General features: G+C 42.6%; 45 protein-coding genes, 2 tRNA genes and 1 pseudogene. 27 read left to right on the top strand and 21 right to left on the bottom strand.

From position 1 onward, the window contains the following. On the bottom strand, positions 1-4,587 hold a 4,587-nt coding region (locus I8J31_RS18240; protein ID WP_199470014.1), incomplete at its 3' end, for a SpvB/TcaC N-terminal domain-containing protein. Positions 4,588-5,277: 690 nt separating this feature from the next. Between I8J31_RS18240 and I8J31_RS18235 the strand changes: the two genes are divergently transcribed. Then, positions 5,278-6,267, top strand: a complete 990-nt coding sequence (locus I8J31_RS18235; RefSeq protein WP_199470013.1) for a 2-dehydropantoate 2-reductase — start codon at positions 5,278-5,280, stop codon at positions 6,265-6,267. A gap of 76 nt (positions 6,268-6,343) precedes the next feature. On the opposite strand, the gene I8J31_RS18230 is transcribed toward I8J31_RS18235, so the two are convergent. The 7 genes from I8J31_RS18230 to hpaE form a co-directional block, all read right to left on the bottom strand. Next, the gene (locus I8J31_RS18230; protein ID WP_233402892.1) at positions 6,344-7,372 is read right to left on the bottom strand and encodes a TRAP transporter substrate-binding protein; all 1,029 of its coding nucleotides are present in this window, start codon (positions 7,370-7,372) and stop codon (positions 6,344-6,346) included. 79 nt (positions 7,373-7,451) lie between these two features. Continuing rightward, positions 7,452-8,780 carry a TRAP transporter large permease gene (locus tag I8J31_RS18225; protein ID WP_199470012.1) on the bottom strand — a complete coding sequence of 443 codons (1,329 nt, stop codon included), beginning with the start codon at positions 8,778-8,780 and terminating at the stop codon, positions 7,452-7,454. Between the two features lies 1 nt (position 8,781). Then, a complete protein-coding gene (locus I8J31_RS18220; protein WP_199470011.1) occupies positions 8,782-9,315 on the bottom strand; it encodes a TRAP transporter small permease in 534 nt (177 codons plus the stop codon). Positions 9,316-9,481: 166 nt separating this feature from the next. Then, on the bottom strand, positions 9,482-9,943 hold the full coding sequence (locus tag I8J31_RS18215; protein WP_199470010.1) for a DUF3237 domain-containing protein: 462 nt from the start codon (positions 9,941-9,943) through the stop codon (positions 9,482-9,484). A 23-nt stretch (positions 9,944-9,966) separates the two neighbouring features. Further along, positions 9,967-10,896 (bottom strand): 3,4-dihydroxyphenylacetate 2,3-dioxygenase, encoded by a 930-nt coding sequence (gene hpaD, locus I8J31_RS18210; protein WP_199470009.1) that lies wholly within the window; start codon positions 10,894-10,896, stop codon positions 9,967-9,969. A gap of 53 nt (positions 10,897-10,949) precedes the next feature. Beyond that, positions 10,950-11,330, bottom strand: coding sequence for a 5-carboxymethyl-2-hydroxymuconate Delta-isomerase (locus I8J31_RS18205; protein WP_199470008.1), 381 nt, complete (start codon positions 11,328-11,330; stop codon positions 10,950-10,952). Positions 11,331-11,388: 58 nt separating this feature from the next. Continuing rightward, a complete protein-coding gene (gene hpaE, locus I8J31_RS18200; protein WP_199470007.1) occupies positions 11,389-12,852 on the bottom strand; it encodes a 5-carboxymethyl-2-hydroxymuconate semialdehyde dehydrogenase in 1,464 nt (487 codons plus the stop codon). A 247-nt stretch (positions 12,853-13,099) separates the two neighbouring features. Between hpaE and I8J31_RS18195 the strand changes: the two genes are divergently transcribed. The 8 genes from I8J31_RS18195 (at position 13,100) to I8J31_RS18160 (ending at position 20,455) form a co-directional block, all read left to right on the top strand. Continuing rightward, the gene (locus I8J31_RS18195) at positions 13,100-13,837 is read left to right on the top strand and encodes a fumarylacetoacetate hydrolase family protein (protein WP_199470006.1); all 738 of its coding nucleotides are present in this window, start codon (positions 13,100-13,102) and stop codon (positions 13,835-13,837) included. 12 nt (positions 13,838-13,849) lie between these two features. After that, complete coding sequence (locus I8J31_RS18190; RefSeq protein WP_199470005.1) at positions 13,850-14,617, top strand: fumarylacetoacetate hydrolase family protein; 768 nt, start codon at positions 13,850-13,852, stop codon at positions 14,615-14,617. Positions 14,618-14,658: 41 nt separating this feature from the next. Then, positions 14,659-15,462: a 2-oxo-hept-4-ene-1,7-dioate hydratase gene (hpaH, locus tag I8J31_RS18185; protein WP_199470004.1), complete on the top strand. Its 804-nt coding sequence runs from the start codon at positions 14,659-14,661 to the stop codon at positions 15,460-15,462. A gap of 34 nt (positions 15,463-15,496) precedes the next feature. Next, positions 15,497-16,303, top strand: a complete 807-nt coding sequence (hpaI, locus tag I8J31_RS18180; protein WP_199470003.1) for a 4-hydroxy-2-oxoheptanedioate aldolase — start codon at positions 15,497-15,499, stop codon at positions 16,301-16,303. 69 nt (positions 16,304-16,372) lie between these two features. Further along, complete coding sequence (gene hpaA, locus I8J31_RS18175; protein ID WP_199470002.1) at positions 16,373-17,272, top strand: 4-hydroxyphenylacetate catabolism regulatory protein HpaA; 900 nt, start codon at positions 16,373-16,375, stop codon at positions 17,270-17,272. 26 nt (positions 17,273-17,298) lie between these two features. Next, a complete protein-coding gene (locus tag I8J31_RS18170) occupies positions 17,299-17,727 on the top strand; it encodes a GlcG/HbpS family heme-binding protein (protein ID WP_199470001.1) in 429 nt (142 codons plus the stop codon). 29 nt (positions 17,728-17,756) lie between these two features. Further along, the gene (locus tag I8J31_RS18165) at positions 17,757-19,187 is read left to right on the top strand and encodes an aldehyde dehydrogenase family protein (protein ID WP_199470000.1); all 1,431 of its coding nucleotides are present in this window, start codon (positions 17,757-17,759) and stop codon (positions 19,185-19,187) included. Positions 19,188-19,270: 83 nt separating this feature from the next. Next, complete coding sequence (locus I8J31_RS18160; protein ID WP_199469999.1) at positions 19,271-20,455, top strand: multidrug effflux MFS transporter; 1,185 nt, start codon at positions 19,271-19,273, stop codon at positions 20,453-20,455. A gap of 122 nt (positions 20,456-20,577) precedes the next feature. On the opposite strand, the gene I8J31_RS18155 is transcribed toward I8J31_RS18160, so the two are convergent. Both I8J31_RS18155 and I8J31_RS18150 read right to left on the bottom strand, forming a co-directional pair. Continuing rightward, complete coding sequence (locus tag I8J31_RS18155) at positions 20,578-21,312, bottom strand: hypothetical protein (RefSeq protein WP_199469998.1); 735 nt, start codon at positions 21,310-21,312, stop codon at positions 20,578-20,580. A gap of 346 nt (positions 21,313-21,658) precedes the next feature. Then, positions 21,659-22,639, bottom strand: a complete 981-nt coding sequence (locus tag I8J31_RS18150) for an MBL fold metallo-hydrolase (RefSeq protein ID WP_199469997.1) — start codon at positions 22,637-22,639, stop codon at positions 21,659-21,661. A 253-nt stretch (positions 22,640-22,892) separates the two neighbouring features. Between I8J31_RS18150 and I8J31_RS18145 the strand changes: the two genes are divergently transcribed. Continuing rightward, on the top strand, positions 22,893-24,062 hold the full coding sequence (locus I8J31_RS18145) for a p-hydroxyphenylacetate 3-hydroxylase oxygenase component (protein ID WP_199469996.1): 1,170 nt from the start codon (positions 22,893-22,895) through the stop codon (positions 24,060-24,062). 78 nt (positions 24,063-24,140) lie between these two features. Next, positions 24,141-25,052: a p-hydroxyphenylacetate 3-hydroxylase reductase component gene (locus tag I8J31_RS18140; RefSeq protein ID WP_199469995.1), complete on the top strand. Its 912-nt coding sequence runs from the start codon at positions 24,141-24,143 to the stop codon at positions 25,050-25,052. Positions 25,053-25,191: 139 nt separating this feature from the next. On the opposite strand, the gene I8J31_RS18135 is transcribed toward I8J31_RS18140, so the two are convergent. Next, a complete protein-coding gene (locus I8J31_RS18135; RefSeq protein WP_199469994.1) occupies positions 25,192-25,902 on the bottom strand; it encodes a DUF4386 domain-containing protein in 711 nt (236 codons plus the stop codon). Positions 25,903-26,027: 125 nt separating this feature from the next. Here I8J31_RS18135 and I8J31_RS18130 point away from each other — a divergent pair, with 125 nt between their 5' ends. From I8J31_RS18130 to I8J31_RS21235, 3 genes and pseudogenes are all read left to right on the top strand, one after another. Further along, positions 26,028-26,933: a LysR family transcriptional regulator gene (locus I8J31_RS18130; RefSeq protein WP_199469993.1), complete on the top strand. Its 906-nt coding sequence runs from the start codon at positions 26,028-26,030 to the stop codon at positions 26,931-26,933. A 177-nt stretch (positions 26,934-27,110) separates the two neighbouring features. Further along, positions 27,111-27,668: a CBS domain-containing protein gene (locus I8J31_RS18125; RefSeq protein ID WP_199469992.1), complete on the top strand. Its 558-nt coding sequence runs from the start codon at positions 27,111-27,113 to the stop codon at positions 27,666-27,668. A gap of 39 nt (positions 27,669-27,707) precedes the next feature. Next, positions 27,708-27,803, top strand: a pseudogene (locus I8J31_RS21235) (type II toxin-antitoxin system CcdA family antitoxin); the annotation flags it as partial. A gap of 83 nt (positions 27,804-27,886) precedes the next feature. Here the strand turns inward: I8J31_RS21235 and I8J31_RS18115 are convergent. After that, positions 27,887-29,773 carry a fatty acyl-AMP ligase gene (locus tag I8J31_RS18115; RefSeq protein WP_199469991.1) on the bottom strand — a complete coding sequence of 629 codons (1,887 nt, stop codon included), beginning with the start codon at positions 29,771-29,773 and terminating at the stop codon, positions 27,887-27,889. 317 nt (positions 29,774-30,090) lie between these two features. Next, positions 30,091-30,864 (bottom strand): helix-turn-helix domain-containing protein, encoded by a 774-nt coding sequence (locus I8J31_RS18110; protein WP_199469990.1) that lies wholly within the window; start codon positions 30,862-30,864, stop codon positions 30,091-30,093. A 249-nt stretch (positions 30,865-31,113) separates the two neighbouring features. Between I8J31_RS18110 and I8J31_RS18105 the strand changes: the two genes are divergently transcribed. From I8J31_RS18105 to argC, 7 genes are all read left to right on the top strand, one after another. After that, positions 31,114-31,518, top strand: a complete 405-nt coding sequence (locus I8J31_RS18105; protein ID WP_199469989.1) for a hypothetical protein — start codon at positions 31,114-31,116, stop codon at positions 31,516-31,518. 195 nt (positions 31,519-31,713) lie between these two features. After that, positions 31,714-32,490 (top strand): glutathione S-transferase family protein, encoded by a 777-nt coding sequence (locus I8J31_RS18100; protein ID WP_199469988.1) that lies wholly within the window; start codon positions 31,714-31,716, stop codon positions 32,488-32,490. A gap of 351 nt (positions 32,491-32,841) precedes the next feature. Then, entirely contained in the window at positions 32,842-34,068 is a 1,227-nt protein-coding gene (locus I8J31_RS21145; RefSeq protein ID WP_199469987.1) for a helix-turn-helix domain-containing protein, read from the top strand. A gap of 200 nt (positions 34,069-34,268) precedes the next feature. After that, the gene (locus tag I8J31_RS18090; RefSeq protein ID WP_199469986.1) at positions 34,269-34,838 is read left to right on the top strand and encodes an outer membrane protein; all 570 of its coding nucleotides are present in this window, start codon (positions 34,269-34,271) and stop codon (positions 34,836-34,838) included. Positions 34,839-35,017: 179 nt separating this feature from the next. Then, positions 35,018-36,199 (top strand): MFS transporter, encoded by a 1,182-nt coding sequence (locus I8J31_RS18085; protein ID WP_199469985.1) that lies wholly within the window; start codon positions 35,018-35,020, stop codon positions 36,197-36,199. Between the two features lie 113 nt (positions 36,200-36,312). Next, positions 36,313-36,735, top strand: a complete 423-nt coding sequence (gene hpaR / locus I8J31_RS18080; RefSeq protein WP_199469984.1) for a homoprotocatechuate degradation operon regulator HpaR — start codon at positions 36,313-36,315, stop codon at positions 36,733-36,735. A gap of 175 nt (positions 36,736-36,910) precedes the next feature. Continuing rightward, positions 36,911-37,846 carry an N-acetyl-gamma-glutamyl-phosphate reductase gene (argC, locus tag I8J31_RS18075; RefSeq protein WP_199469983.1) on the top strand — a complete coding sequence of 312 codons (936 nt, stop codon included), beginning with the start codon at positions 36,911-36,913 and terminating at the stop codon, positions 37,844-37,846. Positions 37,847-38,078: 232 nt separating this feature from the next. On the opposite strand, the gene I8J31_RS18070 is transcribed toward argC, so the two are convergent. After that, on the bottom strand, positions 38,079-38,294 hold the full coding sequence (locus I8J31_RS18070) for a hypothetical protein (protein WP_199469982.1): 216 nt from the start codon (positions 38,292-38,294) through the stop codon (positions 38,079-38,081). Between the two features lie 10 nt (positions 38,295-38,304). After that, positions 38,305-38,592, bottom strand: coding sequence for a saccharopine dehydrogenase family protein (locus tag I8J31_RS18065; RefSeq protein ID WP_199469981.1), 288 nt, complete (start codon positions 38,590-38,592; stop codon positions 38,305-38,307). Between the two features lie 320 nt (positions 38,593-38,912). On the opposite strand from I8J31_RS18065, the gene I8J31_RS18060 reads away from it, so the two are divergent. Beyond that, complete coding sequence (locus I8J31_RS18060) at positions 38,913-39,986, top strand: Fe(3+) ABC transporter substrate-binding protein (protein ID WP_325101224.1); 1,074 nt, start codon at positions 38,913-38,915, stop codon at positions 39,984-39,986. A 124-nt stretch (positions 39,987-40,110) separates the two neighbouring features. Here I8J31_RS18060 and I8J31_RS18055 read toward each other — a convergent pair whose 3' ends face one another. The 4 genes from I8J31_RS18055 to I8J31_RS18040 all read right to left on the bottom strand — a co-directional run bounded on the left by I8J31_RS18055 (position 40,111) and on the right by I8J31_RS18040 (position 45,415). Continuing rightward, complete coding sequence (locus I8J31_RS18055) at positions 40,111-41,205, bottom strand: alpha-hydroxy acid oxidase (RefSeq protein WP_199469980.1); 1,095 nt, start codon at positions 41,203-41,205, stop codon at positions 40,111-40,113. After that, positions 41,206-41,889 (bottom strand): Fe2+-dependent dioxygenase, encoded by a 684-nt coding sequence (locus I8J31_RS18050; protein ID WP_199469979.1) that lies wholly within the window; start codon positions 41,887-41,889, stop codon positions 41,206-41,208. A gap of 77 nt (positions 41,890-41,966) precedes the next feature. Next, positions 41,967-44,228 (bottom strand): TonB-dependent receptor, encoded by a 2,262-nt coding sequence (locus I8J31_RS18045; RefSeq protein WP_199469978.1) that lies wholly within the window; start codon positions 44,226-44,228, stop codon positions 41,967-41,969. A gap of 290 nt (positions 44,229-44,518) precedes the next feature. After that, positions 44,519-45,415, bottom strand: a complete 897-nt coding sequence (locus I8J31_RS18040) for a LysR substrate-binding domain-containing protein (protein ID WP_199469977.1) — start codon at positions 45,413-45,415, stop codon at positions 44,519-44,521. Positions 45,416-45,528: 113 nt separating this feature from the next. On the opposite strand from I8J31_RS18040, the gene I8J31_RS18035 reads away from it, so the two are divergent. The 5 genes from I8J31_RS18035 to I8J31_RS18015 all read left to right on the top strand — a co-directional run bounded on the left by I8J31_RS18035 (position 45,529) and on the right by I8J31_RS18015 (position 51,908). Next, positions 45,529-46,875 (top strand): aspartate aminotransferase family protein, encoded by a 1,347-nt coding sequence (locus I8J31_RS18035; RefSeq protein WP_199469976.1) that lies wholly within the window; start codon positions 45,529-45,531, stop codon positions 46,873-46,875. After that, a complete protein-coding gene (locus tag I8J31_RS18030; RefSeq protein WP_199469975.1) occupies positions 46,875-47,702 on the top strand; it encodes a beta-keto acid cleavage family enzyme in 828 nt (275 codons plus the stop codon). Before I8J31_RS18035 ends, I8J31_RS18030 begins: the two co-directional genes overlap by 1 nt. A 108-nt stretch (positions 47,703-47,810) precedes the next feature. Further along, positions 47,811-48,773: a TAXI family TRAP transporter solute-binding subunit gene (locus tag I8J31_RS18025; RefSeq protein ID WP_199469974.1), complete on the top strand. Its 963-nt coding sequence runs from the start codon at positions 47,811-47,813 to the stop codon at positions 48,771-48,773. Between the two features lie 89 nt (positions 48,774-48,862). Then, on the top strand, positions 48,863-51,466 hold the full coding sequence (locus I8J31_RS18020) for a TRAP transporter permease (RefSeq protein WP_199469973.1): 2,604 nt from the start codon (positions 48,863-48,865) through the stop codon (positions 51,464-51,466). Positions 51,467-51,476: 10 nt separating this feature from the next. Continuing rightward, positions 51,477-51,908: a universal stress protein gene (locus I8J31_RS18015; protein ID WP_199469972.1), complete on the top strand. Its 432-nt coding sequence runs from the start codon at positions 51,477-51,479 to the stop codon at positions 51,906-51,908. Between the two features lie 104 nt (positions 51,909-52,012). Here I8J31_RS18015 and I8J31_RS18010 read toward each other — a convergent pair. Continuing rightward, positions 52,013-52,098 (bottom strand) — tRNA-Met (locus tag I8J31_RS18010). A 292-nt stretch (positions 52,099-52,390) separates the two neighbouring features. Then, positions 52,391-52,467 (bottom strand) — tRNA-Met (locus I8J31_RS18005). Positions 52,468-52,635: the final 168 nt, after the last annotated feature.

Below are 52,635 nucleotides of genomic sequence, written 5' to 3'. Positions count from 1 at the left end.
ACGATTCCATGTATAGCTGCGCTGTAGTAAGGGATTCGACGTATTAGCAATGTCAGATGTTAATAAACGCCCAATCTCATCAAACGCCCTCGTCTCGGTAATGCCATTGCCATAGGTGATGTCTTTGGCTTTACCATTCACATGGTAGTTTTGGTAATGCGCCAAGGTGGCCTGAGTATTATTTACCCCATCATTAACCGCGTAGTCGTAGTCCACACGGGTCAGCAAGTTGTTGTCATCTTGCCCATGATGGTAAGAAACCACACTACCATCCGGGTAGGTTAATGAGGCCAATTGATCCATCGCATCATAGGAAAACTCAATAAGATGAGTATCTTGAACCTCGTCAGGATTCCCAGAATTATTTAAATCCATCATGTAATAATGCTGGGTTTTAAGCCCTTTTAGATTGTAGCGATAAGTATTCGTTACCACCGTTTGATCATTCGTTGTGACGCTTGTACTAGATAATCGTCCGAATAGTGCTGGTCCCATATCTGACGTGTCTTTATAGGTGTACCCAGTCTCAGTGGTGCCCTTTTCGTATTGCGCGACCTGCTTAATGATTCGGCTGCGTTGATCATAGGTACGCGTTACCGTTCGCCCCGTGGCGTCGCTTTGTGAGCTCAAACGACCGTAACTGTCGTAGGCGTAGGTCATGGTGCCGGTTTCTGCTGTGCTATCGCTGAGCTTTTGCCCCAAGCTGTTGTAGGTCAAAAAGCGCTGTTGCCCAAGCGGGTCGGTGATTTTGGTGACTCGGTTCAGCGGATCATACTCATATCGGGTAATGCCACCTGATGGTCCAGTCTGAGCAATGACTTTGCCACGGGTATTGTGCTGCGTTTTATAGGTAACCTGAGCGCCGTCGCTAACGGGCGAGTCCATTTTTTTAATAATGGCCCTGTCATCGTGCAGGTTGTAGTCATACTCTGTCGCCTGACCATCAAACGACGACTCTATACGGGTAAGGCGGCCATGTTCATCATAGCTGTATTGGTTGTATTCGCCTCGGTCTGAGGTACTGTTTCCAAGATAGGCGAAATAAGCTTTATTGACTTGCCCCTTGTGGTTATAGGTTTGATCACCTGTGATGGTGTGTTGCCAACTGTCTCCGGGTTTATAGGCTTCGAATGCGGTGCCCATGCCATCGTACAATTTTGTGCTGCTAGGCCAGCTGCTCACCACGTCATTATTCCAATCTTTACGATGGCGCGTTATCACCTCAATTCGGTCAGTTTGTGTGGGTGATTTCTGGTAGGTCCTGGTCGCCATGGTCACCAAGCTGCCATCTGGCCCTGTTTGCTGGATTTCTATCGCCCGACCAACGTCATCCAGAATGAATTTGGATTGAAAGCCCTGTGGGCTAGTTTCTAGTATTCGCTGCCCGGTTCCCGCATCGTATTCAAACGTTGAGGTGAGGGTTAATCCGGCCCCTATTGAACTTTGTTCCTTCACAAAGGTATGGGTGGCGTCATACAAAAATTCAGTCACTAACCCGGTCGGCTGAGTTTGTGTCAGCAGGTTACCGTACCCATCGTAAGTGGAAGTCGTCGTCAGCCAATGACCACTCAGATCACCGGAAGAGGTTTTGTCCAAATACACACTTTTACTCACCACGTTCATCTGCTCATCAAAGGCAAATGTCTTCCAGTTTAAGTCAAAGGCCGTACTCCAAGCAGTGGCAGCACTAAAGCAATTCCCATACTGCCAATGGGTTTGCTTAATATGGGTAGCAAAGGAGCGTTTCCACCATTGCTCGTCTGTGGCGCTAGCAAACTGATAGCAGAGAGTATTGGCCCCATCACCTTCAGCAAGCTTGGCATCACCATCATAGGTTACGGTAATAGGCTGACCATTACTGAGGTGAGGTTGATAATAACCATAACGCGTCATAAGCGTATAATTGGGCGTACCCAAAGTATAATGATGCAGCGACTTGTCATCTAAGAACACGCGATGGGCCCTACTTGGCAGGCTCTTACAATGGCCATAAGAATCAGAATCGCCACGGCAAGTATGATAAGCATATTCTTCTCTGCTCATCAGGTTTTGAGTATCCGCCTCTCTGGTGGTTTTATTAAGTAAACGCCCCGTCAAAGGGTAATCAACCGAATACGTTTGGGTCACTTCCGTATTGTATTGCTCATCCGTGATCATCAGACGTTTAAAGCCTTGCCAACCACGATCAAGGTCCGCTATGGCTTCTTCATACTGGTAGGTAAACTGGTAACAGCCAGTGTCTATTGTGTCACTTTGGGCATCATTGATGGCATCTAAGGCACTGCAATCGGCGGAAGCAGAACGCTTGACCTGATGTTGCTGAACGACCTGCAAGGGGAAGGTGATATTTCGCCAAGCGGCGTTGCTCTCTTCACCACTAACCGACTTATCTCGGCTATACACCTCAGGGTTGCTCAGTGGGCTGTAAGTGATGGTGGTTTGTTCCCCTAGCCCATCGGTGATGGCGATTATCTGGTCTTGATCCGCTTGGAGATCGAATTGCAAAATTGATGCGTGGGTATTATCGTCATTGTATTTATACAATTCGACAATTTCGGCTAAACCATCGCCATTGGTATCCATCGGCAAATAACGGCGTGCGTCTGGTGCGTTGGTACTAGACCTGTCACCCAGATGAAAATTAACGCCTTGAATAAAGCCATCATTTGAGCCGTACCACATTTCGGCACGGGTTGTCGTCAGGCCGTACTCATAAAGTTTTACTAAATCAGCCCTACCATCACCATTGACATCCATCGGTAAATAGAGATTAGCATTAGACTCTGAACTGTCGGTATTTTTCCAATTGCCAAGGCCTGAATCTGCACTGTTTTTTACAAATTGTGTTCCGGTATTCCAAAAAATGCTCGCGCCAGTTTCATTACTGCCTTTTTGGTAGAGTTTAACCAAGTCTTGCAAGCCGTCGCCATTGACGTCCATGGGGTAGAATTGGTGGCCATTGGCGGCACCAAGGTCAACCCAATCATCAAGTAAAGTATTACCATCAAAATTAAATCCAGCGCCATGGCTTATAAATCTGGATACCCACGTTTTGCCATCTAGGTGATATATCTCTAGTATATCTGTCATGCCGTCGCCATTGGCGTCAACAGTAAGGTAGCGCCTCGCCTTCTCGCTGTTTACATCAGACCAGTTCCCCACATAAGAAGTGTCTAGGTTATTTCCAGCAAAACCATTACCCTGCTGATTCAACCACAGCTTGGCAGCGGTGTACGAGTTCTCGTGTCTGTATAATTCGACGATATCAGTCCAGCCATCTTTATTGGCATCAAATACAAGATGGCGTCGCTGATGTGCAGAGCCTATACTCGCCCAACCACCAACCTCTGATTGAGGACCAGATTCAAAACCAGAACCTGAATTACGCCATACTTTGGCTCCAGTTGATCCATCAGATTCATACAATTCAATAATATCTGTGCGGCCATCACGGTCATGGTCCATCACCAGGTACTCACGTTGATAACTACTGCCAATATCCGCCCAATCGCCTATATCAGAAATGGGCCCAGCATGAAAACCCACATCCCCTTTAAACCAAACCGTGGCACCAGCCTTACCACCATCTTTAAAGATCTCAATAAGGTCTGTTTTCCCATCTAAGTCATGGTCGAAAGATAAATACCTACGCTGGTGTGAACTGCCCACATCACTCCAACCTCCGACTGAAACATTAGATATAGAAGTCAATCCGGTTAAGGCACTCTCTTTATAGTCAAATACGGTGACCGGCAGGCAATCATTGTTACCACAACGCTGTATCGAGGTTATTCGGCTACGCTCGGTGGTTGGGCTGGTGTCGTAACTTAATTGATAGGTTTGAACAAGGGAAGAAGAGGCATAGGTAGTAATCGACGTCAAACGTTGAGTGCTTTTATATAATTGCCCAGCCAAGTAGTGGTGGGACGTGTCCGGCCGAGCTTCATAGTTAAAAACAACCTTATTTTGATTATATTCAATGGCTGTTAACAGCACTTCACCATCCGCAAAAAGCTGGTACTGGTAGTTAATGACATTGCCATTTCTATCCGTCGAACTGGTGAGAGGAAAATACAGGCGTTCATCACGGCCAATGGCCTTAAATAGGCCTGTATTACTGTCGCCGCCATAAACATGCTTTGTGCCTTGAGCGTCTGCCACCAAAAAAGTACAAGGACCGTTACCGCAGGAGCCAACAGATTCTGCTTTTAGCCATTTGTCGGTTTCAGTGGCATAGGTAGTGCCATTGGCGCCATAGGTTCCGTCGGTAATCAACCTTTCGCCATTTAAGCAATACCTATCACCATAATCAAAATGAATGCCTGGGGTAAAAAAACTCCCTTCAATGGCTTTGCTTTGACCACAGCGCGAAATAGTCGTTAGGCTGGCATAATTCCAGCCGACACCTAAAAGTCCACCTTTAGATTGGCTGTTGTATTCTAGTGATAATGTGGGTTCTAAACCACCAACCCCTGGTGGTACAGCAACGCCTATTGAGTAGATAGCGGCACCGTGATCATTAATCGAAAACTTGCCTTGCAGACTGCCTGCTAATGTTGCGGCGAACGAGGCAGAGCTGATAGACAAGCAACATAAACTGACAAAGAGAATATGTTTTTTAATATGATGGAGTAGAGAATAGAAGGATTTTTTTCTGAATAGAAATAGTTTTTTAAAAAAGGACTTAAGCATATTGTAATATCACTCCATGATCAGACAAGCTTTGTATACTTTTGTAAACAGTACCAACTAATCAATCTATATGCCATAAAATATTCTTATTAAAATCTTCACCCTTGCTCAATTTAATACGTTTTTTATTGACGAAAATTGAGTGTCTAAACCTATAAATGTGGAAATTCCTTTTATTTGAGACCTTTGCACGACGTCGCGAGCAAAGCCAAGACGAGGCAAAATAGACGAAAAAGCGGAGTTTATGGGTTATAAGCATTTTTGAGTCTATTTTTAACACTGTATTGGTGAGCGCAGTAGTCGTGCAAAGGTCTCTATTTATCAGAAACCAATTTTTTAGCTACCACATTAGTAACTTCTCCATAGCCTCTGACCTCTTCGCACTTATTATTTAAATTGAGGACTAAGACCTTGAAGAGACGCGGTTCTGCGAGAATCTAGGCGGTTCTATTGGCAACAATGATACAGCCCGATAAAAACCCATGATCACCACCATAATTTTTAGTGTTTTGCTATCAGCATGCATTTCCTAACATGCTGCGATTAGAACAAAAACAACACATTGAGATAAAAAAGGTCCATTAAATGAAAATATGTATCGTAGGTACTGGGGCAATAGGCGGTTTTATCGGTGCTCGTCTAGCAATGAACAAAGATTTTACGGTAAATGCCCTAGCACGAGGGGAAAGCGTGCATGCTTTAAATAAGCACGGATGGCGTTTAGAGCAAGATGGCGAAACGATTCAGTCACCTTGTTTTGCTTCAGATTCTACTGCTGAGTTAGGTCTACAAGATATTGTTTTCATCGCACTTAAAACCCCAGCCCTACCTCAAGTTTTACCCACCTTAGCACCACTCATTGACGAGAATACATTGGTCGTTTCTGCTATGAATGGCATTCCTTGGTGGTTTTTCCGTGACCTTGAAGAATCATCTCACCGCCCTTTTCAATCGGTAAATCCCAAAGGACAACATAGCTTAGCCATTCCCTATGAAAACATCATTGGCTTGGTCGTCCATGCGGCAGCGATCCGCAAAGAGCCTGGGGTTATTCAGCACAAAGCAGGAAATACACTCATCATTGGAGAGCCCAAAGGTGGTAAGTCAGAAAGAGTTCAAATGCTCGCCGACATCTTGTCGGACGCAGGTTTTGAGAGTAAACATTCCGATAATATTCGTGCTGAAATTTGGTTCAAACTCTGGGGAAACATGACCACCAACCCTGTCAGCGCCATTACAGGGGCCACCGCCGATAAAATATTACAAGACCCTCTCGTGCGAAAATATTGCTCTGCAATAATGAATGAAGCGGCCATTATCGGTGAGCACATAGGTTGTAAAATAAGCGAAGACCCAGAGACTCGACACTTAGGAACAGAAAAACTAGGTGCCTTCAAAACCTCCATGCTTCAAGACGTTGAAAATGGTCGAGCCATCGAGCTCGATTCTATTCTGGGCATTGTTTATGAACTCTCACAGAGATTGGGAATTGAATCCCCCAATATTGAATCCTTATTTGGACTCACTCGGCTTTTTGCCACCACAAAAGGCTTATATGGAAAGTCTGATACATAAACATAAAAAAGTGCTCGACTGCCTGTTCATGCAGCCGAGCACTTTAAATAACATAGTAGGACCAGTCTAAGATTATTTATTTTTTGCTGTTAATGTCAGTAACGTATTTTCGGAAACCTGCCAAGGCCGCTTCCGCATCAACATCACGATCAGCAACCGAGTCAACCCAAATTTGATCGATCCCTTCAGCCAGTTTGTCTAAATCTTTTACTCGTTGATCATCTTCAGAAAGGATAACCACATTGACGCCTTTTTCTTTCGCTTCCAAGACACCATTGATATCGGCCTGTCCCCAAGCAGCACCTGATAACCGCGACAGTTTTTCACCTGACGCCTTCATGATCGCTTGTTGATCTTTCTTACTAAGACTTTCGAACACTTCAGGGTTGATCACAATACTAAATGCGGTGGTATATAAGCCTTTAGGAAATAGCGTTAGGTCCGTGCTCACTTCGCTTAGACGAAAGAACTTCTGCTCTTGCGCTGGTAAGAAGGTGCCATCCACCACACCTTGCTGCATCATTTCATAGGACTTAGGCGCCGACGCAGAGACTGGTGTCACTTCTAAACGTTCTGCAAGGTCGTTGATCAAACCACCACCAACACGCATTTTTTTGCCTTTTAAGTCGCTGATAGCATTAACAGGAAATTTGGTATGAAGCTGTCCTGGTCCATGAACAAACAAGGCTAATAAGTGTAAACCTTCATACTCATTGGCGGATTCAAAGTAGTCTTTATAGGTTCTCCATAGCGCCACAGACCCCGTTTCTGCATCGGTGATCTCACCCGGAATTTCAGCCACACTAGATAGCTTAAAGCGGCCAGGAAGATAAGCATTAACCGTAAAACCAGCATCGTAAACACCATCTTCTACCGCATCAAAAATCGTCTTAGGGTGAGACGTATAGTTTTCAATGATTACTTCAACGCGACCTTCTGTCGCCTCTTCCACCCACTGTTTCCAAGTCGGCCACACGATGGCATTTTGAGGGTTTGTCGGCGGTAACCAAGTCGCTACCCGTATTGTGGTTTCTGCTGCCACAGCAGAAAGGGAGAAGACAGCACCAGCAGCAACACAAAGTAGACTTTTCTTAATGTTCATCATATTTATTATTCCTATTTTTATGACTCATATTTACCGTTATCAAGTTTATGACAAACTCATAACGACGTTTTCTAAATCTTTAGCGATACAATAACTCGGGTAAGAACATCGATACTTGAAAAACAAAAACAATGATCAATAACCGAATAATATCCACACACCAAAAAGGCGTTACGCCTTTAAAAATCGTCCCTGCTTTTACATCTTTTAATACTGCACTTAATACAAACACATTCATCCCCACAGGCGGGGTAATCAAACTGATTTCAGTCACCACCACCACAACAATACCGAACCAAACAAGATCAAAACCTAAATCAGCCACTAATGGGTAGAAAACAGGCACCGTCAGTAACAGCATTGAAAGGCTTTCAAATACCATCCCAAGCACAACATAAATACATAGGATCGCGAGAATCACCACGATAGGAGCAACCTCCAACCCAGTGACAAAATTCAGTAACATATCTGGCAAACCAGCACGGTTAATAAAATCAGAAAAGATCAGCGCACCAATCACCACACTAAATAACATAGCCGAGGTTCTCGCCGTATCAATCAGTGTTTCGTATACCCCTAGAAGGCTCAAGCTACGACGAGCAAAACCAATCATTAACGCCCCACCCGCACCAATACCAGCGGCTTCAGTTGGCGTAAAAACGCCCAGATAAATGCCACCCATTACTATGGTAAAGAGTACCAACACCCCCCAAATTCCCTTTAAAGCAGTGATACGCTCTTTAAAGGTCATACGCTCGCCGGCAGGGCCGGCAGCTGGGTTTCGCCAAACCACATAACGCACCGCTGCCATATACAGAACAATCCCCAATATGCCAGGAATAAAGCCAGCAGCGAATAATTCGCGAATACTCGATTCTGTTAATAAACCATAAATAACCAGAATCACACTCGGTGGAATCAAAATTCCTAGCGTTCCTCCAGCCGCAATGGACGCCGTCGCCAAGCTATCTGAGTAACCAAACTTACGCATCGGTGGCATGGCCACTTTCGCCATGGTGGCCGAGGTAGCCAAGCTGGAACCACAAATCGCCGAGAAGCCGCCGCAAGCCAATACGGTAGACATGGCAAGACCACCTTTTCGATGACCCAAAAAGGCATAAGAGGCGTTATATAATTCTTGAGAAAGGCCCGATCGAGTAACAATATTCCCCATTAAAATAAACAAGGGAATCACAGACAAACTGTATTCCTGCACTGTTTCAACCACCCTGTTGGAGGCAAGAGTAAGAGGGGCAGTCCAACGAAACGAAAAGAGATTATCGAAACCAAGCCCTTGCAACATGGCAAAACCAAAAAAACCGACAATTCCCATCGCAAAAGCAATGGGCATACGTAATACCAAGATCAACACTAACAGTACGGCAAAACCAATTAATACAACTGACACGCTATTCTCCAAGCTGTTGGGATTCATTCTTCTCTTTCAGCACCCGATAAGCGCCATAGGTCAGCATGCATGCCGCCGTGACCCAGCTCATTAAGGCAATGTATTGAGCAATATGCCCAGCAGGTAACCCCAAATATTCCGTCAGCTCCCCACGACGCAAAGAACGTTCCGCCAGTTGGTAAATCCGAACAGCTAAAAAGTAAAATGCGGTAGAGACAATAAACACAGAGAAAATAGCGAGAATTTTGACGATACGGTTGCCTAGTAGGTGATCCAACAGGTCCACAACAACATGGCTACCGCGCCAAGTAATGATTGGCATTTGAGCAAATACCATAATAGCTAAGCCGATTTGAGTCAGCTCAACAGCACCATCAATGGAGTTATTAAAAACATAGCGACCCGCGACATCAAAACAGGTTAGCAGCACGAGCAATAACAACACCGTCGCTGCTATGCCTTCCAATGTAAGGCCGATCCAACGATAAAGATTAGGTTCTGGATAATGCTTTTCTATCCATCCACTTTTACTCATGGAGACTCCAAAATATGATCTAATTATTATTGTAATTTAGTTATCATGTTAACTAAAATCCAAAAAGGATAGAAAGAAAAAAACTATGGTTCCTTCTATATTTTTCCTTTAGCCATTCATTACATGATACTTAGTGATTGTTCTAATCTGACATACCTTCTAAAAGCTACATCACTTCAAAAATTTGCAGTTCAACCAGATCCGGCCGACGAACTCCTGTTCCTACAAAAAGCCGCTCTGTTATCCATTGCATGGAAGAAGAGCTAGTTTCGAACACAGGGTGACAGCGAAAGTAAATCAACTCAGGGTCAACAGGCACACCTGTTTTTATTTTCTGCGTTACTTCCGCCGAGGCCACTCGAATGGCTTTATTGTGGATGTAGATCAAGTCACCATTATCTAGCTCAATGGCATATCGCGCATCGAGATGAGTCAATCTTGGCGTCAGTATTAATTGGTAATCCGCACCACCTCTTAACACTTTCCCTTGCCAACCATTCCCTTGTACCGTGCCACCCGTAATCGGGATAACACGACGCTCACCATGAATTGAAACACCGATTTCTTGCGGTGTCTCAATTTCTACTTTTAGCGTCGCGAAATGCTTTAACTCTGGGGCTTGTATCATCAAAATGCACCAAGTCGTTCAAATCACAAACGGCTTTTACCATAGGTGAAAGTTTCATTTTCCACCGATGCTTGAGGCTTGGGTACAGCATCACCGGTTTGTGGGGAAACAGGAAAAATCGCATTGATTTGTCCCGTGCCAGAAGCGCCAAAATACGGTGTCAGCACTTCTACTTTCTGATCGTAATCCGACCAACCAAGCGCACCTAACAACATAGCGGTATCATGCATAAACCCTTCGCCGTGGCCTTTGGCTGCGTATTCAGGCAGCATGTCACAAAAGGTTTTCCATTCTGCGTGTTCCCACATTTTCACCACAGATTCATCCAGAGATTCCAAGAAAGGACTCCAAATTTTATGGGCAAAATCAGGGGCGCTGCCATTTTGAGCAAAACGGTGAGACAAGGAGCCACTGGCTAAGATGGCGACGTTACCATCGTAATGCTTTTCGATAGCTTCACGCAGCGCCCAACCAAAACGAGCCGAGTCGTTGAGGTAGTGGACGGTTAATAAGGCCGAAACGGAAATGACTTTAAAATGCAGATCTTGGTTCATGTAACGCATGGGGACGAGCGTACCGTATTCTGGCGCTAGGGTAGTTTCATCGTGAGCTAAGGTTTCTACCCCTTGATCGTTACACACTTTGGCAATGATCTTACCCAGCTCAGGGTTACCATACACCTCATAATCCATGTTCTTAATAAAATGCGGTAATTCGTTACTAGTGTAAGTGCCTTTGAAGTGTGGCGCACAGTTAATGTGATAATTGGCATTCACCAACCAATGGGTATCAAATACCACAATGGTATCGACATTGAGTTCTTTGCAACGGCGAGCGATTTCATAATGACCATCAATGGCAGCTTGGCGAGTGCCTTTTCTAGGGCCATCCAATTCCGAAAGATACATGGAAGGTACATGCGTAATTTTTGCAGCTAATGCTAACTTACCCATTGGTAAATCCTCTTAATTTTTCACACTCTAAAACCTTAAGTACCGGTTTCACTCTATTTAAATAGAGGGTGAATATTATTTTTATTAAATTTAAGAACTGGGTGTAATTCCGTTAATTCGAATGAGATCTGACAATAACTCGTATCAGTAATCGGTTTCATCCAATCGCAAAGTATCTCAAACACTCTCTCTGCGACTTCCTGTCGTAATTCCATACTACGACCATGGCCAATTTTGAGCGTCAAATTGAGTAAGGCAAAATCTTCTCGACCATCTGCAATACGATAATCATCGCAACGAATCGCACGACTGCGCACACCACCTAATGGAAACGCCCCCGTTGAAACAACATACTCATGAAACGCTTTAAAAAGCGGTTGGAAGTCCAGACGGTCTTCCAAATTCGCTGAGTATTCAATAACAAAATGTGGCATACATTCCTCCAAAACAGAAAAATCTAAAAGCGCCTTTCTAAATAATCGTATTTAAAAATCAGACGCCCCATTTCGGAATATGATGGCTTCCCATGCTGATACACACATTTTTCGGTTCGCAGAAAATTTCGTAGCTGTATTCACCGCCTTCACGCCCCGTACCAGAGGCTTTCATGCCGCCAAATGGTGTACGTAAATCTCGTACGTTTTGGCTATTCACAAATAACATACCCGCTTCAATACGACGCGCAATACGATGCACCTTGCCATTGTCTTGAGTCCATAAATAAGACGCCAAGCCATAATCGTTATCGTTGGCCATACGAATCACGTCTTCTTCGTCTTTAAACGGAATCAATACCGCAACCGGGCCAAAAATCTCTTCACGAGCGATGCGCATATCATTGGTTACATCACGAAACGCTGTTGGACGAACAAAATGGCCACCTTTTAAATGATCAGGCAATTCTGCTGTTGGTTTTTCAGGGCCACCAGCAATCAAGGTTGCGCCTTCTTCAATACCTATTTTGATATAGCCCGTGACTTTTTCCCAATGCTGTTGACTGATCAATGAACCCACTTTGGTATTCATCTCCGTAGGATCGCCCACTTCAATCTTGTTCGCACGGGCTGCAAAGTCTTCACAGAATTTATCGTAAATGGTTTCTTGTACGAAAATACGTGAACCCGCAGTACAGCGCTCACCATTGATAGAAAAAATACCAAAGACCGCCGCATCAAGAGCGCGGTCATAATCGCAGTCATCAAAAATCATCACCGGAGATTTACCACCCAACTCCATAGAAAACTTCTTCAAGCCCGCAGTGGAAATAATATGTTTACCCGTTGAAGTACCGCCGGTAAAAGAAATTGCTGCCACATCAGGGTTAGTGATCAAAGCATTACCTGTGGTCGCACCAAAGCCATGAACCACGTTAAACACACCTGCTGGAACACCAGCTTCCATCGCCAGTTTACCTAGAAAATCGGTGGTCAATGGAGAAAGTTCAGATTGCTTCATAACCGCAGTGTTACCCAAAGCTAAACAAGGCGCCGTTTTCCAAGTGCCCGTCATGAAAGGGACATTCCAAGGGGAAATAAGCGCACAAACCCCCGTTGGCTGATACAAAGAATAGTTCAACATTTGATCGTCCACAGGATAAGTATGACCATTCATTTGCTTTGCCATGTCAGCAAAGAAATAGAAATTACTCGAAGCGCGAGGCACCAGTGCATTTTGTGTTTGGTAAAGAGGCAAACCTGTATCAGCGGTTTCCATTTGCGCCAACTCTTCCACATTGTCAGCAATCAAATCCCCTAATTTGGTAATGATTTTGGAACGCTTCGCCACCGGCATATTTGCCCAAGCAGGAAACGCCGCTTTCGCCGCTGCTACTGCTTCGGCCACTTGAGCGTCTGAAGCATGTGCCACTTCAGCAAGCACTTCGCCTGTTGCTGGATTAAATGTCTGGAAGGTTTCTTTACTTTCAACCCATTTGCCATTGATTAAGTTTTTTATCATTTTTATAGCCTCTCAAAGCAGATTTTTTATCTTCACCGCGACCTTCGTACCTCATAAAAAGCTAAGTAATACAAAAACCACAGGACAAAACTCATTAACATGTTAAGTAAATTATTCCTCATCAGATAAATTGTCAAGCCTCATAGGGAGAAGAAATAATTATTTTGAGCGTTTTTTTTGAGTTGACATAGGGTAAGGTTTAGTGAAATATAGTTAACATGTTAAGCACATTTAGGATAGCAATCTCATGCTCCACTATAAAATAAGAAAAAACAACGAAGTCCTTAATCTACAAGCTCAAGCAGCTTTTCAGATTCCACTTGAAAAGAACCTACTCCCTGCTGTGAATGGTGCGGTAATAGGCGTGGCTTTAAATGACAAAGTGCTCTATCAGTCGTTAGAAGCCGATTTCAACGAAAAGCCGCACGTGAGTCCACCTAAAACCCCCGTTTTGCATATCAAAACCGACAACACGCATATTGGTTATGGCGAGAGTATTCGAGTTCCTGAGAACATGGGCGCTGTGTTTGCTGGGCCATCACTGGGAATCGTTATCGGTAAGAAAGCCTGCCGTGTAACGGAAGAAACCGCGCTTAACTACGTGAAAGGCTACACCATAGTAAATGAAGTTAGCCTTGCCGAGACTTCTTTTTACCGACCTGCTGTAAAGGCAAAATGTCGTGACACTTTCTGCCCAATTGGCCCTTGGGTCGTTGATGCTGCAGACGTCGACACGCCTCAAGATTTAGCCATTAAAACCTATGTAAATGACACCCTTTGCCATGAAACCAGCACCAATCAAATGGTTCATAGCATCGAAAAAGTCATCGCTTATATAAGCAGTTTTATCACTCTAGACGTTGGCGACATGATTATCGCTGGCACACCGCTGCGCACCGAAAACCTTGAAATCAAGGCAGACGATGTGGTCATGGTCGAAATCGAAAAAGTTGGCCGTCTTGTTAACCCAGTAGCAGCAGAATAAGGAGTGATCACCATGAAACGCGCAAAAATCTTACTTAATGAAGAAACGCTAAATGTCACCGTCAACGACGACAATCAAGTGGTTACCGAGCAAGGGGCTGTTTTAGATGAAGGCACTTTTACTTGGTTACCGCCTTGTGAAGGTAAAGCATTCGTATTGGCGATTAACTACGCAGACCACGCTGCCGAGCTGTCTTTTAAAGCGCCTGACGAACCTTTGGTCTTCTTAAAATCCAGCAATACATTAATCGGTCATAATCAAAAAACCTATCAGCCAGACAACATAGATTACATGCACTATGAATGTGAGCTTGTGGTGGTTATTGGTAAAGAAGCGAAAAACGTTTCCCTAGAAGATGCCATGGAGTATGTGGGCGGTTATACAGTCGGTAATGACTACGCCATTCGTGACTATTTGGAAAACTATTACCGTCCAAACCTTCGCGTAAAGAGCCGCGATACTTGTACTCCAGTCGGCCCTTATATTATCGATGCATCCGAAATACCTGATCCTCATAACCTGACGATTAAAACTTATATAAACGGTGAACTTAAACAAGAAGGCTCTACTAAAGATTTGATTTTCAATGTGCCTTATTTGGTGTCTTACCTGAGTAACATCATGACACTCACACCGGGTGACATGATTTTTACAGGTACTCCAGAAGGCCTTGCTCATGTTTACCCAGGTGATGAGGTTATTGTTGAAGTAGAAGGGGTTGGTGTACTGAAAAATACCATTATTTCTGAAACAGAATACGTAAATAGCCTTGCTCGTTAAGCTCAACAACAGACGCTAACAAAAATAAAAAGGAAGCTACTATGTTATCAGCAGACATTATTAAAAAATGCGCACAAAACTTACACCAAGCCGAAAAGGATTGTGTGCAAATACGCCAGATATCACTGGAATACCCAAATATCGATATTGATGACGCTTATGCGATTCAAAGCGAATGGCTAAAAATCAAGCTAGCAGAAGGCCGAACCATCATTGGTCACAAAATAGGCTTAACGTCACGCGCCATGCAGCTTAGCTCGCAAATTGACGAGCCAGATTACGGCACATTGCTTGACGATATGCTCTATCACGACGGTTGCGAGATCGATACCAGCAAATTCATCGTGCCACGCATTGAAGTGGAATTAGCCTTCATCCTGAAAAAGCCATTAAAAGGCCCTAACTGCACCATGTTCGATGTGTATAACGCAACAGATTACGTGGTACCTGCACTTGAGCTGATTGATGCACGTAGTCAGTCTATCGACCCAGAAACCAAGCGCCCTCGTTTGGTATACGATACGATTTCAGACAATGCCGCTAATGCCGCCATTATCCTAGGTGGACGTCCCATTAAAATGGATGAAATGGACCTACGCTGGGTATCGGCCATCATGATGCGTAACGGCATAGTAGAAGAAACAGGCGTTGCCGCTGGTGTATTGAATCACCCTGCTAATGGCGTGTCTTGGTTAGCAAATAAATTAGCGCCATTTGATGTGGAACTAGAAGCAGGCCAAATTATTTTAGGTGGTTCTTTTACACGTCCAACGGCAGCTAGAAAAGGCGATACCTTTACTGTCGATTATGGCCCATTAGGGACTGTTTCTTGTCACTTTAAATAACCGATAAAAATAACAATAACATGAGGATAATCGGATGAGCGCGCCAAAAAACGAATTTAAGATTGCTCTTAAAAACCGTGAAACACAAATTGGTTTATGGCTTGGCCTTGCCAACTCTTACACAGCAGAACTTATCGCTTCCGCTGGATTTGATTGGCTATTAATAGATGGCGAACATGCACCGAACACTCTGCAAACTATGGTGGGTCAGTTGCAAGCCATTGCGCCTTACCATAGCCATCCGATTGTACGCCCTGCATGGGCTGACCATGTCAGCTTAAAGCAAATTCTCGATCTTGGGGTACAAACCATTCTAGCGCCGATGATAGACAGCGCAGAACAAGCCGAACAAGTGGTGAAAGCCACTCGCTACCCACCACAAGGGATTCGAGGCGTGGGTAGCGCATTGGCTCGTGCCTCGCAATTCAACAGAACACCTGATTATTTAACCACCGCAAACGATGAAATCTGTGTGCTAGTGCAAATTGAAACCCTAGCGGGTGTAGACGCTCTAGACGCTATTTTAGAGGTAGAAGGTGTAGACGGTGTGTTCATCGGGCCTGCCGATTTAAGTGCTTCTATGGGTTTTATAGGTCAACCAAATCACCCAGAAGTGGTTGCTGTTATCGAAGCCAGCATTGCTAAGATTATTGCCAAGAACAAAGCGCCCGGTATTTTGATGGCGGCTGAAGCACAAGCCAAACGCTACATCGAGCAAGGTGCTTTATTCGTTGCGGTAGGCAGTGACACCGGTTTATTAATGAACAGCACCAAAAGCCTTGTCGATAAGTTCTCTACCTCGTCAACCGATACTGATAATGGCGGTGACTCGGTTTATTAAACTGAGTCTACTAACCCTTTCTTTTTCTAAAAGATTGCACCTTAAAACAGTGTCGTAAGGTAAAGAGCCATGATCAAAGAGTGGATCCCCAATCTGCAAATCGGCCAAGATTACGATAGTAAATATCGTGATGCTGACATTCATTTTGACCAGCTAGGAGCGATGGCGGATTTTTTTGGCCGTGATATGCCTGTGCATATGCATGCCGACTTTTGCCAAATCCATTTTGTACTCACGGGCAAGACTCAATTCAACATTGACCAAAATCTCTATAAAACAAACGGATGCGCTATCTTCTATACGCCACCAGCGACTCCTCATGCCTTTCTGACAGAGGTTAATGCACCCGGTTATGTCTTAACGCTGCACCATTCTCTTATTAGTAACCTGGTGTCAGAACTCAGGACTCTAGATGAAAATCGCTTCCTACTTCTACCCAGCTGTATTACTGCCAATGAAGTCAAAGCTGATCAGCAACACATTTTTGATGCCACCTTATCATTAGTTAACATGATCAAAGCAGAATGGACGGCTAACCACAGCCATAAAGACGATGTCATTCAAGGTCTGATAAAAGTCTTATTATTGAATGTTTTTCGTCTCTCTGAATCAGACCCAAAAGCCAACAGCAGTAACCGTCACGAAGTAGAAATCTATAAGCATTTCAATCAGCTGATTGAAAGCCACTACAAAACAGAAAAGTCCATCGCCTTCTATTGCCAAGAGCTCGACATTAATGAAAGCCGCTTAAATTACATTTGCAAAAAAGTGACAGGTTCACCTCCTAAAGTACTCATTAATAGCCGTGTGATTTTGGAAGCGAAACGACACATTCTTCATAGCAATCAAAGCTTTAACGAGTTGTCCTATGAATTGGGCTATTTAGACCCCTCTTATTTTTCGCGTTTTTTTCAAATAAAAACAGGGCTCACACCAAGTGAGTTTAGAAAATCCAATATTCACGAATAAAGCCCAACCAACATGGATCAAACAAGATGACGTCAATAATACAAACCCAAGAACTTAGTTATGAAGCCGCTATCAAAATGTGTGTTGCGGTCACTCAGCATGCTCACCAGCTCGGCGTTTCTGTTGGCGTTGTTGTAGTTACGCCAGCAGGCGTTGAGTTAGCTTCTGTACGCATGAACAACGCACCTCTTCATGCACTTTCTATTGCTCGAAAAAAAGCTTACACAGCCGCCAGCTTTAAGATTCCGAGTTTCAATTGGCAAGAAAGACTCAAACACAAACCCGATACCATGAGCGCCTTATTAAGAGAAGAGAATTTCACTTACCTAGGCGGCGGCATTCCCATCATTGTAGAAGGTAAATTATTCGGCTCTATAGGCGTTTCTGGCGCAACAGAAGCACAAGACATTGAATGTGCAGAGCACGCCATTACTGAACAATTAAACTCACTCTAGAACTAAAAAAATAAAAGGAGACGCACAAAATGTTAAAAGAAAGCTACCCATTTTACCTTGCGAGCAAACCGGTTCATGCTAATAAAGACTTAGCGGTCACCAATAAATACAGCAATGAGGTAGCGACTCATGTTGCTATGGCTAGCGTTGCCGATATCGATAAAGCCATTGCCGCTGCCGATAACGCCAAACATGCTATGCAAGCCATGCCAGCTTATAAACGACAAGCTATTTTGCAGCATTGTATTACTCGCTTTAAAGAGCGCTATGAAGAACTGGCGTATGCGCTGTGTATTGAAGCGGGTAAGCCAATTAAAGATTCCCGTGGCGAAGTCACTCGCCTGATTGATACTTTTCAAATAGCTGCAGAAGAAGCAACACGTATCTATGGCGAAGTCATGCCGATGGACATTTCTCCTCGCGCAGAAGATTACCAAGGTATGTGGAAACGGGTACCAATTGGCCCATGCTCTTTCATCTCACCTTTTAACTTTCCGCTTAATTTAGCCGCGCATAAAATCGCTCCAGCCATTGCCGCTGGCTGTCCTTTTATCTTAAAACCGGCCAGCTTAACACCAGTAAGTGCATTGATCGTCGCTGAAATCCTCGCAGAAACCGATTTACCGGAAGGGGCTTTTTCAATTTTGCCTTGCCATCGTGATGGTGCAGATTTATTCACTACAGATGAGCGATTGAAGCTATTAAGCTTTACTGGCTCTCCTGAAGTTGGCTGGGCATTAAAAGCCAAAGCTGGTAAGAAACCTGTGGTGTTAGAACTGGGCGGTAATGCGGCGTGTATTGTCGATCACGACACAGATCTAGAGGATGCGGTGCAACGCATTATCTTCGGTGCTTATTATCAGTCAGGTCAAAGTTGCATCAGTGTTCAGCGCATTATTGTTCATGAATCCCTTTATGACGAGGCCAAAGCTCGCCTTACTACGGCGGTGAACAATCTTGTCATGGGCGATCCCTTGGAAGAGACTACTTTCATCGGCCCAATGATTTCCGAAAAAGAAGCCTCTCGTCTGCATACATGGGTAGAAGAAGCCCGTGAAGGCGGCGCAAACATTTTAGCAGGCGGTAATCGTAACGGCGCCATGCTAGAAGCAACATTGCTTGAAAACGTTCAACCAGATATGTCTATTTCATCTCAAGAGGCTTTTGGCCCTGTGGCTATCTTGTCTAAGTTTTCAGATTTTGATGCAGCACTGGATGAAGTAAACAACTCAGACTTTGGTCTACAAGCGGGCATTTTCACTAAGGATATTTATAAGGCTTACAAAGCATGGGATGTGCTTGAAGTGGGTGGTGTGGTTATTGGTGATGTGCCTTCTTGGCGTGTTGACCACATGCCCTACGGTGGCGTAAAAGACAGTGGTTTAGGTCGTGAAGGCGTTCGTTTTGCCATTGAAGACATGACCGAACTGAAACTACTGGTACTTAGAACACCAAAATAAAGCATCGTAGTAGTAACCAAAAAAGGCCGATCAGTTTCGCTGCTCGGCCTTTCTCCTCTAGACACGTTGTTAAAGGTTCCGGTATGACACAAATCAAGACACACTCTAAGTTAATGATTCCCCTACTCGGCTATCTGGTGTCTTTTGGCCCCTTGTCTATTGACATGTATTTACCAAGTTTGCCCACTATTGCCAATAACCTAGGCAGTTCACAGGTCACTATTCAATATACAATTACCACCTTCTTATTTGGCATGGCGATAGGCATGTTGTTCTTTGGCCCCATGTCAGATCTACTGGGCCGCAAAAAGCTTTTGCTAATAGGAACCGCATTCTACCTCTTCAGTAGTATTGGCTGTGCCCTAGTAAATGACGGTGAATCCTTAATCCTCTTACGCTTTTTTCAATCCCTTGGCGCTGCAGCGGCAGGGGTGCTTGGACGCGCTTTAGTGCGAGATTTCTTCCCCCTCGATAAAGCCGCCGGTATTCTTTCCAATATGCACATCATTTCTATGGCTGTGATGCTGATGTCTCCTATTTTAGGGGCCTATATTGTTACTTGGCTAAATTGGCGGTGGATTTTCTATTTTCTTTCTACACTGTCTTTTCTGGCTTTGATCGGTATCTTTTTTATCATTCAAGAACCCCAAAAAAACCATGCAACCAACAAAACCAGTTTCCGAGCTTATTTGGCCATTTATGGCGAGTGTCTAAGTAATAAAAAAGTCAGTTTTTATATGCTCGCCAACGGTTTTTCTTTTGGCGGTATGTTTGCCTTCATCGCAGCGTCTGCTTTCGTTTATATCGATTTTTTCAGTTTTACCGAAACCACCTATGCCGTCATATTTTCTGCTAATGTCGCTATGGTGATTGCCGCGACGTTTATCAATAAAAGTTTGGTGAGCAAGTTTACTCTGTATAAAGCATTACGAATGACTTGCATCACCTCTTTAAGCGCAGGCTTAATGATTCTCATCACTGCCCTATTCTTCCCAACTAGCGCCTTGCTATTTATCGCCGTCACCATGCTCTACATTAGTGTGACAGGTGCGATAGGCGCCAATAGCCTAGCCTGCTTATTCGAGCTCATGCCATCAAGGGCTGGCACCATGGCGGGGTTACTTGTCTCAATGCAATTTATTGTGGGTGGCATCGTCAGCGCTGTGACCAGCCTGGTTTTTGACGGCTCGGCAAGCTCATTACTGGTAGTAATGGGAGTTTGTGGTGGGCTAAGTTACATGTTCCATGGGTTATCACAGAGGGATTAATGAAATCGCTTGAAATGACCGATGCTGAATAAACGACTTATTCAATTTACTAGTCGAAAGCAAATAGCATTCCTAGCAGAAACTATTGTCAACTCCGTTAGAATGCCATTTTCTTTAGGCCATTACTTGCGTTTTATCTTCCATTGCCTGAGTAAAATATTGATCAAGTTTTTAAGACTGACTGGTGTGAGTGATAACAACCCTTTATCCCAATGCATGTCAGAGAGTGTTGGCTCTGCATCCGAGCCAAACATTTGGACGAAAAAAAAACGAATGAACTTATTATTTCTATTCATTCTTTGCGTGTCTTTTTTGTCTATCAAGCATGAAAAAGGTAATTTGACTATATACTGAGAGTTCATCTTGAAATCAAAATACTGATTTATAGCTTCTATTGCAGAAGCATACTTATCAGAAATAGATAATTCTGGTGAAGGATAAGTCTGCGACCAATAGGCACAGAGTCCTGAATACATTAGAGGATTGACATTAATACTTACGATATAAACCTGTTTCGTCGGGTTCCGAAGCTGATACATAAATATAGATTTTGCTAATGACATTTTAAAGGGTTTTAATCCCTTTATGCGGTGCTTTTGTATTATCCCCACCGCCGGCCTGATAATATGAATCTTTCGAGAAATTTCAAAGGTTGTAAAATACATAAAGCCAACATCCACATTGTTTTGGCTTAAGAAAGTAATATCCAGATAATTGCAATTTTTAAACATAGCTCTAAAATAATCTAAGGAAATATTTTCACTAAACGTAAGCCTTAGCACTTTTAGCAGTCGTTTTTCCAAATTAGAATTTACGATCAATTTCTGGATTTTGATATGTTCGGACTCAATAGACATACAGCTTTGCTCTTTCAATGCTTATTTCACTAGAAACTAAGGGAAAGCCAATCTTGTTCTTAGATTTCCCTTCACACTAATCGGACAATGTTTTATCAAATAAGAACTTCTATCGCCTAATGTAACCGAACTCCCAACATTTTAAAACCTTCGATCTATTAAGGTGCACATATTATAAAGTCTTAAAATCTATTATCTAAAATTGCATCTCCTGTAAATATAAATGCTAAGTTACTCAAACTTATCTATTTATCATATTTTCGTACTATCAAAAACGGCCCATACTATGTTTGAAATATGGGCCGTTCAACTATCTTGTGTATCTTACTTTAATAAGCAAATAGGCTTATTTTTTCTTCGCTTTTTCTATCGCTACACGCTCTTCCGCAATGCCTCGTAATCGCCATAACTGTTGTTTAAAACCTTCTCCATCAACCATAGAATGAAGTTCTCCAGATTGACGAGTTTGCAACTTGGCTGCGTTTTCAGGCAAGTTGTTCGAAAAACCATGGGCCGATAGATGAACTTGTAGTGGGTTCTCATCTCGTTCTAACATGGCTAGCATAGCATCCACACTGCCAATATAGTCTTCTGCTTGTTCTTGGCTTTTTATCGCATTCATCCCCAAACCACCCACTGTAAAACCTTGGTAAGATTTATTGCCATCCTTTACCGTATATTCGTAAGAGGCGGTTCCTGGTGTATGTCCTGGTGTTGCATAAGCGGTAAAAACATTATCGCCTAGAGTAATTTTTGTGCCGTTATAAACCACCATATCGGGTTCTATCATTTTCCAAGCACGAGGAGAAACGGCTGACCTTTCGGCACCTTTTTTGGCTTCGGCAAAACCTTCTGCTGTCATCACAAAACGGGCATTTGGCAATAAAGATTTTAACGTATATGCGCCACCAGCATGGTCAAAATGCCCATGGGTGATCAAGACGTATTTTACCTCTTCTGGTTTCACACCAACTTTATCTAATTTGCCGATGAGTTGATCGGTAAAAGGCCCGTATAAAGTATCAATCAATACCGCGCCTTCTGATGTTTTAATCACCCAAGACGAGACCCAACAGATGCCAACATAATCGACATTATCAAACACTTTATAGGGTTCAATCGCCTGAGCCTCAGGATTTCCTAACCACATGCCCAAGTCTCTCGGCATTCTTCCCGTTGCGCCGAATTGCTCAAACTTTTCTAGAATAGGAGCTGATTGGCACCCCTCTAAATCGGCCGCCATTGACGGCAGTGACAAGGTACCTAAAGTACAGGCTACTAGGGTGGTTACAAGGGTATATTGACGTTTAAAGTGTGTTGCAAACATTTGGGCTTCTCCAGCTATTATTATTGTTAAGCAGTCATTCCTTTGTTTATATTAGATACTGTTGGCAAGCCAAACAATGCACTAATCTAGAAAAACCACCCAACGTTATTCTTCCTCAGCACAGCTTGCCTGATTTCATTCCAGAAAAGTACCAGAAATTAGCGCAAATCTGCATTCTCTTTTTCTGCCATTAGATAAATACTTCAATCATCACTTTTTACAACACCATACAAAAATAATAAGGGTAAATGACATGAAAAGAACCAATCCATTACTCATCGAATTACAGAGCGTTTTACCTCAAATTGCGCAAAATGCTTCCTTGGCTGAAGAGCTACGCCAAGCCCCGCAAGAAAGCATTGATCTACTAAAAAAAGTCGGCCTGCATAAAGCTTTTTTGCCTAAATCTTATGGTGGTTATGAGGTTTCTTTACCTGAATTTGGCGACTGTATTGCCTCGTTAGCAGGCGCTTGTGCCAGTACGGCTTGGGCGTTTAGTTTACTTTGTACTCACAACCATCAAATTGCTTTGTTCCCAAAACAAGCACAAGACGACATCTGGAAAGAAGACCCTGATGCCTTAGCCAGCAGTAGTATTGCCCCTTTCGGTAAATACCAAGAAACCGATGGCGGAGTCATGTTTACGGGTGATATGCGTTGGAGCAGTGGTTGTGATCATGCCCAATGGGCGCTTTGTGGTTTTTTACGAGAAAACTCCGAAGGTACAAAGGATCATTGTTTTGCGCTCATTCCTGCCACGGACTACACCATAGACGACGATTGGCAAGCCGCTGCCATGAAAGGCAGTGGAACAAAAACCTTAGTGGTTCGAGACAAATTTGTACCAGAGCACAGAATTCAAAAAGCCAAAGACATGATGGAAGGTAAATCAGGAGGCTTTGGCTTATACCCAGACAGCAAAATATTTTACGCTCCATACCGTCCTTATTTTGCTTCAGGCTTTTCGGCAATCAGCTTAGGCATTGCTGAACGTATGTTAGAAGTATTTAAAGAAGCGACTCAGGGGCGAATCCGAGCTTACACAGGCGCCAAAGTTGGTACGGCAACACCAGCATTATTACGCATTGCTGAGGCAAGCCATCAAGTCATGGCGGCACGGGCCTTCTTAGAAAAAACATGGGAAGAACACGCAGAATATGGCGAAGCGCATCGTTACCCTGACCGAGCAAAATTAGCCGAATGGCGAACCAACCAAGCCTATGTCGTAAAAATGTGTATCGAAGCCGTCGATCGTTTGTTTAGCAGCATGGGCGCAAGCCATTGGTATCTAGATAAAGAAGCCCAGCGCTTATTCCGCGATAGCCATGTAACTGGCGCTCACGCATACACAGATTACGATGTTTGTGCGCAGATTTTTGGTCGTGAATTAATGGGCTTAGAGCCAGACCCTAGCCTACTTTAACCCTCAGAAAAGCCTAAACCTGAAAGGGGTATGACCCCTTTCTTGCGCTTCATCACAACAAGAATAAGAGAGAAATGTATGAACTTCGACCCAAAAGAATTTAGAAGAGCCCTAGGTAACTTCGCAACTGGCGTTACCGTTGTAACAGCGCAAGATGCTAATGGAAATAAAGTCGGTGTCACCGCAAACAGTTTTAACTCAGTCTCCCTTGATCCACCATTAGTCTTATGGAGTTTAGCGAAAAGCTCAGGCAGTTATCAGGTGTTTGAACACTCTGAGCATTTTGCTGTAAACATTTTAGCAGCGGATCAAATTGATCTTTCTAACCACTTTGCCAAACCCAGTGATGATAAATTCGCTGAAATAGATTTCGATCTTGGCGTTGGTAACAGCCCTATCCTCAAAAACACGACGGCTTGTTTTCAATGTGAAAAATACCAAGTCATCGATGGGGGCGACCACTGGATCATGCTAGGTAAAGTGGTTGCCTTCGACCATGTGGGACGCAGTCCGCTACTTTATGTGCAAGGCAGTTATGCTGGTGCGATCCCCTTCACTGGTGCATCCTCTAATCAAAATGTCACCCCATCGAGCCCTTATGAAAGGTTAAATAACAACGCCTTTTATTTGATGAATAAGGTGTTACAAAAAGTACAAGAAAACTACCTGCCTAAACAGTCATCTACAGGTTTAAATACCAGTGAAGCCCGCCTATTGTTAATCTTGAGTGACGGAAAAGACGTCGGCTTAGAGGAATTAAAGAATTTAGTAACTATTCCCGATACAGACGTAGACTCTGGGTTAGAAAGATTAACTCAAACTGGACTGATTACCGATACATTAACATTAACAACAAAAGGCCAAGACATGGCTGAACGACTTTGGGATATCGCCGAGAAACAACAAGACGATATTTTTGGACAGTTCAATGATGGAGAATACGAAAACTTTAAACAACTAATGCAAAGGGTATTAAAACAACTACCCTAATAGCTCTTGACCGTTATGTTTGAGGGTGAGGATATTTTTATGTTCGAACCCTTTTTTATTTTATCGCATCGTTCTTTAGGAGTTAGAGACGTAACTCGACGTTTAACGATGAAATAGCTCATAGGACATTCTCTTTAGGTTAGCCTTGTGTGCGACTAACCAGCAAAGACCATTTTTTTGCATTTACACCTTTTATAAGCAGCCATATAGGTAACACAACCTCACCAATAAAAGTATATTGAGCGACCTCTACACTAGAGTTCGGCATTAACAACCAAATAATGGTATCCGCGAGGTATCCAACACAGCCTAGTATTAATAAATAACCAATAAAACGAGGGATAAAACCAGACTTGATGACTAAGTAGCCCATTGGGAATAACCAAAGCCCCCAGAAAATATGCGCCACCATAACACCATCATTATGGGCATTTAAAAGCAGCATAATAATTTTATGTATTTGCTCAGCAGTGAAAGAAGCATCTAATACCTTGTGCTGAATGAGATAAAAAATTGCGGTATGAAGTAGCTCAATGATCATCGCGATAGGAATGGCCAAGAGAATAAAAAACACCATCATTTTGGCAACGCTCAGGTTAACGACTTTTAATAAATCATATAAAGCTAACACTAAGAAAAGCTGGATAACCTGTATCAATAAGGCCGATGAACTACTCAACCGAAAGACATATAGGTGATTCGAAATGTTTTGGTAGGTTGTTCTCGCATCCTCTCGGTCTGTCAGTATTTCAGGAATATACATCAGCCCAAAAAAGCCTAAGGGAATAAGCAAGAGATACAAAATAGCCGCTTTTCTCGCCAAATGATTAGGTTGGTCAGTCAATGTCATCAGTGTCTCCTATATTGAGAAAGTGTATTCGCTACTTGAATAGAGAATTATTCTAAAGCAGACTATAGGCATATAAATATGAATAGAAAATCCCTCAAAACTACCTATAGGGTATGCAAATTTGTATGTCATGGAAAAAGAATCTATTCGACTGGAATAATGCTCGAGCTTTTTTAGTAACCGCAGAAGAAGGTTCTTTTTCAGCCGCAGCAAGAACTCTCGGAATGGCACAACCCACTTTAGGGAGGCAAGTAGCTGCATTAGAAGCAGAGCTAGGTGTTACCTTATTTGAACGCCTTCCCCACGGACTTGAACTGACGCAGACAGGTTTAGAATTGGTTGACCATGTCCGCTCTATGGGAAAAGCCGCCAGTGACTTTTCCATCACAGCCTCAGGTCAATCCCAACAAATAGATGGCTCTGTTAGCATTAGTGTCAGTGAGCTGGATGCTATGGTGTATTTACCCAAAGCGCTAAGCATCTTAAGGCGCCAAGAACCAGGAATAGACGTTGACATTCTCGTCACCAATAATGTGAGTGATCTAAAAAGCCGTGAAGCCGATATCGCTATTCGTAACTTCAGACCAACTCAAACTGATTTTATTGTACGTAAATTAAAAGATGTTGATGTTTACCTGTATGGAACGCAAGAATACCTAGATAACTTTCCCACTCCTAAAAAGCCTTCAGACATTAAAGGGCTTGAATTTATTCGCTTTAGCCGTTCCGATCATGTGGACCCTTTTCAGGATTTTTTAAGTGAGAAAGGCTATGTGGTAAACAAGAAAAGCTTCCCTCTTTATACCGATAATCAGCTACTGCAAATAGAATTAGTCAAGCAACACTTAGGACTAGGCGTATTTCCAGTAGAGTATGGAGATTCTATTACTGAACTGATACGTGCCTTTCCTGCATTTGGTCCAGTCATTCAAATACCTCTTTGGCTGGTTTGCCACAGAGAATTACATACAAGCCTCAGAGTTCGTAAGGTTTTCGACATCTTAGTGAAGCATATAACGCAAACAGACTAGGTAAACCTAAACGCCATAAATGCACTCTTTAGTCTCTTTATTTACCTGATTGTAAACTTGCAATTGGGCCTTTTAAGGACCAATCTATAACTGTGCATTATATTTGAAACATGGTTGGACTTGTAAATACATATCTTACTAGATCCATTCAACAGTAAATTTTGGAGTTACCTTTATATGAAAAAACTCAATTTATACCCTACATCCGAAATCGATGAGCTAGCATGGCCTGAAGAAACTCAAGACCTGTCAACTGATTCACCTGCAATACTCTTTTTTACTGACTTCCAAAAGAATAAGCCTTTGGTTATTGAGTCAACCTCTTCTGTATTAAAAGTCAAAGAGCTGATGCAAAAAGAGCATGTTAGATTAAAATTGGTCATTGATAATAAAAATCAATTTGCAGGGGTGATCAGCTCTGATGATTTGATCGAAAGAAAAATTGTTCAAAAAGTATCCGAAGGATTAGAAAGAGAAGAGATCGATGTATCCGAATTGATGACACCAAAGAAAGGCTTAAAAGCTTTAGATTGGTCAGATATCTCTAAAGCGACCATCTCAGACGTCATTACTGCCCTTGAAAATAGCGGAGAACGTCATTGTCTTGTTATTGACCGTGAGAAGCATAAAATCCGAGGCATTTTTTCAGCAAGTGACATTTCAAGGATGCTACGTCTAAATATCGATATTCAAGAAAAAACAAGCTTTTCTAAAGTCTTCACGGCGACCCTTTAAAAGCACATCAAACATACAAGTAGCTAAAAAGCCAAAAACCTAAGCCTTAATATAGAATTACTTGCTAAAGCTAAGCCCTTAAATATCAACCTATCAAGAATAATGGAAAAAGTGTTAATACAAGAAGTTCGCTAATCCAATACCCAAATACCTAAAGCCATTTAGGTATTTGGGTCTATCAGAACCTTTCAGAGAAGAGAGGAAGACCAGACTTGAACTCAGAGCTTACTCTTTGCTAAGGTTCGATTCACTTTAGATTTAACCCAGCCATAGCCCAAATTTTTAGCCATTGCAGTGAGCCCCCTCTTGAAAGCTGTTTCCAAGCTCGTAAGCAGGTTTTGAACAAAAGAAATTTGATCATTACTTTTTAATATAGGGAAAGTTAGATCAGCAACCGTTTTCAACTCATTATTTAACAGCTCTGCTTTACATTTTTGACGTTGAATTTTTCCACTTGTCGTTTTAGGAATACTGCCCGGTTTTAAGATAAGAGCACGATAAAGACTCAGTCCATGCTCTTGTGAAACAGTATTTCGAATCAATTCTATTACCTTCGAAAAATCGACTTTTTCAGAGTAATAACGCTCTCGCTCTACAGCAACAACCAACTGCTCTTCTCCATCCACTGGCATAGAAAACGCAGCACAATACCCCTTGTGTAAAATCGGGTGACATTGTTCAACTGATAATTCGATGTCTTGTGGATAATGGTCTAACCCACGAACGATAATAAGGTCTTTCATTCGCCCAGTGATATACAAATCACCATTACATTTGAAGCCTAAATCACCTGTTCTGAAATAAGACCTTTGATCATCAGACGATTGAAGCTTAGCTTGAAAAGTTTCACGACTACCTTCTTCGTCGTTCCAATAACCTAACCCTACCCCTGGACCAGTGATCCAAATCTCACCAATCCTCCTCTCTTTTTGCTCTACGTTGCCTTCGGGACTCACAATTTTAATGTCTGTTTGAAGGCAACTTTTGCCATTGGAAACAATTGATCGAGCATTATTCTGACCCGGTTTTGCGTCTTCAACTCTGCCTTTTTTTAGCGCATCCGGATCAACGGTAATACTACGGGGAGATAATACATTAGACTGTGCAGATACCACTAAAGTTGTTTCAGCCATTCCATAAGAGGGGCAATGAGCCTGTGACTTAAAGCCACATTCTTTAAACGCGTGATAAAACAAGTCGATGGTTTTTTCTCTTACTGGCTCCGCACCATTAACAACCGTTTCGATACTAGAAAGGTCAAGCTGCTTTTTCTGTTCGTTCGAAATACTACTAACACTATGGGTAAAAGCAAAATCCGGGGCCGCTGTATGGGTTGCCTTATATTCTGAGATGGCCTCTAGCCATATATAGGGTCTTTTCACAAAAGTCGCTGGCGATATTAATACGCAGCTAAAACCTTTATAAATTGGCTGAAGTATCCCAAACACTTGCCCCAAATCGTGAAAATGTGGCAACCATGAAACTAACTTACTGTCACTAGACGTCCCCCAAAGCATCGATAGCTCTTCTGACTGATAGAGAGTACAAGCATTGTTTAAAATGACACCTTTAGGTAAGGATGTTGAACCAGACGTATACTGTAAATACACTAGGTCCTCTGCATTTCGTTCAACTATTGGCCATGAAGCATCATATTCAAACTCTAAATCGTCTGTGCTTAACCAAGATACCTCTTTTGTTAAAGACTCACTAAGCCCTAAATTTTCTAGCTTTTCCTTATATTGAGCCGTTGTTAACGCTAACGTCGCTCCGCTCTCTTTGGCGATTGTGCTGATGAAGTCTATTTTCCGATTATTTTGAGGAGGATATAAGGGAACCGCTACTAATCCAGCGTATATGCACGCATAAAAAGCAATAACATAATCTAAGCCCTGCGGGTAAAACAATAAAACCCTATCATCAGGTTCACAAGTTTTCTGCAGCTCTTTGGCAAGCCCTGACGCGGCTTGATCCAGCTCTTTGAAACTAAGGGACCTTTTCTCGCTTCCTTCTTCACTTAAAAAAGTAAATACGGTTTTATCAGGTTGCAAAGCCACCTGTTTTTTTAACACTTTCGACCATGTATTAAACCTTTGCGTTTCCATGCTTTATATCTCCTAATATTTTCCAATCGTAGGTATCAAAAATCTGTAACGTATTGTTCACTATATAACGATCAAGATAAGACTCCTTTCCAAGCTTAATGGATATCACCCTATCATTTTTTTTACATTAAAAATCAACACTTTAAAAAACCTACTAAAAACTTTCGACAATAAACCAAAAAAAACAGCGCATTAAAAAATAAAAAATCATAACGTCATTAAGATTAAAGCGATTGAATAAAGCAAAAACAATTCCCTAAAAGGGAATTGTTTTCTGCTCCTAAATGAAATCTAAAATTGAATAAAAAGGAAAATTGTCAGTTAAGATGAAAGCTTTTTAGGTTCTTCAAGAAAGACTCGGTAACCAGATCATTAGGAAGAACAAGTTCTAATTTTAGGCCCTGAAGATCTAATGAGTTAAGTGGTCGAAAGCGAGTAATCATGCTAGTTAATTTAAGATTAACGCCGTTGAATACACAGTCATAACAGATTGCTGGATTAATTGGTGGGTGGTTATGTTTAAAGGAATTTATTTTTTTTTCAACTCCCCGAAATAAAGACAAAAATCGATCATCTTTATTCGTATTTAAATCATCGCGCATCTCATGGAATAGACTTAACAGAACCTTGTCACTGTTGTCATCTCTTTCTATCCATTGTTCATTTAGAAAGCACTTTTCTATTATATTGTCTCCTTTATTTAGGTAATCAAACAATATAGAAGCGGTGCAGTTTAAATCAATAACATCCCAAAACGCATTGTAAACTAGAGCTGGATAAGGGTTATGATGCTCTAACAACTGACGAATCACTTGTTTAAAAGACAAAAAAGAGGCTTCCGTTGTCGTCGGGCTATCCGTTACTGAATATTTAATACCAGCAGCGGTAAATAGCCTAGCCTTTTCCTGATGCGGGATATCAAGGTAATCTGTAAGCCTAGTCACAGTAGACCTAGTGGGTCTAGACCTCCCTGTTTCAAGAAAAGATAAATTTCGAGAAGACATATTTAGCTCAGTCGCAAGTTTCATCTGGCTAACGCCACGATAGGTACGCCAAAATTTCAACTGCTCGCCAAAGCTGTTTATTTCCATCGATTTTACTCCGTTAAAATCAAATAAAGCTATCTATCCTAGATCAATCTGAATCATACAAATATTTATGTGTCTTGACGACTGTTTTTAAAGCCGCATGAATTTGATTTTGAAATAAAAATGATCCTTCGTTATAACGCCAAGAAAAGCAGTGTAAAATACAGACCTAAAGCCTATTTTTTGATGTCAAAAATAGGCAAAACAGTACTCATATTCCATTGCCATTTTTAACTAGGGTATAAGATCACAGTGACTCAACCTCTTTCATGGCTTGCTATTTTGTCCGTCGTAGGCGCTGGGCAAGGCGCTTTTTTCACCCTGTCTTTATTTACAAATAAAAGAGGTAGTACATCAGAACTAGACATCGGTGTACGCAAAATATGGACGTTATCGTCACTCCCTATTTCGCCATATATCGGTGGTGGCATTGCCCTAGTGGAAGGTTCAAAGCAAACCAACTCAACGGGAAGCTATGACACTCAGAAAGACAGCGCCTCTGGCACTTGGGTTGGCGTAGGAGCGTACTGGGACATAACCCGCTTCTTCACTTTAGGAGTCGACATGCGCCTTAGCAATGCAGAAGTAAAAATTGCAGGGGAAGACATGAGTGCTGGCGGTGTGAATGCCGGTATTACCGCGGGGTTGCATTGGTAATAGATAAGCGTAATTGCTAACACTTTCCCTGCTTTAACGGTTTACTTAGAGTAGGGATTTTTATTTCAGGATACTCATCAAATACTTGATCGATTTCACCTATCAGTAGTACCAATAACCCAAATGATACTAAATAATTTTTAAATCTATTTTAAACAGGGTAACGTAAGAAAATACTTAAACATCGAGGATAATATGATTACGCTCTACCACAATGATATGTCTGTTTGTGCTCAAAAGGTCCGTTTAGTACTCGCCCATAAAAAATTAGAATGGGAAGGTATCCATTTGAATTTACGCGCTGGAGAGCAATTCAAGCCTGATTTTTTACAAATAAACCCAAAGGCAGTCATCCCTGTGCTGGTTCATAATAACAATGTGATTACCGAGTCAAATGTCATTTGTTATTACCTTGAAGAGGTATTTAACCAGCAAGCTCTCATGCCTGAAGACCCTATAAAAAGAGCAGAGTTGCGTGTCTGGTTAACCCGTTTAGATGCTGGCTTACATGAGCAAGTTGCGGTTATCAGTTTTTGCCTTGCCTTTCGCAAACAACTGTTAAGTCGATACGCTACAAAAGAAGCCTTGGAAGGCTTTCTCAGTAACATTCCAGACCCTTCCCGTGCAATGGTAATGCGCGATATGCTTGAAAATGGCATTTCATCACCGCGTTTAACGTTAGCTATATTTGCCTACAAAAAATTAATCAAAGATTTGGCCTATGCTCTTGAAAGTAACGACTGGATAATGAGTTCAGGACTTAGTCTCGCTGACTTTGCTTTTTTGCCCTATATAGAGCGTTTAGAACAATTACAGCTACAAGAATTATGGCAAGACTTTCCGCAAATTGATGAATGGCTAACGAGATTAAGATCAACCGACGCCTATAAAATTGGCATGGCTGAATGGCATAATCAAGACTATATCCAGTTAATGTCACAGTCAGCAGAACCACTTCCAGCGATTGATTAAAAACACTGAGGGCACCCATTAGGTGGTGTGCCCTACTTCGTTATCTATCCGGTTCATCTGCCTCGCTTTTACTTAGAATGCTCGCCGCCGCCATGCTACGCCCTGTCGCTTTCCTTTCTGAATAACAGACTGTAAAAACGACTCACTAAAATAGAAAAAAATTGCTTAATACTGAACTTGAAACCTGGGTTATTTATCCTGTTACCCCTTTCGCCAAAGGGCTTAACAAGCACGACCAAAAATAATAGTAAAAAAACGGATATAAAATAGCAGTATAATGCTCATATTTAGCCTGACTCGATACATTTAAGCAGGTATTTAATTCCAATTTTTAAAGGATATAAGATCAGCGTGGCTCAATCTCTCTCATGGTTCTCTGTTTTATTCGTATTAGGCGCTGGACAAGGTGCATTTTTAGTTATTTCTTTGCTGACAAATAAGGTGGGGGATCTTGCAGCAAATCGCTATTTAGCCTGTCTTGCACTCGTCTTTACCATTGCGTTATTTGATTACTTCCTCGACCTGACACAGTTAAATCAACAGTACGTACAGCTCACCGTTTTATTCTGGCCTAAAGAATTCTTCTATGGCGTGTTCATCTATTTTTACACCCGAGAGCTCACTCAACCCAAGCATGTAATACTTCGCGGTAGACAATGGCTACATTTTTTACCTGCTTTTCTTCATGTCGTGGTCACTTGGTCAATATTAGTGACCAGCACCAACTTTCAAAACAGCATGTTTTCAATAACTCCACCACAAGAAAATATTTATTCGCTATCGCTATGGTTGTTTTTCAATAACGTAGAAACTCTTTTGAGCATCGCCCACCTGTTTATTTATCTCGCGCTATCGTTTCGATTACTTCATCAACATAGAGAGAACATTAAGCAAACATTTTCATCGATAGACAAAATAAATTTACATTGGTTGTCTGGATTATTAATTGGAGTGCTGTGTATTTATTTTATTTGGGTAATCAGTGTTTTCTGGCCAGGTTCTGCTTGGGTAAATGAGTGGCTTGATAAATTTATTGGCATCAGCATGGTGATATTGGTTTATGCAATGGCCTACTTTGGTTTACACCAACCACAAATATTTAAAACAACAGAGAAGCCAATTGATAAACAGGCTCATCCTGAAAATTTGACACCTTCTACTCCGGAACAAGAGCCTTCATCTCCATCCGAAAAATACAAAAACTCACCACTTACCAATGAGCTTAGTTTGGCAATAGTCAGTGAAATAAAGCATCATATGGCGACAAAAAAACCCTATTTAGACAGTCAACTGTCTCTCCTACAGCTAGCTGATAGCTTGGGAATATCCATACACAATTTATCTCAAATCATTAACGAACAGCTGCAGCAAAACTTTTTTGATTTCATAAACAGTTACCGAATAGAAGAAGCCAAACGACGTTTGGCTTCAACGGACGACCAAAAATACAATATCTTAACCATCGCGATGGAGGCTGGGTTTAACTCAAGATCCTCTTTTTATAATGCGTTCAAAAAGAATATGACAATGACACCTATGCAATATAGAAAATCTGTTCAACGAAAGATACAAGGCTAAAATAGCACCCCTATAGAATTGAAAACTTTCATTTAAAATCAAAAACTTAAAACTCTTTCTTTATAAAGAAAGACAAAATATTTGTATTATTTTATCGATAAAGACGATAAACATTTAACACTCTGTCAACCTGTGCTCACTCTCTGATTCCTAGTTTCAGGCGAGAGGATTTAACTATTCAATGCACAGTGGAGTTTAAAATGAAAAGAGTCATCGGCACCTTGTTACTAAGCGTATTAGCAACTCCTGTCTTCGCGGCAGGAGGTGATTGGACTGGACACATATCCTTATTCGATGGTGAAAAATCTCTCGATGTTAATGATTGGAAAGGCTCAGCCCATGAACAAGATTCCTGGGGGGTGATTACCGATTTCAAAAGGCAAGACTGGCCAGTAAGTATTGCAATCGATGTCATGGGGTCAGTGGAAGAAAATAACTCTGGAAGTATACGAAAAAAAGATCAAACTGGAGAGTTTGATATAGGGGTACGAAAAATATGGTCATTGCCTTCGCTACTGCTGTCACCTTATATCGGTGGAGGAGTAGCTATTGCCTATGCTGAAAAAGAAAGCAATGAAGGTGGTATTAACACCATACAACGAGATCATGCAAACGGCATTTGGGTTGGCGTAGGCACCTATTGGAATATAACCGACCTGTTTGTTGTCGGCCTAGACATGCGCTACACACAAGCAGAAGTAGAAATAGCTGGTAAAGACGTAGATGCAGGTGGTGTTAACGCTGGCTTTACGCTTGGCCTAAATTGGTAAAAAGCTTCAAATACCCTCCCCCTTTTTTGAACCTACTTTGATTCACTTAAAGTAGGTTTTTTATCTTAAAATTCACAAACCAAATAAAATAAAGCTTTTAGCGACTTTGATCGCTACTTAAAAGCTCCCTTCCTTTGTTATCATGGTCATTAACAAAAATGGTCAATCAAGAGCCAAGTATGCCGAGCCTTCCTCGTTTACCCATTAGCTATTTAATTTTCATCGCCATGAGCAGCCCCATTGCGATCAACTTGCTGCTCCCAGCCCTACCTAGCATCGCCAAGCAGCTCAGTGTCGACATTAGTTTGGTACAGCTCAGTTACTCCCTTTACCTCTGTTCTTTAGCCATTGGGCAGCTACTGGTCGGTGGGATTGTTAATCATTTTGGTTACCGCAAAACCATGTTAATTGGCCTTGTCAGTTTTACCTTGGGCAGCGCCGTTGGCGGCGGGTTTGGTAGTTTAGAAGCCTTGCTTATGGGTCGTATCATGCAGGGTTTAGGCGGTGCTATTACCATGTCGTTGGCCCGTGCTTTGTTAGTGGATGGCGCAGGTAAAGACAAGGCTTCGCAACAAATGGGCTATATTATTATGGCCATTGCTATTTCCCAGAGCATTGCCCCCTTGATTGGTAGTTTGATTAATAGTTCGCTGGGCTGGCAGATCATCTTTGTATTTTCTCTAATGCAAGGTGCTATTTTGCTGCTGCTGACGTTGAAATTCATTCCCCAGCAAACACAGCCTAAACAACGCCCATCCTTCCAAGAAAATCTAACACTCTATGGACAGTTGCTAAAAAATAGGGACTTTCGTACCTATGCCATTGCCAATACCCTAGTCGCCATTTGCTTTTATGTGTTTGTCAGTTCCTCTCCTTATATTGCTGACACCTTTGCTGGTGGTATCCATGCCTACGGCTATTGGTTTATTTCTATTTCTATGGCATTTATGGTGGGTGGTTACCTAAGTACTCTGATCAATAAACGCTTAGCACTTGATAAAACCATTCTAATTGGTAATGTCATCAGTATTTCAGGCGCCCTATTGTTATTGCTCGGGCAACTTTTGCTAGACAGCAGCTACGCGACTCTTTTCTTGCCCATGTGCTTAGTGACTTTTGGCCGTGGTATTAGCCAACCTAGCAATCAAACCTCCGCCATTGCCAGCATCGCTAGCCAATCGAGTATGGCAGCGGGCTTAATGGGCTTTTTACAACTTTTATCTGGCGCTATTTTTTCTCAATTAACCCCGTTGATCGTTTCTACTTTCCCCTTGTTGGTATACGTACTTATTTTCACCTGTATGAGTTTGGCAATGTGGGTACACCTAGGCCATTGGCGTAATACGGGTAAAGCAATCTAACAATGCAAGTTAGCTAGCCTTTTGCTATATTGGATTGTTAACATATTAAGTACTTTATCAATCAAAGCAAAACATGTACTTATTACCCTAGACCCAGTTGCTATTAAGACCTTATGAAAAAATTAGAAGACTCTCTGACGTTACAATTATTAAGATCACGGGAATCGGCAATGCAATTCTTTCGCCCGATTCTCCAAGAAACAGGTTTTACAGAACAACAATGGCGAGTTATTCGGGTATTAAATGACAACAAAGAGATGGACGCTAAACAACTGGCAGAGCGTTGCTGTATTTTAAGTCCTAGCCTCACTCGAATCATCAGCCGCTTTGAAGCCGATGGTCTGATTATTCGTAATCGTTCAGAACACGATCAACGTATTACCTTGCTGTCATTAAGCGACAAAGCCTCGAAGATTTTTCAAGAAGTTAGTCCAAAAATCGATCAAGCTTATGCCAGTTTGATCGGAAAATTAGGTGAAGAAAAAATGCAACAACTCAATCGTTTGCTCACCGAAATCACCCGCCTCACACCTTAAATTGCTCAAGCACGGCCAACTGCGGATAAAATGCATTAATTTGCACGAATCCCCCCAAGCATTGCCTGAAAAATACACGTATAATTCGTACACATAACCTTTGAATTCAACGATTAAGCAGCGAGAGAATGGCCCTCCTGCTTAATTTTTATTTAAGCTAGGCAGGAACTAGGACGTGAAAAAAGTATTTATTGATGGTGAATCCGGCACAACAGGGCTTCAAGTAAGAGAACGCCTTATCAACCACCCAAATATTGAAATCATCAGTATTGATCCGGCTAAAAAACGAGACGAAGCTGAAAAACGTCGCTTGATGAAAGAAGCCGATGTAACGGTACTTTGCTTGCCAGATGATGCCGCCAAAGAAAGCGTAAAGCTCGCAAAAGAAGAAGGGTGCCGTATTCTGGATGCCAGTTCAGTTCACCGTGTAGCGGAAGGTTGGTCTTACGGTTTAGCCGAATTAGATGTGACTCAACGTGATAAAATCGCTAACGCTCAGTTTGTGTCTAACCCAGGCTGTTACCCTACGGGGGTGATTCTTCTGCTAAAACCTTTGATTGAAGCAGGTTTATTACCAGCAAATGGCGATTACGCAATCAATGCAATCTCTGGTTACAGCGGTGGTGGTAATGCTCTAATCGACCGTTATGAAAAAGAACCAAATGCCCCTATTTTCGGTGTTTACGGGTTAAACTTCGCCCACAAACATTTACCTGAACTTGAAAAATGGTCAGGCATGGCAAAAAAACCTATTTTCATCCCGAGCGTGGGTAACTTCCGCCAAGGCATGTTGACCTTTGTCCCAGTAGAATTAGGTGAAGGCGTTAGCGCGCAACAACTTCATGCAAAATTGGCTGAAGTGTACGGAAAAGAAGCCTTTATTTCGGTTAATGACTACAACGTCATTGCGGACGATGCGGCACCATTCCTAACACCACACGATATCGATAACAGCAACCGAGTGGAATTATCTGTGTTCGGTTCTGCTGATGGGCAATCTTGCCTGCTGGCGGCTAAATTCGACAACCTAGGTAAAGGGGCTTCTGGTGCAGCAGTGCAAAACCTAAACATCATGTTAGGATTTGATGAGAAGCTTGCTGTCGAGCTCTAACCTTATACTATTTATTCGAACGCCCTATTTTTTAGCTCCCATAAGCCAAACAAAAAATAGGGCTTTTTTACGCATAAAAAAGCCCGTCAAAAAGACGGGCTAAGCTCCAAAAAAAACCTAGCATTAACCATTTAGTACAACTTAACTCTAAACAGCTAATACCACCGCCGAGTTGGCCACGTTGTTGCCACGCCCATGACACCAATCAATAGAGCGATGTACGCCGCGAGATTCACGAGGAGGCATAACGGGCGTCATAGTCGCCGCCATAGCCATACAAATCAAGCGTATCGATTCCGGGCGTTTCAAGACACATTTGCGCTGCAATCTCACTGACTGCGTACATGTAAGACATAGAAGGGACTAAAGCAAGATTAGTCTCTTTAAAAGCAGCACCATAGCGCTCTTCAATCTCAAACATATAGGGCTGTTTACCTGTTGTGTCCATGTAATGACACTTAGGCCTCAATCACAATGGAGGCTTTACGAATAAAAGGCCCTACCGTATTACATACCACACGACGACCACTGAAAAGCTCCGCCAAGGCTTCAACCGTATGCTCCACTTCAACAATTTCATACTGAGCATCGATAATCCCCGGAACCGTCGCTATGGCCTCTTCTAGCTTGGCGCGATTTCGCCCTGCGGCAATAAAAGAAATGCCGTATTCCCGTAGAAATTCAGCGATCAGGCGACCTGTGTAACCACTGGCCCCATAAATCACAACTGGATGTTTTTTATTCATATTATTTCTCCTGTGTAATTTTGTTCTTATGAAGCTAGTGTGTAACCCACAGCCAAAACTAACAATCACGGGAATCCGTGATTCTTCAAAATGGCCTATCAAACAGATATTTTCTGATATGAATGATGTTTAAAGCAGGTATTGCTAAAACAGTATTCATTTGTGGCGAGGAACAATGAAAACTTAAGGGTCAATCTTTCAGATTGATTTTATTGGTAAAACACGATTCAAATAAAAACCATTTTCATCTACAATAGCATTCATTTAGGCGTCTATAATCAGATCGCTCACTCGCTTTCGTAACTAAATGGTGTTTATAAATGAAATCAATGCTCAACAAAACGCGTGGATTATCAAAAGCCTTCCAACTGCCCTGCACACTGGCCGTCATAGGTGCCTCGATATTATCTCTGAGTTCAACAGTGGCTAATGCCAGCGGAGAGTTAAATGTCTATTCCGCTCGTAAAGAAGCCTTAATAGCACCGGCTCTAGATGCTTATTCAAAAAAATACCGCGTCAATGTGAACTTAATTACCGGCAATGCAGACTCTCTATTAAATCGTCTAAAAGCGGAAGGCGATGCTAGCCCAGCGGACATATTTATCACTGTCGATGCGGGACGACTTCACCGCGCTAAAGAAGCGGGGGTATTACGTGCTTTTGAAACCGATACGTTAGACGAAGCGATACCTGCTAACCTAAGAGACTCAGAGGGTTATTGGTACGGTATGTCACAGCGGGCGCGTATCATTTTTTACAACCCTAAAAAAGTCGCCAAGTCCGAATTTTCTACCTACGAAGACCTCGCCAATCCAAAATGGAAAGGCCGTCTTTGTACTCGCTCCTCTTCCAATATTTATAACCAATCCTTAGTGGCTTCGATGATTGCCGCCGATGGCAAAGAAAAAACCTTGGAATGGATAAAAGGCTTTATCAATAATCTATCTCGCCCTCCTTTCGGTGGTGATACAGACCAGTTAAGAGCCGTCGCTGCCGGCGTCTGTGATGTCACCCTTGCCAACACCTATTACTATGGTCGACTGGGTCAAAGTGAGGACGCTAAAGATCGCGAAATCTACAATAAAGTCGCACTATTTTGGCCAAACCAAGGAGAGAATGAACGTGGCGCCCACGTCAATGTGAGTGGAATCGGCATCACAGCATCGGCTTCTAATGTTCGTAACGCCAGACGCTTAGTAAACTTCTTAAGCAATGAAGAAAGCCAAACCTGGTATGCTCAAGTCAATAATGAGTTTCCAGTGGTTGAAGGCATCGCCCCCCCTGAAAGCTTACAAGCTTTTGGCACGTTCAAAGCCGACGCCCTATCATTGAATGTCTTGGGTGAGAACAATCGTTTGGCCATAGAATTGATGGACATAGGTGGATGGAAATAATCGCCGAAGTAACCCGTTTGAACACAGGTATTTTTCTCCTTGATAAAACCTTTGTCTGAACAAAAAAATATCCGCCTCCACAGAGGCGGGTATTTTTATTTCTAGCTTTACCTAAAGCCCTACATTAACGACTTTTAAATAATGCCGCTGGTGTCATATCTTCAATGCGAGCCGTCCCCGCCAATGCCATCGATACTTCTAATTCTTCTCGCAGAATTCGTAACATATGGGCAACACCTGCCGCCCCAGCTACGGCCAAGGCATAAATTTGTGGTCGGCCAATTAATACCGCATCAGCACCCAGCGCAATCGCTTTGAACACATCGGTACCACGTTGGATACCGCCATCCATCAATAAAGTAAAGTTATCCCCTACCGCTTGACGAATGCTCGGCAAGACTTCAATCGCACTCGGCACACAATCTAATGTTCGACCACCATGATTGGAGATCACCACACCTTGCGCCCCTATTGCTTTCGCCTTAAGGGCATCAGCAGGATGTAAAATCCCCTTTATCACCACAGGCAAGTCAGTTTGCTGTATAAGCCAAGCGATATCTTCCCAATTGGGCGCTTCACTCATCATGCCTTGAAAAACAATACTTTGATCTGGGGTAAAAGCATTGGACGGTAAGGGGGGGCGATTCGCCAGATTTACGGCCTCAATGCCATCTGGCAGGGCAAAATTCGCCCTTTGTGCTCGGTTACGAATGCCATGAATGGCGGAATCAACCGTGACCACTAGCGCCGTATAACCGGCGTTTTCCGCACGACGAACCAATTCCAAGTTAAAATCACGATCCAACTGCCAATACAACTGAAACCATTTAGGGCTGGTTAACTGCTCACTAATCTCTTCAATGGAATGACTTGCCAAGGTACTCACCATCATGCCGACTTCTAATGCACTTGCCGCTTGCGCCGTGGCGATCTCGCCTTCTTCATGGGCCATGGTTTGAAAGGCAACTGGTGCCAACATGATAGGCGAACGCCAAGACTCACCCAGCACAGTGGTTGCTGTGCTACCTTGAGTCACATCATTCAATACCCTAGGCCAAAGTTGAATAGCGTCTAATGCAGAACGGTTTTTCTTAAGCGTCAGTTCATCACCACCACCGCCATAAATGTACTCATAAATAGAATGAGGCAATACCTGTTTGGCAAGACGTTGGTAATCTGCAACACACAGAGCGTCATTAGGAATAACAGAAGCAGTCATTTAGGTATCTACATGTAGTCGAATAAGACGGTGATATAAGGTTGTTAAGGTCACCACTTGAGGGTGATCTAAGCCCTGCTCAGTGCCTAACGCTTGAATAGTTTGATCAAGGTCGAATAAAATTTCACGTTGTTCGTGGTCTCGCACCATGCTCTCAATCCATAGAAAACTGGCCAGTCGCTGACCTTTGGTAACCGGTAAAACCTGATGCAAACTGGTCGACGGATACAACACCATATCCCCAGCCTGTAATTTTACTTGGTGCTCTCCGTATGTATCTTTAATACACAACTCACCACCTTCGTATTCACTTGGATCATTCAAAAAAATCGTCGCCGATAAATCGGTTCTCAGTCTAACTGGTGTGCCGGGAATAATACGAATGGCATTATCAACGTGCCAGCCATAATGACCGCCATTTTGATAACAATTAAACATGGGAGGAGAGATTTTCAGAGGTAAGGCCGCCGCGACAAACTTAGCGGTTTCCGACAACACCTGCAAAATATGGTCGCCTAGCTGCTGAGTTAGCTTACTCTCTGGATCAAGCTGTTGGTTCTGCTTTACCTGCAACGCCTGACCACCAGCACTTAGCGCGCCTTCTTGCCATTCCATATCACTCAAATGTTGTCGGTACTGCTTAAGCTCATGCTCAGACAAAACATTTGATACAGTGATTAACATATTTTTCCTCAATAAAAACAGACAAACGCAATCAGGATCACTCCTGATTGCGTTTTAGTTAGTGCTCAATATAAGTATTAAAACTTATATTTTGCCGTCACGCTAGCTGAACGACCTTCACCTAGGTAAACAAAGTTACCCCTACGATAAATCGCTGTGTAATATTCTTTGTCGGCTAGATTCTGTATATTAGCTTGGATATCAAGTTTCTTATTCACTTGGTAAGTCGCGAATGCATCATACACAGTATATGAAGGTGCTCTTACTTTATGATCAGAATCTGTTCCTTCATCAGGTTGACCACCAATAATTTCACTTGAGTAAGTAGCCACAGCCCCAAACGCAAATTTAGGTGTAAATTGATATTTTATTTGAGCATTAAAACTTTGATCTGCAAAGTTGGCTTTAGGTTTCCCAACATTCTCGGCTTCAAAAGACTTGAGTGTTTTAGACTTCATCAAAGCCAGACCTGCTTGTCCGCTTAGTTTATCAGTAAGATTACCCGACAACCCAAATTCAACACCTTGCACTCGGTTTTTGCCTGAATTAAGAGAACCTGCTGATGAATATGAATCTGCACCGCCTTCAATCACTTTATCTTTTGTGATTTGAAATGCGGCTGCGGTAAGAAGCAACTTATGATCCATCAAATTCCATTTTGTCCCTAATTCTATATTGGTTGTCTGCTCAGGTTCAGCCTTGTCATAATTCGTCCTATTAGCATCACCACAGATACCACCATAACCACAACCAGAAAGAGAGTCAGCCTCACCACCATTTATGTTAGATGACGTAGACCAAGTCGCATAAACATTACCATGTTCCCATGGCGAGAAAACAGCACCAAAATGACCATTCCATAGTCCATCATTAAACTTAACATTTTGAAGCGTTCGATCATTATTCTCATCTCGTAATATTGCATCAGCATCATAGTCAAAATGATCGTAACGTATTCCACCATGAACCTCCCAGTCATCTGATAAGGTTACAGTATCCATGAAATACACTGACAAAGTTTTAAGCTTAAGCTTATTTTTAGCTTCATTATTTCGCGTAACAGTACCTTGCCATACATTATTATCTGCATTCAGTGGATCGACTGTGATTGGCAAACCCGTCACAAAATAAGCACCCGTTGCATTTCGACCATCTTGAGTGCGTGTTTTTTCATTGGCGTATTCAACACCTGTCACGATGGTATTTCGCTTACCGAATAAATTAGTATCCCAAATAAAGTTAGTTTGGTTACCTACATATTCATTTTCTTGCCAGCCATTAAATGCCGTAAATGACGAGGCTCCCTGCACAGCAGAGATAATATAATCATTCTTAGTTTCACCGTAGCGAAGTTTGTTTTCTACTCGCAAATTATCAGCAAGATATGCATTAATTTTAATGGTCGCTATATCTGCTTCACTCTTATCAAAATCCAGACCTTTTTGCCCAACATATTGAGACTTCCTTACTACACCTGTGCTATTAGACATTGAATAACCAACATCTTGCTTATCATCCGCTCGGAAGTAGTAATAATCTGCATTGATGGTCACATCCGCATTCGGCTCGTAAACACCAGATAACAAGAAACCTTCATGTTGAACCGCATCTTCTACACGGTCAGGAATATCCGCTTCTGAATAAAGTGCGTTAAAACGCACGGCCACTTCATCATTAATGGCTTTGTTAGTATCTAATGTATAGCGTTGCTTGTTGTCTGTACCAAGAGTACCGCTGACAATAGAGAAATCTTCATCATAAGACGGTTTTTTGGTCACTGAGTTAACCGCACCGCCCGTGGTACCACGACCACCAAAAGTAGAGCTTGGGCCTTTAGAAATTTCTACTTGCTCAAGAGCAAAGGTTTCACGAGAAATCAAACCCGGCTCACGCAAACCGTCAGTATAGACATCACTGCGTGCTTCATAACCACGGATAATGTAACGGTCACCAAACGAGTTACCACCTTCACCTGTGCCCAATGTAATGCCAGGTTGAGCGCTCAGAATGCTCTCTAAATCTGTTTTACCAGACTCTTCAATCGAATCTTTCGTTAAAACCGTCATGGTTTTTGGCGTCTCTGCAATATCACGAGTGTATTTTGCATCAGACATCTTCTTCGCTTTATACGGCGCACCCACTTCTGAATAAGGGTTTGCATCACTTGCCAATTCAGATCCATCTATTACCAACGTGTCTAATTTTGTCTCTTCCGCAGCATTAACCTGCCCTGCCAATGCAGCCGAAACCGCCAAGGCAATTCCTGTTAACATCATAGGGTGACGACGGCTAAGACTGTCTTTAACTTCTAACGAGCTCGTATTAAAACCTTGTTGCACTTGTTTATCTCCTCGATAATAAATAGACCAATAACGCAGATACGAATAATAGCGGCTATTATTATCATATGAGAATTAATGTCAATTGGGATTTCCATATTCTTGACATAAGTGTGTAACATTAAGTAAATAAGAAAAAACGAGTCATAATAACGAGTTAAGGCGATCAAATAGTGTACAAAATATTTAAAACGCCCCAAATGAGAGCATAGTTACAAAAAAACAATGACGAGTAAGGTAGTTAAATACAGGTGCTCCCCCTCCTTCTAACATTCAATTTCAGTTTGGTTTCACGCTTCTAAATTGTCGTCAAACCATTCATACAGCTGTTTAATAAGCGTATTTTGTTGTCGGTAGGATGGTGTTAAAAAGTAATAGCCATAACCACTTTCATACTTGAAGCCTAATGGATTGATAAGCTCGCTATCGTCCAGTAAATCGGCGACTAAAAACTCGGGAATCAAAGCTATCCCCTGCTTCTGCTTTACCGCTTCTAGCGACATAAAAAAGTGCTCAAAGGCATGATGCGACTTTAAAACACGCTCTCTTTTTTCACTCGATAACACACTGCTAAGACATTGTTGCCACAATTGCGGACGCGTTGTTGGGTGAATTAAATAATGCTTAAAAAAATCATTTGGCTCATTGATTGGCGTATATACCAACAGATCTTTATGGATAACAGGAAGCAGAGTTTCCTTCTTGAGCAAGGTGGCATTCTGATGACTCAATGACATCGGCAAACACCGAATCGCTACATCTGCACTGGCCTGATGAAACTGATAGGCCCCGTCTCCAGAAACAATATTAAGCCTGAGCGAAGGGAAGGTTTGATTTAACAAATTTAAACGCGGGATCATCCATAAACTGGATAAAGAAGGCGAAATATTTAAGGTCAAATGTTGTGTCTCTGCGGAAAACTGCTGAAGACCCACTGTACTACTATGGATCTGCTCCAATGCCTCCATAATGGTCGGCAAATAAAACTTACCCGCATCAGTGAGCTGCAACCCAGTGGGTGTTCTATCAAACAAGGCCAGCTGCAAATATTCTTCAAGCGTTTTGATTTGTTTACTTACCGCCCCTTGAGTCACACACAACTCAATCGCCGTCTGAGAGAAACTCAATTTTCGAGCCGCGACTTCAAATACTTTTAATGCGTTAAGCGGTGGAAGTTTTGTCGACACAGATTACCCCATTACTTTTTCTCATAGGGGCTGAAAATATATCGTTTGTTGCCTCCTGTAAAGACACTTTATGGTGACAACATCCCCCTGATAACTATCAACATGCGGTCAAGATGCATCATATTTTCCAACGTCATTGCCATTCAGAACTCCCAATTGCCGTTAAAGGTGAAGGAGTCTATATCTACGATCAAACAGGTAAGAGCTATCTCGATGCCAGTGGCGGTGCGGCGGTCTCTTGCTTAGGTCACAGCCATCCAGTCGTACGTGCTGCTCTGCACCAACAAATTGACCAACTGGCCTATGCCCACACCGGTTTCTTCAATACAGAAAAAGCCATAGAGTTATCTGAAAAGCTAACCCATGCTGCGCCGGGTGATCTTAATCATGTGTATTTTTTAACGGGGGGATCTGAAGCCGTAGAATCTGCTCTAAAATTAGCTCGACAATACTTTGTAGAAAAAGGTGAGTTACAACGCTCGCAATTTATTTCACGCAAGCAAAGCTATCACGGCAATACACTAGGTGCTCTCGCGGTAGGTGGTAACGAGCTTCGCCGCAAACCATTTGCGCCACTGTTAATGCCAACCGAACACATATCTGCTTGCTTTGCTTATCACGGTAAAGACGCATCCGAAAGTGCTTTTGACTATGGTCAACGTATGGCTAATGAGCTAGAAACGCGTTTATTAGAGGTTGGGCCAGAAACCGTTATTGCTTTCATTGCTGAACCGGTTGTGGGCGCCACAGCGGGTGCAGTTACTGCGGAAGAAGGCTACTTCAAACGCATTAGAGAAATTTGTGACCAATACGGCATATTACTGATCCTTGATGAAGTCATGTGTGGAATGGGCCGAACAGGAACGCTTTTCGCCCATGAACAAGAAGACATTCAAGCAGACATAGTCACCATTGCCAAGGGCTTAGGCGCAGGCTATCAGCCAATTGGCGCTATGATTGCCTCCAGCGAAATCCATAATACTATTTCTCAAGGTTCTGGTTTTTTCCAACATGGTCATACTTATATGGGCCACGCCACTGCTATAGCAGGTGCCTTAGCTGTCATCAATGCATTTGAACAAGAAGCGCTTTTACCTCGAGTTCAACAAGCAGGAGAAATATTACAAAACCGTTTAAGCGAATGCTTTAAAAACCATCCGTTTGTGGGCGATGTCCGTGGTCGAGGTCTATTTCGAGCTTTGGAGATTGTCGCTGATCGCGATAGCAAAAAGCCCTTTTCAGCCTGTTCTAAATTAGACAGTCAAATCAAGGCAAAGGCCATGGAGCTAGGGTTAATATGTTATCCCATGTCCGGCACAATAGATGGTAAAAACGGCCACCATGTTTTATTAGCGCCTCCTTTTATTATTAGTGATGCGCAAATTGATGAACTCACCGAGAAACTCTTTCATAGCGTCGACACCATTACACAAACCTTATTTAAAGAAGGAAGGTATTAATGGTACAAAAACAACGCTTGGTTATCGTAGCCCCCAATGGTGCCCGCAAAACCAAAGCAGACCACCCTAATTTACCCATCACACCAGAAGAAATGGCCGAAGAAGTCGCTGCCTGTGTGGCTGCTGGTGCAGGAATGGTTCACCTCCATGCACGTACCTTAGACGGACAACATTCACTCGACATTGATGACAACGCAGCGATTCTGAAAGCCGTAAAAGAGAGGCTTGGCAACAGGGTCATAGTACAACTTACCACTGAAGCCGTAGGGTTATATAAACCAGAACAACAAATGGCCTTAATTAAAGCACTCGTACCAGAAGCCGCCTCTTTTGCCCTAGCTGAACTCATTCCAGAGCCAAGCTTTGAACAGCAAGCCAGCGATTTTTTCCATTGGGTAGCAGAGCAAAACATTATTGCTCAATACATTATTTACTCACCTGAACAACTTGCTTATTACTTGGATCTAAAAGCTCGTGGATTATTGCCAGAGAACAAGCATCATCTGTTGTTGGTATTAGGTCGTTACCATGAAAAACAAGAATCAGACCCTAAAGATCTCATTCCTTTTTTACCCTTAATTAAGCAACTAACGGTTCGCTGGGCAGTGTGTGCTTTTGGACGAAAAGAACAAGACTGCCTGCTACAAGCCGCTGAACTAGGCGGTGATGTCCGCATAGGTTTTGAAAACAATATTTATACCCAGTCTGGGGTGGTAGCCACTAGTAACGCAGACCAGGTGCTTTCTTTAGTCAAAGAACTGGCGCAAAAATTAAAAACAGAGACGATGGATGCCGACACATTTCGTCACTTTTTTAAAATGGGCTAAGGCCCAGTTAATAGCAATAGTCACAATATTGAACTATATAATAACGGCAAGGCCGCATTATCAGCCTACCCACAAACTTTTGATACTAATAACAAAGGAATCGCTCTAATGAAGAATATCAAATCCATAATTCTCGGTGCTAGTTTGGCTGCATTAGCTTCTACATCCGTACAAGCTCAAGAATTTATAACCATAGGCACAGGCGGTGTAACCGGTGTGTATTATCCGACGGGGGGCTCTATTTGCCGTTTGGTTAATGCGTCTCGTAAAGAGCACGGTATTCGCTGTAGTGTTGAAAGTACAGGCGGCTCTATCTACAACATCAACACCATTCGTGAAGGTGAATTAGACATGGGGGTTGCCCAGTCTGATTGGCAATATCACGCTTATAACGGTACCAGTAAATTTGCTGATAGAGGCGCATTTAAAGACCTTCGTGCTGTTTTCTCCATTCATCCAGAACCCTTTACCGTGGTTGCCCGTGCCGATTCAGGCATTAAGTCTTTCGATGATTTAAAAGGCAAACGTGTCAACGTAGGTAATGCGGGTTCTGGCCAACGCGGTACGATTGAAGTGTTGATGAAGCAATACGGCTGGACCATGAATGACTTTGCTCTGGCCTCTGAGCTAAAAGCCTCTGAGCAGTCTAAAGCACTTTGTGATAATAAAATCGATGCCATGGTCTATGTCGTTGGCCATCCAAGTGGTTCAATCAAAGAAGCCACAACCTCCTGTGACAGTGTCATTGTTGAAGTATCAGGTAAGGAAGTGAATGCATTGGTTAACGATAATTCTTTCTATCGTACAGCAATGATTCCTGGTGGCATGTACACAGGCTCACCAAATGATGTTAAAACTTTCGGTGTGGGCGCAACATTCGTCAGCTCAGCGAAAGTGTCTGATGACCTTATCTACAATGTGGTTAAAGCCGTGTTTGAAAATTTTGATACCTTCAAAAAATTACACCCCGCTTTCGCTCACTTGAAAAAAGAAGAAATGGTCAAAGATGGCCTAAGTGCTCCACTACATCCTGGTGCAGTTAAGTACTATAAAGAAGCGGGCTTAATGTAAGTAAGCAGAATTGCTTCATGAACTTATATTGAGATAGCAGGGGCTTAATGGCCCCTGTATTTTTCCGTATTCGCCATAGGACTTTCTCTATGAACTCAAAACATGTATCCGACTCAGATCATGAGCCTACCGCCAGTGTTGCTGATGAGTTTTTAAGCTCAGAAACTGGTAGCCGACAATTTAATGGCAAAATGGCAACCATAGTAACTACCGTGCTGATTGCTTGGGCCGCATTTCAACTTTGGTATGCCTCTCCTCTACCCTTTTTATTCAATTTTGCCGCCTTCAATGAAGACCAAGCGAAGTACATACATTTAGCCTTTGCGACCTTTTTAGCGTTTTTCCTATTCCCCGCCACCAATAAATCCAGCAAAAGTTCGGCTTCTGCTTTGGACATTTTTTTGGCGCTAGCAGCCTCGGCTACCTGCCTCTATTTACTCGTTTTTCGCAATGAACTTGCCACCCGCATGGGCGCACCGACAACACTTGATGTCAGTGTTGCCGTTGTGGGTGTTTTGGCATTACTCGAAGCCACTCGTCGAGCCCTTGGTCCACCACTGGTTGTGGTCGCTATGGTATTTCTGACCTTTACCTTTGCCGGTCAATATATGCCTGAGGTGATCTCCCATAAGGGTGCTAGCTTGAATAAGGTAGCCTCACACCAATGGATCACCACAGAAGGCGTATTTGGTGTCGCGATAGGGGTATCAACGGCTTTTGTCTTCTTATTTGTCTTACTGGGCTCCCTGCTAGATAAAGCCGGTGCAGGTAATTATCTAATTAAAGTGTCTTTTTCATTATTAGGACACATGCGTGGCGGACCAGCAAAAGCCGCCGTTGTCGCATCAGGTTTGAGCGGTATCATTTCCGGTTCGTCTATTGCTAACGTGGTCACCACAGGGACCTTTACGATTCCCTTGATGAAGCGTGTGGGCTTCCCTGGTACGAAAGCAGGCGCGATTGAAGTAGCAGCATCAACAAATGGCCAACTAACACCGCCAATCATGGGTGCGGCAGCATTTTTAATGGTGGAATACGTAGGCATTCCTTACATTGAAGTCATCAAACACGCTATTTTGCCCTCTATTATTTCCTATATCGCTTTGGTTTATATCGTTCATTTAGAAGCCTTGAAATTGAATATGAAAGGCATCGAACGCCTAGAGAAACCAACGTTTGCACAACGTATGCTGTCGTGGATGAGCACCTCCGTCATTATGTTGGTGCTCGGTTTACTGGTGTATTACGGCTCCATGCTATTAGAAGCAACCATGGGTAACATAGCCCCTGTCGCTATGCTAGCCGTGATGATTGCCGCCTACTTTGCCTTGGTTAAGCTCTCTGCCATCTATCCAGACCTTGCCAGTGATGAAGCCAGTATTTCTCTGGAAGAGCTACCAGAAACACGCCCTACGGTATTTTCTGGCTTGTACTTTGCTCTACCTATCGTTGTCCTATTATGGGCATTAGCGGTTAAGCAATATTCACCACAACAATCGGCATTTTACTCAGTGGTTTTCTTAATTGCTGTGGTACTGACCCATAGACCGATTAAAGCTTGGTTTAGAAACGAGCAAAATTGGTCGGCACAGTTCAAAGTCTGCTGGCATGAATTTATCGATGGCATGATTACCAGCTCGCGTAACATGGTCGGTATCGGTATTGCCACAGCGGCTGCGGGTATTATCGTGGGTACTGTGACACTGACCGGCCTTGGTCAAATGATGACGGAGTTTGTGGAATTTATTTCCGGCGGTAATCTGATCCTAATTCTAATCTTCACCGCTATCATTTGTATCGTACTGGGTATGGGACTACCGACAACAGCGAATTACATCGTTGTTTCTACGCTAATGGCACCAGTTATCGTGTCCCTTGGTGCTGAAAATGGACTGGTAGTACCGCTTATTGCCGTGCATCTATTCGTATTTTATTTTGGTATTCTCGCCGATGACACCCCCCCCGTGGGGTTAGCCGCCTTTGCGGCGGCGGCCATCAGTGGTGATGACCCAATAAAAACCGGCATCCAAGGCTTTATTTACGATATTCGAACGGCTATTTTGCCCTTTATGTTTATCTACAATACACAGCTGCTATTGATAGGTATCAGTTCTATCTTCGACCTCATCCTAACCATTGCGAGCGCCATTGTGGCGATTCTGGTGTTCTCTGCAGGCACCCAAGGTTATTGGTTAGTAAAGAGTAAACTGTGGGAATCCTTGGTCTTAGTGCTCATCGCATTTTCTTTATTCCGACCCGGTTTTTGGTGGGATATGGTTTATGAGCCCAAAACACAATTACCTGCCAGTGCTTTGATCGAGCAAGTAGAAGCACTTGATAATGGTGGCTTTATTCAACTGCAAGTTGAAGGCATGACACTGGAAGGGGATGAAGTCAATAAAACCATTCCATTACAGCTTACTCAAGCTACCGGTAATGGCATGCAAAGATTGCAGTCTTTAGGCCTTAATATGAGTTTAACCGATGGTATTTGGACAGTGGATTATGTGGACTTTGGCAGTGCCGCAGAAAAAGCCGGTATCGACTTTGGTTGGCAAATTAAAGGCATTCAAGCCGAGTCTGATCGCCCGCCAAAAGAGCTCGTGTTTATTCCTGCTATCTTAATATTGCTCTTGATTCGTAAGCTACAGCAACGTCGCTTAGCAAACCCACTACTCAGCGCCAGCGTATAAGGGGGTTACTATGTACAATACTGTCTTAGTACCTATTGATTTAGCTGAAAAAGGCTACACAGATAAGGTGATAGAAAACGCACTGCATCTTTTGAAACCGGATGGAAATTTAATTCTGCTAACAGCGGTAGCGGGTTATCAAATGCCGATAGTCGGTTCGCATTTCAAACCGGGTACCTTTGATAAAGCCGTCAAGCAAGTACACAAAAAACTGATTGATTTTGTTAGCGATGAATTACCGATTGACGCAGAGACTTGTACGATAAAAGTGATAGAAGGTAAACCTGCCGAGACCATCTTATCCGTAGCAAAAGATAGCAAGGTTGATGTCATTGTCATGGCCAGCCACAAACAATCTCGTGTTGGTCATATGATGGTCGGCTCCATTGCCAATAAAGTGTTAGGACTCGCTAATATCCCAGTAATGGTGATAAAAGGCTAAACCTGTCACTGACTGCTTCAACAAAACCGTACTTCTAATGAAGTGCGGTTTTTTTATACCTGCCATAAGACAAATGGACTTAGAAAAGGCTTCAAAATGATTGATTGCGGGAGCACTTTTCTTAATAGAAAGCGAACCTACGACCTTCGGCTTATGAGCCCGACGAGCTACCAGACTACTCCATCCCGCAGCAACTAAGTATTATAGAAATCCTGCACTTGAGTACGATAATGTTTGTAAATAGAGATAGAGAGTTACAATGTTTTTTTGATGATTAGAAACTAAAGAAGGCAATAATTGAAGTAGCTACGATATAAAAAGAAATGGTTGCGGGAGCACTTTTCTTAATAAAAAGTAAACCTACGATCTTTGGGGAAATTAGAATAAAGATAAGCAATTGAAATGGTTGCGGGAGCACTTTTCTTAATAGAGAGCGAACCTACGATCTTCGGAAAAACTAGAATAAAGAAAAGTAATTGAAATGGTTGCGGGAGCAGGATTCGAACCTACGACCTTCGGGTTATGAGCCCGACGAGCTACCAGACTGCTCCATCCCGCGACAACTAAGTATTCTGGAAATACTTTAGAGATAACACTGATCTAACTTATGACGATATTTACTCGGTTGCTGGAGCACTTTTCCAAATTTAAAAGCGAACCTACGACCTTTGAACTTTACTCGGTTGCGGGAGCACTTTTCTAAATTTAAAAGCGAACCTACGACCTT

The organism is Marinomonas transparens (genome assembly GCF_016463975.1).
Lineage (GTDB): Bacteria > Pseudomonadota > Gammaproteobacteria > Pseudomonadales > Marinomonadaceae > Marinomonas > Marinomonas transparens.
The sequence above is the reverse complement of the archived record's forward strand: the minus strand, read 5'-3'. Positions and strand labels throughout refer to the sequence as shown.

Coding starts and splice junctions, on each gene's coding strand:
- I8J31_RS18235 (WP_199470013.1), top strand. CDS start 5,278: ATGAAAATATGTATCGTAGGTACTGGGGCAATAGGCGGTTTTATCGGT.
- I8J31_RS18230 (WP_233402892.1), bottom strand. CDS start 7,372: ATGATGAACATTAAGAAAAGTCTACTTTGTGTTGCTGCTGGTGCTGTC.
- I8J31_RS18220 (WP_199470011.1), bottom strand. CDS start 9,315: ATGAGTAAAAGTGGATGGATAGAAAAGCATTATCCAGAACCTAATCTT.
- I8J31_RS18215 (WP_199470010.1), bottom strand. CDS start 9,943: ATGATACAAGCCCCAGAGTTAAAGCATTTCGCGACGCTAAAAGTAGAA.
- hpaD (WP_199470009.1), bottom strand. CDS start 10,896: ATGGGTAAGTTAGCATTAGCTGCAAAAATTACGCATGTACCTTCCATG.
- I8J31_RS18205 (WP_199470008.1), bottom strand. CDS start 11,330: ATGCCACATTTTGTTATTGAATACTCAGCGAATTTGGAAGACCGTCTG.
- hpaE (WP_199470007.1), bottom strand. CDS start 12,852: ATGATAAAAAACTTAATCAATGGCAAATGGGTTGAAAGTAAAGAAACC.
- I8J31_RS18195 (WP_199470006.1), top strand. CDS start 13,100: ATGCTCCACTATAAAATAAGAAAAAACAACGAAGTCCTTAATCTACAA.
- I8J31_RS18190 (WP_199470005.1), top strand. CDS start 13,850: ATGAAACGCGCAAAAATCTTACTTAATGAAGAAACGCTAAATGTCACC.
- hpaH (WP_199470004.1), top strand. CDS start 14,659: ATGTTATCAGCAGACATTATTAAAAAATGCGCACAAAACTTACACCAA.
- hpaI (WP_199470003.1), top strand. CDS start 15,497: ATGAGCGCGCCAAAAAACGAATTTAAGATTGCTCTTAAAAACCGTGAA.
- hpaA (WP_199470002.1), top strand. CDS start 16,373: ATGATCAAAGAGTGGATCCCCAATCTGCAAATCGGCCAAGATTACGAT.
- I8J31_RS18170 (WP_199470001.1), top strand. CDS start 17,299: ATGACGTCAATAATACAAACCCAAGAACTTAGTTATGAAGCCGCTATC.
- I8J31_RS18165 (WP_199470000.1), top strand. CDS start 17,757: ATGTTAAAAGAAAGCTACCCATTTTACCTTGCGAGCAAACCGGTTCAT.
- I8J31_RS18160 (WP_199469999.1), top strand. CDS start 19,271: ATGACACAAATCAAGACACACTCTAAGTTAATGATTCCCCTACTCGGC.
- I8J31_RS18155 (WP_199469998.1), bottom strand. CDS start 21,312: ATGTCTATTGAGTCCGAACATATCAAAATCCAGAAATTGATCGTAAAT.
- I8J31_RS18150 (WP_199469997.1), bottom strand. CDS start 22,639: ATGTTTGCAACACACTTTAAACGTCAATATACCCTTGTAACCACCCTA.
- I8J31_RS18145 (WP_199469996.1), top strand. CDS start 22,893: ATGAAAAGAACCAATCCATTACTCATCGAATTACAGAGCGTTTTACCT.
- I8J31_RS18140 (WP_199469995.1), top strand. CDS start 24,141: ATGAACTTCGACCCAAAAGAATTTAGAAGAGCCCTAGGTAACTTCGCA.
- I8J31_RS18135 (WP_199469994.1), bottom strand. CDS start 25,902: ATGACATTGACTGACCAACCTAATCATTTGGCGAGAAAAGCGGCTATT.
- I8J31_RS18130 (WP_199469993.1), top strand. CDS start 26,028: ATGTCATGGAAAAAGAATCTATTCGACTGGAATAATGCTCGAGCTTTT.
- I8J31_RS18125 (WP_199469992.1), top strand. CDS start 27,111: ATGAAAAAACTCAATTTATACCCTACATCCGAAATCGATGAGCTAGCA.
- I8J31_RS18115 (WP_199469991.1), bottom strand. CDS start 29,773: ATGGAAACGCAAAGGTTTAATACATGGTCGAAAGTGTTAAAAAAACAG.
- I8J31_RS18110 (WP_199469990.1), bottom strand. CDS start 30,864: ATGGAAATAAACAGCTTTGGCGAGCAGTTGAAATTTTGGCGTACCTAT.
- I8J31_RS18100 (WP_199469988.1), top strand. CDS start 31,714: ATGATTACGCTCTACCACAATGATATGTCTGTTTGTGCTCAAAAGGTC.
- I8J31_RS18090 (WP_199469986.1), top strand. CDS start 34,269: ATGAAAAGAGTCATCGGCACCTTGTTACTAAGCGTATTAGCAACTCCT.
- I8J31_RS18085 (WP_199469985.1), top strand. CDS start 35,018: ATGCCGAGCCTTCCTCGTTTACCCATTAGCTATTTAATTTTCATCGCC.
- hpaR (WP_199469984.1), top strand. CDS start 36,313: ATGAAAAAATTAGAAGACTCTCTGACGTTACAATTATTAAGATCACGG.
- I8J31_RS18070 (WP_199469982.1), bottom strand. CDS start 38,294: ATGGACACAACAGGTAAACAGCCCTATATGTTTGAGATTGAAGAGCGC.
- I8J31_RS18065 (WP_199469981.1), bottom strand. CDS start 38,592: ATGAATAAAAAACATCCAGTTGTGATTTATGGGGCCAGTGGTTACACA.
- I8J31_RS18060 (WP_325101224.1), top strand. CDS start 38,913: ATGAAATCAATGCTCAACAAAACGCGTGGATTATCAAAAGCCTTCCAA.
- I8J31_RS18055 (WP_199469980.1), bottom strand. CDS start 41,205: ATGACTGCTTCTGTTATTCCTAATGACGCTCTGTGTGTTGCAGATTAC.
- I8J31_RS18050 (WP_199469979.1), bottom strand. CDS start 41,889: ATGTTAATCACTGTATCAAATGTTTTGTCTGAGCATGAGCTTAAGCAG.
- I8J31_RS18035 (WP_199469976.1), top strand. CDS start 45,529: ATGCATCATATTTTCCAACGTCATTGCCATTCAGAACTCCCAATTGCC.
- I8J31_RS18030 (WP_199469975.1), top strand. CDS start 46,875: ATGGTACAAAAACAACGCTTGGTTATCGTAGCCCCCAATGGTGCCCGC.
- I8J31_RS18025 (WP_199469974.1), top strand. CDS start 47,811: ATGAAGAATATCAAATCCATAATTCTCGGTGCTAGTTTGGCTGCATTA.
- I8J31_RS18020 (WP_199469973.1), top strand. CDS start 48,863: ATGAACTCAAAACATGTATCCGACTCAGATCATGAGCCTACCGCCAGT.
- I8J31_RS18015 (WP_199469972.1), top strand. CDS start 51,477: ATGTACAATACTGTCTTAGTACCTATTGATTTAGCTGAAAAAGGCTAC.